This window comes from Acrocarpospora pleiomorpha, from assembly GCF_009687885.1.
Taxonomy (GTDB): Bacteria; Actinomycetota; Actinomycetes; order Streptosporangiales; family Streptosporangiaceae; genus Acrocarpospora; species Acrocarpospora pleiomorpha.
In genome coordinates this window covers 530,456-586,014 of sequence record NZ_BLAF01000004.1, presented here as the reverse complement: position 1 = coordinate 586,014, position 55,559 = coordinate 530,456, and the positions used below count along the sequence as shown (strand labels likewise).

The following is a 55,559-nucleotide window of genomic DNA, read 5'->3' as shown; positions in this document are numbered from 1 at the left end:
GTCGATCATGAGCGTGAAAGTGACCATCGAACCGGTACGACGGCCCGGGCTGCGGGCCGAGCAGGTGCGCGAGCTGGCGCGCGGCCACGCCCAGGTGCGGGGGCACCTGGAGCAGGTCGAAGAGCTGATCGCCGGCGACGCGGCGGCCCTCGGCCACGACCCGGGGCCAGGCGCGGCCTTCCGGGCGCACGTGTTCGACCCGGTCGGCAACCGCGCCGTGGAGCTGCGCGGCACCCTGGACCGGCTCGACGAGGTCGAGGTGCGGCCCAGCGCCGTCCGGCCCCGCCCGCAGCCCGGCGAGCTCGCGGCCGCGGCGGAGATCCTGCGCGGCGACCCGCGCTTCCCGTCCGGCGAGGACGTGGTCATCTACGAGCCGATGCCGCCGCTGGCGGATCTGGAGCGGCCCGACGGGAGCCTGGTGCGGCGGCCCACGCTGGGCGTCTACAACCCGGCGGGCGGGCCCCGCCACCAGATCGTCGCCGTCGACCTGGCCGCCCACGAGGTGGACTGGCATCCGGCCGACGTGGCCGCCCACACCGACGACGACTGCGAGAAGCACCTGCCCGAAGGGGTCGGTTCGCTCGTCGACCGGGGCGGCCCCGACCAGGTGCGGGTCCGCGTGGTCCGCGACGGCGTCGAGTTATGGAACCTGGTGGTGGTGCGCCCGCGCGCCTCCCAGCCCGCCCCCGACGGCGCCGGCGTCGAGCTGCTGAACGTCCGCTACCGGGGCAAGCTGGTCCTGCGGCAGGCGCACATGCCGGTCCTGAACGTCCTGTACGGCGACGGCGAGACCAACTTCCGCGACTGGGCCAACCAGGAGACGGTGTTCAAGGCCACCGGCGAGGACCCGGCCGGATGGGGCTGGCGGCTGTGCTCCGCGCCGCCGCAGACCATCCTGGAACGCCCCGAGGACGACCGCGGCGACTTCCAGGGCGTCGCGTTCCACCACGACGGCGAGGAGTTACGCATCGTCAGCGAGCTGCAGGCCGGCTGGTACCGGTACGTGTCGGACTGGCGGCTGGCCGACGACGGCACCATCCGCCCCCGGTTCGGTTTCGCCGGCACCAAGGACCCGATGACCTGCAACCGGCACCAGCACCACGCGTACTGGCGGCTCGACTTCGACCTGGACGGGGCCGCCAACGACACCGTCGAGCAGCTGCAGGACGGCGGCGGCATCGTCCTGGACAGCGTCCCCATCAAGCGGGAGACCTCGCGGCGGCGGCGCGGCACGATCAAGGCCTGGCAGGTGCTGGACAAGAAGACCCGCCGTGGCTACCAGATCTGGCCGGGCGAGCACGACTCCAGCTCCGACTCCTACGGCGTCGCCGACGCCTGGTTCCTGCGCCACCGCGCCACCGAACTGCACGACGGCGGCCACATGGGCCGCCCCTCCGACAGCAAAACCCATCTCAACCGATTCCTGGACGGGGAGGACATCGACGGCGCCAACCTGGTCGTCTGGTACGCCGGTCATTTCCTGCACGACCAGGCCGCGCCGGAACCCCATCAGGGACACATCGTGGGCCCCGACCTGATCCCGGTGCGGGAGGACTAGCCTGTCGCCCATGGTTCTCGAAAGCACGGGCCGCGCCCTGCTCCACCGGCTGGCCGCGGAACAGGCCGAGTGCCGGGTTCCCTCGCTGGTCGCCGCCCTGGTCCGGGGCGGCGAGACCGTGTGGTTCGGGGCGCGCGGCCGCGTCGCCGGCGCGCCCCCGACACCCGGGACGCGGTACCGGCTGGGGTCGATCACCAAGAGCATGGTGGCGGTGCTGGTGCTGCGGCTGCGCGACGAGGGCGAGCTGGACCTGCTCGACCCCCTGGACAAGCACGTTCCCGGCACGCCGGTCGGGGACCTCACGCTGGCGCAGCTGCTGTCCCACACCGGCGGGCTGACCGCCGAGCCGCCCGGCGAGTGGTGGGAGCGCACCCCGGGCGCGCCCGCCGCCGGTCTGCTCGGCGATCTCGGGCCCGAGATCGCCCGCCACCGTCCCGGGCGGCGCTTCCACTACTCCAATGTCGGGTACGGGCTGCTGGGCGAGCTGGTGGCCCGCAAACGCGGCATGGGGTGGGCGCGGGCCGTGCGCGAGGAGATCCTGGAGCCGCTCGGGATGGGGGCGGTGACCGAGCGCGCCGAGCCGCCGCACGCGCAGGGATTGGCCGTGCACCCGTGGGCGGACGTGCTGCTGCCGGAACCCGAGCACGACGCCGGCGGGATGGCCCCCGCCGGGCAGCTGTGGAGCGGGGCCGCCGACCTGGCCCGGTGGGCGGCCTTCCTGGCCGGAGACGGCGGCGGCGTGCTGCGGGCGAGCACCCTGGCGGAGATGCGCGAGCCGGCCGCCGTGGAGGACGGCCCCTCCTGGGAACGTGGGTACGGCCTGGGCCTGCAGCTGACTCGCCACGGCGGCCGGATGCTGGCCGGGCACACCGGGTCGATGCCCGGCTTCCTGGCCACGGTGTGGAGCGACCCGGCCGACGGGGTCGGCGTGCTGTTCCTGGCCAACACCACCTCGGGTGTGCGCGGGCGGCTGGTGTTCGACCTGCTGGACATCCTGGCCGAGCACGAGCCGCCGCTGCCCGCCGAATGGGAACCGGCCGCCGCCGATGAGGACCTGCTCGCTTTGACCGGGCCCTGGTACTGGGGGCCGACCGCGTACGCGCTGCGGCTGCTCCCCCGGCGCGGCCTGTCCCTGACGCCGCTCGGGGCGGTCGGGCGGGCGTCCCGGTTCGCCGCCCAGGCGGACGGGAGCTGGCTCGGGCTGGACGGGTATTACGCGGGTGAGACGCTGCGGGTAGAACGTCATCCCGGGGGTGTGCATATTTCCCTCAACACGTTCATCTTCAGCCGCGAACCCTACGATCCATCTGCCCCGATTCCTGGGGGTGTGGACCCAGAAGGATGGCGATGACCGTTTGTGTTTGGTCGCTCGCGGAGCGCAGCGGCCGATAGGTTTGGGGCGTCGGAAACCCCCCAAGCAGGAGGTCGAAGTGCCCACCCTCGAAGACCGTGTGACCGTTCTCGAAGAGGAGTTCCGCAAGATGCGCGAGAAGGAACCACAGGCGGAGGAGACTCACGCCGTCGCCGATCTCGCCAATCGGAGCTCGGCGGCGGCGCACGCCAGCCTGGACGAGGCAGCTAGGCGTCTGAAGATGATGCATCATGAGATGAACAAGCAGTTCACCAAGGCCGACAGCAGGATGGACACCCTCACCTGGCTGTTCGGTGATGCCGACAACAAGCTCAGCCAGCACAGCGACCGCCTGGGCGAGATTGAGGAGACGCAGCGGGACCACACTGCGCGCCTCGGACGACTCGAAACTGTCCAGGAAGAGCACGGCGAACGCCTCGGACGGGTTGAAGAGACGCAGAAGGACCACACTTCGCGCCTGGAGCGGGTCGAAGGTAACCAGATCGCGGCCAACAAGATGCTGCAGGAGATCCTCGACGAGATCCGGAACAAGTGACCGGAATTAGTCACCCAGAGTAGATCGACTGCCCGTCACCCGCCTGGCGGGCAGGCAACCAGAAGACGATCCTCGGCAAGATCAAGACGGGCGACCGCAGCCGGTCGCCCGCGGTAAAGCACCTGTCCCGTCACCCGCCTGGCGGGACAGCTTCGATCATGGGCGAGGGGCCCGCGCTGGTCCGGTACAACTGCTCCTTCGGGATCAATCCGGCCATCAGGCCACCTTGGAAGAGCACTGTCTGCGCTTTACCGGGCACGACGCTCAGGACGAGATCCGGATGGCAGGACTGGATGATCATCCGTTCCTCCCGCTCTCCCTGTTCTGGCCCGAATTGGCCGTGGAATTCCCGCATTCCGTCATCCGCGCCTTCGCCGCGGTGGCTGTCACCGGAGCCCGTACCGGGGGCGTTAACGGCCCTGAAATCCCATGACTCCCCACATGTACCCACTTGTCGGCATTTGACCCTTTTGGGTGATTCGTCTACCTTCGATGGAACCCGGGGCACCGGGACGTCAAACCAGGTCAAGGATGCCCCACAACACAATCGAACGGCCGTTCCGCTCCTGGGACGGCCCGACCGTCGAGTCCGCTCACGCGGAGCCGGGGAACCATCGAGGGCCGGGATCACTCTCCCGACACGAAAGCACCAAATCCCAGCCCTCTCGGGGTGAATCGGCCTGCACCCGCAGGCCGTAGGGCGACTTCCACGCCCGAATCCGTCAGCTAACCCGGTAGGCGGCATGGAAGCAAGGGAGCAAGACCCCACATGCGAGCCCCCAATTCTCACGTGCGCGTCACCCTGGCCACCACTCTCCTCGCCGGTGTGGTGCTGACCGGAACCACCGCGGCCATGGGCACCGCCCACGCCGACACCCACGCGGCGGACGCCGCGGACTTCCACCCGGACGCCAGCCCGCTGCTCAAGATCGCCCAGAAGCTGCCCAGAGTCAGCTCCGAGCAGGTGCTGCGCCTGGCGCAGAGCCAGGTCGGCGTCAGCGAGAACTACTACGGCGGTGGCACCAAGTTCCACCAGTGGTACATGAACTCCCCCCGTGCCCAGCAGACCGTCGCCCGCGACGGCGGCTCGGTGTACGCCTACCGCAACGCCGCCTGGTGCGACATGTTCGTCTCCTGGGTCGGCGACCAGCTCGGCATCCGCCCCACCATGGGCTGGGACGCCTACACCGTCTCCCACGCCGACTGGTTCAAGCAGAACAAGCGCTGGGGCACCACCCCGACCCCCGGCGCGGTCGTCTTCTTCGGCTGGGACGGCGGCAAGAACCTCCACAACATCGACCACGTCGGCTTCGTCATCAAGGACAACGGCGACGGCACCATCAAGACCGTCGAGGGCAACACCGGCAACGGCAAGGTGGAGATCCGCACCCGCCCCACCGCCGAGGTCGTCGGCTACGGCTACCCCGTCTACGCCGAGCAACTGCCCGCCTGACACCGATCAGAGCCGGCTGCCCGGCCACCGGGTAACGCTGCGCCCGCGGACACGCGCCATACCTGGCCCATCCCCTAGCGGTATGGCGGCCGTCCACCGGCCGGGCAGCTTCCCCCGGCCCCGCGCGGAAATCCTCCCGTCCGCGCGGGGCCGTGCCAATAAATGGATTCAGCGTAATTCGACCAGGCGGGCCAGCTCGTCCAGGGGGAGCTCGCTCAGCGCGGCCTCTCCGGCGGCGAGCACGGCGTCGGCCAGGGCGCGCTTGGTTCGCAGCAGGTCGGCGATGCGGTCCTCGACGGTGCCCTCGGCGATGAGCCGGTGCACCTGGACGGGGCGGGTCTGCCCGATCCGGTAGGCGCGGTCGGTGGCCTGCTCCTCCACGGCGGGGTTCCACCAGCGGTCGAAGTGCACGACATGGTCGGCCCGGGTGAGGTTCAGGCCGGTCCCGGCGGCTTTCAGCGACAGCAGGAAGACCGGGGCCTCGCCGTCCTGGAAACGGCGGACCATGTCCTCGCGGCGCGCGACGGGGGTGCCGCCGTGCAGCAGCTGGGTGGTTACGCCGCGGGCCGCCAGGTGGCGCTCGAGCAGGCGGGCCATCGCGACGTACTGGGTGAAGACCAGGGCGGCGCCGTCCTCGGCGAGGATGGTGTCCAGCAGTTCGTCCAGGAGCTGGAGTTTGCCGGAGCGGCCGGCCAGGCGGCCGTGCGGCTCCTTCAGGTAGTGGGCGGGGTGGTTGCAGATCTGCTTGAGCCCGGTCAGGAGTTTCACCACCAGGCCGCGCCTGGCCATGCCGTCGGCGTCGGCGATCCGCGCCATGCCCTCGCGGACGGCGGCGGCGTAGAGGGCGGCCTGCTCGCGGGTGAGCGGCACCGGCTGGTCGGTCTCGGTCTTGGGCGGCAGCTCGGGCACGATGCCGGGGTCGCTCTTGCGGCGGCGCAGCAGGAAGGGCCGCACCAGCGCGGCCAGCCGCGCCGCCGCTTCGGGGTCCTTCTCGGATTCGATGGGGCGGATCCAGCGGGCGCGGAAGTTTCCGAGGGCGCCGAGCAGGCCGGGGGTGGTCCAGTCGAGGATCGCCCACAGCTCGGTGAGGGAGTTCTCGACGGGAGTGCCGGTCAGCGCCACCCTGGCCCCGGCGGGGATCGCTCGCAGCGCGCGGGCCGCGCCGGAGCGGGGATTCTTGACGTGCTGGGCCTCGTCGGCGGCCACCAGATCCCAGGCGGTCGCGGCCAGCCGCTCCGCGTCCAGGCGCATCGTCGGGTACGTGGTGAGCACGAACCCGTCCACCACCCCATCCAAGGTACGGCCGGGCCCGTGGAAACGGCGCACGGCCGCGCCGGGGGCGAACCTGCGGATCTCGCGCTCCCAGTTGCCCAGCAGCGAGGCCGGGCAGACCACCAGGGCGGGACCGCCGCCCCGGTGCAGGTGCAGGGCGATCAGCGTGACGGTCTTGCCCAGGCCCATGTCGTCGGCCAGGCAGCCGCCGAGCCCGAGCGAGGTCATGGCGGCCAGCCAGCGCAGGCCGCGCAGCTGGTAGTCGCGCAGGGTCGCGGCCAGCCCGGGCGGCGGCCCGATCGGCGGTCCGTTCGACGCTGCGGCCCCCGGGTCGGCGATGCGCCGCCGCAGCGCCTCCAGCCACGGGGTGGCGGCGATCTCGACCCGCTCGCCGTCGAGGTCGGCCGAGCCGGTCAGGGCCAGCGCCAGCGCGGCGATCGGGGTGAGGGGTTTCATCGATCGGTTGCGGACCCGGCGGGTGGTGGCGGCGTCCAGGTGCACCCACTGGTCGCGCAGCCGTACCAGCGGGCGGGCGGATTCGGCCAGCAGGTCCATCTCGGCTTCGGTGAGCGGGTCGCCGCCCAGGGCCAGCTGCCAGTCGAAGCGCAGCAGGCCGCCGCCGGACAGCAGCGCGCGCAGATCGCCGGGAGCGGGCTCGCCGGCCCCGACGACGGCGCGCACGGTCAGCTTCCCCGTGCCGGGCCTGGGCTCGGATCCCCGCCCTCCTGATACCGGGGCGGGGGCGCGGGTGGCGTGCATGGCGGCCGCGGTGCGGGGCATGCCGTCGGCGACCGCGTCCAGGAACGCCCGGACCAGGCCTTCCGCGTCCGGGTCCGCGAGCGTGGCGACGAGTTCCTCGACGCGTTCGACGTCCAGGCCGGTCAGCGGCCCGGCCCGCCAGGAGCCGTCCCCGGCGGGCCGGATCCGGCCGCGGGCGACCAGCTGCAGCGCCACCACCACGGCCGCCCCCCAGAAGGCGGCCGACGGGTGCGCGCCGGTCTCGCGGCGGGCCAGGCTGAGCAGCGGCATCGCCTCGGCCACCGCCATCCGCACCACCGGTCCCGGCGCGCCGGGCGGCGGGTGGAAGGCGATCCGGCCCTCCCGGGGCGGCTCCGCGGGTTCGAAGACGGCCATGCCCCGGACCAGGGCGACCCGATCGGGGTCTCGTGCCACGCTTCGGGACTCCCCTCTCGCGCCGTGGTCCGACACGCTACCGGGGGGTCAGCCGCCCAGCCGCCGGAAAGCCCGGATCGAGAGCGGAAAGAACACCGCCGTGATCAGCAGCGGCCAGGCGACCGCCAGCGTGACCGCGTGCTGGGCCGCCCACGAGTCGCCGCCCCAGCCCGGATTGCCGAACAGCTCCCTGGCCGCGGCTGCGGTCGCCGACAGCGGATTCCACTCGGCGATCGCGCCCAGCCAGCCCGGCATGGTCGCGGGCGAGACCAGCGCGCTGGACAGGAATCCGACCGGCCACACCAGGATCTGCACCGCCACCAGCGCCTCCGGGTTGCCGACCACCAGGCCGAGCCAGATGCCCAGCCACAGCAGCGCGAACCGCAGCAGCAGCACCAGGCCGACCGCCAGCGCCGCCCGGCCGGGCCCGGCCTCGGCCCGCCAGCCGACCGCCAGGCCGCAGCCGACCAGCACGGCCAGCGTCAGGGCCGAGTTGAGCAGGTCGGCGGCGGCCCGGCCGGTCACCACCGCCGAGGAGGCCATCGGCAGCGACCGGAACCTGTCGGTCACCCCGCGGGCGGCGTCGGCGCTGACCGCGGCGAAGGTCGTCTCCAGGCCGAAGACCATGGTCAGCGCGAACATGCCCGGCATCAGGAACTCGCGGTAGTCGCCCCCGCCCGGGACGGTCATGCCGCCGCCGAACAGGTAGCCGAACATGAGCACGATCATGACCGGGAACAGCAGCCCGGCCAGGATCTGGCCGGGCTGGTTGGCCCAGTGCGCGAGGTCGCGGCGGGTGATCGTCCAGCCGTCGGCGACAGCCCATCTCATGTGATTCTCTCCGTCAGTCGCAGGAAGACCTCGTCCAGGGTGGGGCGGCGCACGCCGATGTCCTCGGCCGCGATGGCGGCCTCCTCCAGGCCGCGCACGGCCCGGGTCAGCGCCGCCACCCGGTCCGGCGCGGGCGCGCTCACCCGCCGCGCCTCCTCGTCGATGTGCGCGTACGGGCCGAGCAGCGCGGCCACCGCGGCCAGGTCGGCGGCCGAGGCGGCGACGACCTCGATCCGGTCGCCGCCGATGGTGGCCTTCAGCTCGGCCGGGGTTCCGGCCGCCGCCAGCCGCCCGCCGTCGATGATCGAGATCCGGTCGGCGAGCCGGTCGGCCTCCTCCAGGTACTGGGTGGTGAGCAGGATCGTGGCGCCGCGCCCGGCCAGGTCGCGGATGGCGGACCAGACCTGGTCGCGGCCGCGCGGGTCCAGGCCGGTGGTGGGCTCGTCCAGGAACAGCACCGGCGGGGCGAGGATCAGGCCCGCGGCCAGGTCCAGGCGGCGGCGCATGCCGCCGGAGTAGTCCTTGGCCGGTTTGCGGCCGGCGTCGGCCAGGCCGAACTGGTCCAGCAGCTGGTCGGCGCGGGCGGTGGCGGCGCGCGGGGGCAGGTGGGAGAGGCGGGCGAACATGGCCAGGTTCTGGCGGCCGGTGAGCAGCTCGTCGACGGCGGCGTGCTGGCCGACCAGGCCGATGTGGCGGCGCACGTCGGCGGCCTGCCGTACCACGTCGAAGCCGGCGACGCGGGCCTGGCCGGCGCCGGGGCGCAGCAGGGTGGTGAGGATGCGGACCAGGGTGGTCTTTCCGGCGCCGTTGGGGCCGAGCAGGCCGTGCACCTGGCCTTCGGGGACGTGCAGGTCGAGGGAGTCCAGGGCTGGGGTGGCGCCGAAGCGTTTGCCCAGACCGGTGACGCGTATCATGCCGTACAGCGTACCGTACGGCATACGGTTAAGCGTACGGGTAGGCTGGCCTGCACCATGACGACGGAATACAGCGGGCAGGGCGACCCCGCCCGCAGCCTGGCGCTGCTCTGGCGCACCCCCGGCAAGGGCAGGGCGTCCAGGAAGGGCAAACCCGAGCTGAGCGTGGACCTGATCGTGCGGGCCGCCATCGAGGTGGGCGACGCCGACGGGCTGGCCGCGCTGTCGATGCGCCGGGTGGCCGAACGCCTGGGTGTGGGCACGATGTCGCTGTACACGTACGTGCCGGGCAAGGCCGAACTGATCGACGTCATGCTGGACACCGTCTACGGCGACCTCTACCAGGCCGCGCCCACCGGCGGCTGGCGGGCGCGGCTGGAGTCGATCGCGCGCGAGCAGTGGGCGCTCTACCACCGCCACCCGTGGCTCCTGCAGGTCGCCACCGGCCGGCCGGCGCTCGGCCCGAACGCGATGGCCAAATACGAGTTCGAACTGTCCGCCGTCGAGGGCATCGGCCTGTCCGACGTGGAGATGGACTCGGTCGTCACGCTCGTCTACGGCTACGTCCTCGGCGCCGCGCGCGGCGCGGTGGAGGCCGCCCGGGCGCCCCAGGAGACCGGGATGACCGACGAGCAGTGGTGGCAGACCTACGCGCCGTTCCTGAACGCCCTGGTCGACCACACCCGCTTCCCGATCGCCTCCCGCGTCGGCACGGCGGCCGGCCAGGAACACGGCGCGGCCTACAACCCCGGCCACGCCTTCGAGTTCGGCCTGGCCCGCGTGCTGGACGGCATCCAGACGCTGGTCGTCAGCCTCCGCGAAGGCTGACGGCGGCGGCCTTCAGGCCTTGATGACGGGTGGGCGGGGGCTGGTGTCGACGGTGAGCTGGAAGATGTCGGGGCGGTGGTAGTGGCCCACCGGGTCGAAGTAGCGGCGGGCGGCGTGGACCGCGGCCAGGTCGATGTCGGCGTAGAGGATGGTCTCCTCGTGCCGGGCGGGTCCGGCGAGGATCTTGCCGGTGGGATCGATGATGATGCTGTTGCCGGGTTCGACCCATTCCTGCTCGGCGCGCCAGACCCGGTCGCGGTGGGGGAAGTCGGCGGGGATCTGGTCGATGTGGACACACGGGTTGACGCCGATCACGTAGCAGCGGCCCTCATGGGCTATGTGGCGCATGGCGGCGAGCCAGCCGTCGCCCTGGGCGAGGGTGGGGGCGGTCCAGATGTCCACGCCCTGGCTGTAGAGGTAGAAGCGGGCCAGGGGCATGTAGTTCTCCCAGCAGATCAGCCCGGAGAGCCGGCCGTACGGAGTGTCGATGACGGGCAGGGTGGAGCCGTCGCCCATGCCCCACACGGTGCGTTCCGAGCCGGTGGGCATCAGCTTGCGATGTTTGCCGAGCAGGGTGCCGTCGGGTCCGAAGTAGAGGGTGGTGTTGTAGATGGTGGTGCCGTGCGGTTCGCGTTCGTTCACCCCGATCACCAGGTAGGTGCCGGTTTCGCCGGCGGCGGCGGCCAGGGCGTCGGTGATCGGGCCGGGGACCGTGACGGCTTGCTCGACCAGCAGTGCGTACCAGTCGTCGTCACCGTCCCAGATCGGGCGGGAGTCGATCCAGATCGGGGTGCCGGGGATGAACGCCTCGGGGAACACCACGATCCCGGCTCCCGCCGCGGCCGCCTGGCGCAGCAGCTCGGCCGCCTTCTCCAGGCAGGCCTTCTGATCCATCAGGATGTACGCCGCCTGCACGGCGGCGATCTTCACGGTTGTCATTGCCGCCCGCCTGTCTCAAATATGCCGGTCATACCCCGGAACGCGCCAGAACGCGGCTGGCTCCCGCCAGAAACCGCCTAGCACTTTCGCCCGGCGCCAGCGGAGGATGCCAGACATGTTCACTTTCGTCGGCCGGATCGAGCCCCTGGCCCGGTTGACCGCCGTCTACCAGGCCCTCACCACCGCACCGCCCGGCGGCCGGGTGGGGCTGGCGCTGGTCACCGGTGAGGCCGGGATCGGCAAGACCGCCCTGCTGACCCGGTTCGCGGAGGAAGCCACGGCTGCGGGCGCCACGGTCGTGTGGGGCACCTGCTGGGACGCCGACCAGGCACCGGCGTGGTGGCCGTGGACGCAGGCGCTGCGGGCGCTGCTCGAGCAGCGCGCCGGGCTCGGCACCCCCTCCGCCGAACTGGTGGCGATCGTGCCGGAACTGGCCGCCGACTCGCCCGCGGCGGCGGATGCCGACACGACAGTGCGGGTACGCGTGTTCGAGGCGGCCGGCCGCCTGCTGGCCGACGCGGCCGCCGGCGCCCCGGTGGTGGTGATCCTGGACGACCTGCACTGGGCCGATCTGTCCACCGTGGACCTGCTGCGGTTCCTGGCCGGCCAGCACCATCCCGGCGCGCTGCTGCTGGTCGGCGCCTACCGGCCGCGGGAACCGGCGGCGGACGTCGCCGCCGCGCTGGCCGATCTGGCCACCACAGCCGAGCTCGTGCCGTTACACGGCATGTCCCCGGGCGAGGTCGCCGACCTGATCCAGGCCGTCGCCGGGGCGGCGGTGGCGGACCGGTGGGCCGAGCTGGTGAACCGCCGCGGCGGCGGGCACCCCTTCTGCACCCGGGAGCTGTGCCGCCTGCTCGCCGCCGGCGGCCCCGCCACCGAGATTCCGGCCGCGGTTCGGGACGTCATCGGACGCCGCCTGGCCCGCCTGACCGGCCAGTGCGCGCAGCTGCTGGAGGCGGCGGCCGTCGCCGGCAGCGTCGTCCTGCCCGACGTCCTCGCCGACGTCCTCGCCGACGTGGCCAGGACCGGCCCGACCCGGATCGCCGAGCTGGCCGCCGAGGCGAGCCGGGCGGGCATCCTCACCCCGGCCGACCAGGCCGGTCCCGGCCGGTTCACCCACGACCTTTACCGGGAGACCATCTACACCACCCTGCCGCCGGCGCGGCGGCTCGACCTGCACCAGCGGGTCGCCGCGGCGCTGCTGCGCCGCCACGAGCGGGGCGGCCCGGTGTTCGCCGCCGAGCTGGCCTTTCACTTCGCCGCCGCCGTCGAACTGACCGGCCCGGCGCCCGCGATGGCGTGGGCGCGGCTGGCCGCCGACGCCGACGGTAACCGGTTCGCCTTCACCGAGGCCGCCGGCCATCTCGCCCGGGTCCGGTCGGCGGTCAGCGACGCCGGGCAGCCGCTGGCCGAGCACGAGCAGGTCGACCTGCTCACCAAGGAGGCCGAGCTGCGGCTGCGCGCCGGCGACACCACCCGGGCCCGCGCGCTGCTGGGCGCCGCCTGGACCCGGGCCACCGCCACCGGCCGCGGCGACCTGCTCGGCGCGGCCGCGCTCGGCCTCGACCGGGTCGGCGCCCGCTTCGCCATGCCCCGCACCGACCTGATCGCCATCCTCGACACCGCCCGGCAGGCCCTCGCCGGCACGGGCACGCCGGTTGAGGCGCAGGTGACCGCGGCGCTGGCCCGCCAGTTGCAGCACTCCGTCCCCGCCGACCGTCCCCGGGCCCGGCCGCTGGCCGAAAACGCGGTCGCGATCGCCCGTACCCTGGACGATCCGGCCACGCTGGCCAGCTGCCTGCTCGCCCACCACGACACGCTGTGGACCCCGGGCACGGCCACCGACCGGGCCGCGATCTCGGCGGAGATCGCCGGCCTGGCCGGCCAGGCCGGCGACCAGGAACGGCATGCCCAGGCCCTGCTCCTGCTGGCCACCGCCCAGCTGGAGAGCGCCTCGGCGGCCTTCCGCGCCACCCTCGCCGAGTACCGGCACCACACTGGACGGCTGCGCCAGCCCCGCCACGACTACCTGCTGCGCACCCGGCAGGCCGCGCTCGCCCTTCTCGACGGCGACATCGACACCGGCGAGCGGCTGTCCATCGAGGCCGACGCCCTCGGCCGGGCCGTCGGCGACAGCGACACCGGCAACGTGCGCATGTCCCAGCGCCTCGAAATCGCCCGCGCCCGCGACGACCCGGCCGAACTGCGGGACATGGCCGCCGAGGCGGTCCGCTGGTGGATCGGCGCCCCCGCGCACGCCCACGCCGTCGCCGCCGGGTTCCATGCCCGCGCCGGCGACCTCGACACCGCCCGCCGCGAGCTCGACACCGTCCTCGCGCTGCCGGACTGGCGCACCGACCGCTCCTACCTGTGGTCCGTCTTCGTCGGCGAGCTGGCCGCCGCCGCGATCGCGCTTGACGACCGCCCGCTCTGCCGGCGGCTCCTCGACGATCTGCTCCCGGTCGCCGACAGCTGCGCGGTCAACGGCGCCCTCGTCTGCTTCATGGGCGCGCACGCCCACCGGGTCGGGCTCCTCTACGCCGCCCTCGGCCAGCCGGCACCGGCCCGGCAGTGGCTGGACCGGGCACTCGAGGCGCACCGCCGGCTCGGCGCCCACGCCTGGCAGGCCGAGACCCAGCGCGCTCTGGCGACCCTCGACGGCGCACCCCAGCACACCGCGCACGAAGACACCGCGCACGAAGACACCGGCGGTCCGCGGCTTCGCCGCGTCGGCGACATGTGGCAGGCGACCTACCGCGGGCAGAGTGCCTACCTCCGCGACCTCAAGGGGCTGCACGACCTGGCGGCGCTGCTGGCCCGGCCCGGGGAGGACCGGCCCGCGCTGGACCTGGCCGGCGGCGACCCGGTCCACGCCGGTGCGGATCGATTCGAGCCGATCCTCGACCGGACGGCCCTCGCCGCCTACCGGCGGCGGCTGGCCGAGCTCGACGACGAACTCGCCGCCGCACAGGAGAACACCGATCTGGGCCGCACGCGACGCGCCACCGACGAACGCGAGCAACTCCTCACCGAGCTGCGCCGGGCCACCCGCCCCGGCGGCGGCTCGCGCCCGCTCGCGGCCACGGCAGCGGAACGCGCCCGCAAGGCCGTCACCGCCCGGATCCGCGACGCCATCCGCCGCGTCGGCGAGGCCCTGCCCGAACTCGGCGAACACCTCGACCGCACCGTGCGGACGGGCACCACCTGCCGGTACGACCCGGGACCCGCACCGCGATAAGGATCAATGGGTGAGGCGGCCGGCGCGGGACTCGAGGTAGCGGCGTTCGGGGAGGCTCAGGGTGCGGCGGGCGGCGAGGCGGTAGCAGGTCCGGGCCTCGGGCAGGTCGCCGGCGAGTTCCAGGAGGTGGGCGCGGACGGCGGCCAGGCGGTGGTGGCCGGACAGGGCGGGGTCGGACTCGGCTTCGGTCAACCTGGCCAGGCCCTCGCGCGGGCCGTGGACCATGGCGGTGGCGACGATGCGGTTGAGGGTGACCATCGGGCCGGGGGCCAGGGCGTGCAGCAGGTCGTACAGGCCGAGGATCTGGCGCCAGTCGGTGTCCTGCGCTCGGGCCGCCTCGGCGTGGACGGCGGCGATCGCGGCCTGGAGCTGGTAGGGGCCGATGAGGGCCGCGGCGAGGGTCTGGGTGATCAGTTCGACGCCTTCGGCGATGGCTTCGGCGTTCCAGCGGGTGCGGTCCTGCTCGGCCAGGGGGATCAGGGCGCCGTCGGGGCGGGTTCTGGCCGGGCGGCGGGCGTCGGTGAGCAGCATGAGGGCGAGCAGTCCGGCGGCCTCGCCATGGCCGGGGAGGAGATCGCGCAGCTGGCGGGTGAGGCGGATGGCCTCGGCGGTGAGGTCGGCGCGGCTCAGGTCGGGGCCCGAGCTGGCGGTGTAGCCCTCGTTGAAGATCAGGTAGAGGACTTCCATGACCGCGTCGAGGCGGGCGGTTCGTTCGGCCTCGGGGGGCAGGCGGAATTCGGCGCCGCTGGTTTTGATGCGCTGCTTGGCGCGGCTGATGCGCTGGCCGACCGTGGCTTCCGGCACGAGCAGGGCGCGGGCGATCTCGCCGGTGGTCAGGCCGCCCACGGCGCGCAGGGTCAGGGCGACCTGGGAGGTCGGGGTGAGCGAGGGGTGGCAGCACAGCAGCAGGAGGGTGAGGGTGTCGTCGGCGGCGGGCGCGGGATCGGGATCCGGCGGGGTCAGCGCGGCGGCGCTCTCCTCGCGCCGGCGCCGGGCCGAGTCCTCCCGCCACAGCTCGATCCGGCGGCGGGAGGCGACCGTGATCAGCCAGCCTTTCGGATTGGCGGGGATTCCGTCGCGCGGCCACTGCACGGCCGCCGCCAGCAGGGCCTCCTGGACAGCGTCCTCGCAGGTGTCAAAGCCGCCGTACCGGCGGACCAGGGCGCCGAGCGCCTGCGGCGCGAGCGCGCGGAGCAGGCCCTCGACGCCGGTAGACCGGGAAGCACTCGAAAGGCTCGATGGGTTCGATGGGTTCATGGCGCGTGCAGGTCCAGGATTGGGCGGACTTCGACCAGGCCGAATTCCGCCTCCGGGACACGCGAGCCGTGCTCGATCGCCCGCTCCAGGCTTTCGCACTCGATCAGGTAGAAACCGGCCAGCAGCTCCTTCGCCTCCGCGAACGGACCGTCGGCGGTCCTCGTCCGGCCCCCGGTCGCGGTCACCCGCCGCGCGGTGGCCGGATCGGCCAGCGCCTCGGCCACGATCAGCTCGCCGGAGTCGGCCAGGCTCTCCCGGAAAGCCAGATGAGCCTGGTAGCCGGCCTCACGCTGGGCCTCGGGAAGAGCGTCCCAGACCTTGCGGGTGGCCGGGTTAGTGTAGATCAGGATCAGATATTTCATCGGTGTCTTCCTGGGTAGCGGCATTTCCACACCCACCATGTCGAAACCGGCTCGTTGGTTTCTACGTCTCCATCGAGAAGAGACCGAGAGCAGGAGGGAACATCATGTTCGAGAACACCAAGGCGTTCAGCGGGTTCTCCGTGGACGACATCGCCGAGGCCAGGAAGTTCTACGGCGAGACGCTCGGGCTCAACGTCAGCGAGCGCAACGGTCTGCTGTTCCTGCACCTGGCCGGGGACCGCGACACCCTCGTCTACCCGAAGGGCGACCAGCACACGCCCGCGACGTTCACCATCCTCAACTTCCCGGTCCCGGACATCGAAGCCGCGATGGCGGACCTGAGGGCGCGCGGCGTCACCTTCGAAACCTACGAAGGGGTCGACGAGGACGGCGTCTTCCGGCGGGGCGGCCCGCTCATCGCCTGGTTCAAGGACCCGGCCGGCAACATCCTGTCCGTACTGCAGGAGGACTAGGCGACCCGGGGCGGGCGCCCATCAGGGGCGCCCGCCACGGCTAGGCCGCGTCTGGCGGCGGCTAGGCCCTGTCTCGCGCCGGTGGGGGTGAAGTACACCGCGAGATAAGGGACAGACCATGACGTACTCCAACGAGACCCGCACGCCCGACGCCGCCCTGCGCGCCCTGGACCGGCTGGTCGGCACCTGGACGGTGAGCGGCGGCGCGACCGGCACGGTCACCTACCGGTGGCTGGAGGGCGGCTTCTTCCTCGCCCAGGACGTGCGCCTGTGGCAGTTCGGCGAGCCCGTCACCGGCCTGGAGATCATCGGCCGGGAGCGCCCGCTCGGCGCCGAGCCCGGCCGGGAGATCAGGTCCCGTTACTACGACAACCAGGGCAACACCTTCGACTACGTGTATGAACTCGACGGCGACACCCTGACGATCTGGGCCGGGGAACCGGGCTCACCGGCCTACTTCAAAGGCGAGTTCGACGGCGACACGATGGCGGGCGCCTGGGTCTACCCGGGCGGAGACGGCTGCGACTCCATCCTGACCCGCGTCTGAGAAGATTCTCCCCGGCCGGATGTATGGACGACGCGCTCAGCCCTGACCGTCCAGCAGGCCCGCGTCGTGCACCAGCAGCGTGATCTGCACCCGGTTGTTGAGTCCCAGCTTGGCCAGGACGCTCGCCACGTGCGCCTCCACCTGCGCCACGCTCAGGAACAGCAGCACTCCGATCTCCTCGTCGCCGCGTCCCCGGCCGACGGCCACCGCGACCGCGTGCTCCCGCGCGGTCAACGAGGCCAGCCCGGCCCGGGCCACCGCCCGCCGCCGATCACGATCGGAGTCGGAGACCCGCGCGACCAGCCGCCGGGTGACCGCCGGAGACAGCACCGGCTGCCCCCGCGCCACCCGGCGGACCGCGCTCACCACCTCCGCCGCCGGGGTGTCCTTACGCAGGAACCCGGCCGCCCCCGCCCGCAGCGCCCGCAACACCCGCTCATCGGCGTCGGCCGCGCTCAACACGATCACCTCCGGCGGATCCGGCCGCTCCCGCAACACCACGATCGCGGCCAGCCCGTCCCAGGCCGACATCCAGATGTCCATCAACACCACATCCGGATCATGGCGCTCCACCATCGGCACGAGCTGCGCCCCGTCGCCCGCCTCTCCCACCACCCGCAGATCCGCCGCGGCCCCCAGCACCAGCCGCAGCCCCGCCCGCGACCGCGGATCCTCATCCACGATCAGCACGCCCACCGGTCCGCTCATGCGGGCCACGGTAGCCACACCAGCACCCGTCAGCCACCTTGTCCTCACGAACCGGCTAACGCGGTCCATGGAGAACCTGGTGACCGCGGTGGCGGCTGATCGGGTGGGTCACACGCTTACTTCGCCGTGGGCGATGATGCGGGTGAGGACGGGGAGGGCGGCGGTCGCCGTACCGGCCTGGTGGGCGGCGAGGGCGAGGGTGTCGACGGCGGGCGGGCGGAGCCGGTTGGGGATGGCCAGGACCGTCATGCCGGCCGCGTGGGCGGCGCGGATGCCGGGGGTGGAATCCTCGACCGCCAGGCATTCGGCGGGGGGCAGGCCGAGGAGTTCGGCGGCCAGCAGGTAGGCGTCGGGTTCCGGTTTGGAGGCCGGCACGTCCTCGTCGGCGATGACGGCCGTGACGTGGCCGGTCAGGCCGAGGGCGGTGACGGCGGCGTGCACGTAGCGGTGCGGGGCCGCCGAGGCCACCGCCACCGGAACCCACAGGGCGGCGGCGGTGAGGAGCTGGTAGGCGCCCTCCAGTAAGGCGATCCTGCCCTCGTGCAGGGCGGCGAGGGCGGCCTCGGTGCATTCGGCGTGCACCTGGGCCGGGTCGGTGCCGCAGGCGCCGGCCAGGAAGGCGGCCCAGTCGCCGCTGCCGACCAGGTCGCCCAGGTCGCCGTCCCGGCCGCCGTTGCGGGCGTGGTAGTCGCGCCAGATCCGGTCCCAGACGTGGCCGCTGGCGACCAGGGTGTCGTCGAGGTCGAAGACGACGGCACGCACCGGGGTCACGCTCCGGCCGGGACGGCCGCGCGGTGGGCCATCAGCTGCTCGATCGAGATCAGCGCCAGGCCGTGCTCGTCGGCGAAGACCCGCAGTTGGGGCAGGCGGGCCAGGGTGCCGTCCGGGTTGAACACCTCGGTGAGCGCGGCCACGGGAGGCAGCCCGGCCAGCCGTACCAGCTCGATGCCGGCTTCGGTGTGGCCCTGGCGGGCGGCGAGGCCGCCCTCGTCGGCGCGCAGCGGGAAGACATGGCCGGGGCGCGTCAGCTGGCGCGGCCCGGTGGCCGGGTCGGCCAGCAGGCGCAGGGTGTTGGCGCGGCTGGCCGCCGAGATGCCGGTGGTGCCGTCGGCGGCGTCCACCGAGACGGTGAACGCGCCGACGCGGGGGTCCTCGTTGAGGGCGACCATGGGCGGCAGGTGCAGCCGGTCCAGGTCGGCCCCCTCCATGGCCGCGCACACCACGCCGCCGCTGTGCCGGATCAGGAACGCCATCAGCACCGGCGTCATCAGCGACCCGGCCGCGATCAGATCCCCCTCGTTCTCCCGGTCCTCGTCGTCGATGACCAGAACGGGACGCCCCGCGGCGATCTCTTCGATCGCGGCGGCCACGGTGTCGAGCATGAGAACCCCCGAAGCGTTAACGCACAGTAGTCATAGAACTACGCCATACGCCGCCCGCGCGGCGGGTCACGACACACCGGGAGAGATAACCCATGACCGCTGATTTCCCGGAGACTTACACCTTCCCCCAGAGCCTCCTGAGCCGGATCGACAGCTCCGGGGCAGGCGATATAGCTTGCCGGGTGTGATGGAACGGGACGTTCACCCTGGCCAGCCGAAGCAGCCTGCCCGACGAAGCGGCTGACATGGACGTGTTCCTGGAGCTGCTCGTACGGGAAGCCTCGGCCGTCGAGTTCGAAGGGCCGGTGCTGCGGGCGCGGGCCGAAGGGGCCGGGGCGGAGACGCTGGAGCGGCTGGAGCAGGACAAGGTCGCGGCGTTGCGGGTCCGGGGGATGCTGCGGCGGCGGGCCCGGCGGGAGGCGGAGCTGTCGGCGCTGTTCGACACGGCCGGGGACCTGGCGGGGCTGCGGGATCTGGACGCGGTGCTGGCGGCGATCGTGCGGCGGGCCCGGCAGCTGCTGGGCACCGACGTCGCGTACATGACGCTGAACGATCCCGAGCGGGGGGACACGTTCATGCGGGTGACCGACGGGTCCTCGGCCGCGCGGTTCCGCGGGCTGCGGCTGGCGATGGGGGCCGGGCTGGGCGGGCTGGTGGCGCAGTCGGGCATGCCGTACAACACGGCGGACTATTTCGCCGACGAGCGGTTCCGGCACACCGTCACCATCGACGACGCGGTGCACGAGGAGGGGCTAGTCGCCATTCTCGGGGTGCCGCTGCGGCTGGGGGCGCAGGTCATCGGGGTGCTGTTCGCGGCCAACCGGAGCGCGCGGCCGTTCGCGCCCGAGGAGGTGGCGCTGCTGTCCTCGCTGGCCGCGCACGCGGCGGTGGCGATCGACACGGCGCGGCTGCTGGAGGAGACGCGGGCCGCGCTGACCGAGCTGAGCGAGGCCAACACGCTCATCCGGGCGCACAGCGACGCGATCGAGCGGGCCGCGGCCGCGCACGACCGGATGACCGGCCTGGTGCTGCGCGGCGGCGGCGTGGAGGACGTGGCCGCGGTCGTCACCGAGGTGCTGGGCGGGCGGCTGACCGTGCTCGACGAGGAGGGGCGGCCGCTGGTGGGGGACGCGGCCGACCTGGACGCCGGCGTGTCGGAGGCGGCGCGCTCGTCCCGCGCGCTCGGCCGGACGGTCCGGCGCGGTGAGGTGTTCGTGGCCTCGGTCGACGTCGGCGCGGCCCCGCTGTGCACGCTGGTGCTGCGCACCGCGGCCCGGCCGACCGACGCCGACCAGCGCATCCTGGAACGGGCCGCGCAGGTCACCGCGCTGCTGCTGCTGTTCCGCCGCAGCGTCGCCGACGCCGAAGGCCGGGTGCGCGGCGAGCTGCTGGACGACCTCGTCTTCCGGCCGGAACTGGACGGGCTGCACGACCGGGCCCGCCGCCTCGGCGTGCACCTGGACGAACCGCACGTCCTGGTCGTCGCCCGCCACGACGGCCAGCGGGAACGCGCCGCGTTCTGGGCCTCGGCGCAGGCGGCGATCGCCCACGGGCTGGCCGCCGCGCGCGGGCACGAGGTCATCCTGCTGCTGCCGGGCGACAAACCCGGCGTCCTGGCGCGGCGCGCCGCCGCCGAGCTGACCGCCTCGCTCGGCCAGCCGGCCACCGCGGGAGCGGCGGCGGTGCTCGGCGGGCCCCTGTCGGAGGCGTACCAGGAAGCGCAGCGGTGCGCGGACGCGCTGCGGGCGCTGGGCCGGGGCGGGGACGGCGCCAGCGCGGCCGAACTGGGCTTCGTCGGCCTGCTCATCGGCGAGGGCCGCGACGTGCCCGCGTTCCTGGCCGGCACGATCGGCCCGGTAGTCGATTACGACGCCCGCCGCGGCACCCACCTGCGCGCGACCCTGGCCGCCTACTTCGGCTCCGGCGGCTCCCTGTCCCGTACGGCCGAGACGTTGCACATCCACGTCAACACCGTCACCCAGCGCCTGGACCGGATCGGCCAGCTGCTGGGCGCCGGCTGGCAGGAGCCGGAGCGCGCCCTGGAGATCCAGCTGGCGTTGCGCCTGCACCGCCTGCGGGATGGCCCCTGACTCCATGGCAGGTGCGTGAGGTATGTGCGGTATCGCCATAGTCGCGGCGGCGCTCCGCTGCGTACGGTGAGCCAACCCACGCGACAAAGGAGCCGGTGGCATGAAGAACGAGCGGATCGCCACGTCCCGCCTGACCCAGAACGTCCTGACCGTGCCCGGCGCGGAGGGTGAGGCCGTGCTGTTCGTGCACGGCAACGTGTCCTCGGGCGCTTTCTGGCGGGACGCGCTGCGCGCGCTGGCCGGCACGCACCGGCCGATGGCGGTGGACCTGCGTGGTTTCGGGGAGACCGATCCCGAGCCGGTCGACGCCACCCGGGGGCTGCGGGACTACTCCGACGACGTGCTGGCGCTGATCGACGCGCTGGCGCTGGAGCGGGTGCACCTGGTCGGCTGGAGCATGGGGGGCGGGGTCGTCCTGCAGGCGCTGCGGGATCGGCCGGGGGTGGTGGCGAGCGTGACGCTGGTCAATCCCGTCTCGCCGTACGGGTTCGGCGGCACCGAGGGAGCCGACGGCACGCTGACCCACGCCGACGGCACCGGGTCCGGCGCGGGCGGCGCCAACCCCGACTTCGTCAAGCTGCTGGCCGAGGGCGACCGGTCGGAGGAGTCCCCGCTGGCTCCCCGCAACGTCTTCCGCACCGCCTACGTCAAGCCGGGCGCGGTCATCGAGGACGAGGACTTCTACGTCGACTCGATGCTGACCACGCGGGTCGGCGAGGGCCACTACCCGGGCGACGCCGCCACCTCCGACGCGTGGCCCGGCCTGGCCCCCGGCACGCGCGGCGTCCTGAACTGCCTCGCGCCCACCCATTTCCGCCTGGATCTCACCGAGATCGACCCCAAGCCGCCCATCCTGTGGATCCGCGGCGCCGACGACGTGATCGTCTCCGACACCTCGCTGTTCGACCTGGCCCACCTGGGCGTGCTCGGCGTCATCCCCGGCTCCCCCGGCACGCCCGGCCAGCCGATGGTCACCCAGACCAGGGCCGCCCTCACCGCTTACGGCAACTACCGCGAGGTCGTCCTGGACGACTGCGGCCACAGCCCGCACCTGGAGAAGCCGGCCGAGTTCCTCGCCGCGCTCGGTGCCCACCTCACCTGAGCATGTCCAGGTAGTGCGGGTTGATCATGACGCCCAGGATGTTGCCGAACGGGTCGACGAACGACGCGGTCACGAGCCCCTGGTGCCGTTCGGCTCTGGGTTCGTGTTCCTTGGCGCCCATGGCCAGCAGCCGCTCGCAGGCGGCGTCCAGATTGTCCACGTGCCAGTAGGCGACCGCGCCGCCCGGGCCGCTGAGCTGGCCGTGCGGTGAGTAGCGGCGGTCGATGAGGCCCAGTTCCTGCTGGTGGTCGCCGATCCGGAACTCCACGTAGGCGGGCCGCCCGTCGGGGCCCGGCCGGGTGAAGCACGGCTCAAGGCCCAGCAGTTCGGTATACCAGTCGAGCGCCGCCGGCATGTCGTCGGTAAAGAAACTGATCGTGGCGAGCCCCCGCAGCATGTCCTGCTCCTCTCGGTGTCTGCCTGGCACGCTACGCTCCGTCACCGGCGGTCCGGTCTCCTGACACGCCATTTTGAGACAGGCCTTGACGGACATATGGACCTGTAAACAATAATTACCATCGGGAAAGTAGGAATTACTGGAAAGGTGATGCGGTGCGGTCGCTCATCCTGCTCGGACTGGTCGGCTTCGCCGCTCAACTCGTCGACGGCAGCCTAGGCATGGCCTACGGCGTGACCTCGACCACGCTCCTGCTCGCCGCGGGCACCGGCGCGGCGGCCACCTCGGCCACCGTGCACCTGGCCGAGATCGGCACCACGCTCGCCTCGGGCCTGTCGCACTGGCGGTTCGGCAACATCGACTGGAAGGTCGTCGCCAAGATCGGCGTCCCGGGTGCGCTCGGCGCCTTCGCCGGGGCCACCTTCCTGTCCAGCCTGTCCACCGAGTCCGCCGCCCCGATCATGTCGATCATCCTGCTGACCCTGGGGCTCTACGTCCTGATCCGCTTCACCGCGTACGGCCTGCCCCGCGGCAACCTGGGCAAGCCGCTGCGCAAACGGTTCCTGGCCCCGCTCGGCCTGGTGGCGGGTTTCGTGGACGCGACCGGTGGCGGTGGCTGGGGCCCGGTCGGCACGCCCGCCATCCTGGCCAGCGGCCGGATCCCGCCGCGCAAGGTGATCGGCTCCATCGACGCCAGCGAGTTCCTGGTCGCCATCGCGGCCAGCGCCGGCTTCCTGGTCGGGCTCGGCTCGGAGAACATCGACTTCGCCTGGGTGGGCGTGCTCCTGCTCGGCGGGGTGATCGCCGCGCCGATCGCGGCCTGGCTGGTCCGCCACATCCCGCCGCGCATCCTCGGCTCGGCGGTGGGCGGTGTCATCGTCCTGACCAACGTGCGTACGTTACTGCGGGGCGAATGGGTGGACGCGCCCGGCGGCGTCCAGACCGTGGTGTATGTCATCATCGCGGCGCTGTGGGTGGCGGCGGTCGCCTACTCGGCCCGCGAGTATCGCCGCGAGAAGGCCATCGAGGCGGCCGACGCCGAACTTCTGGGCTCTGCCCCGGAAGAGGAGACCGCTCGCGCCTAATCCGTGTAGTGCCATAGGTGAGGTGACAGCCGTACGATCACGGCGACGGTCGTCACGGTGAGCAGGCCGCCGGCGCAGATCGTCAGCTGGGGGCCGAACGCGGAGGCGGCGACGCCGTGCAGCAAGTGGGCGAGTTGCGGGCCGCCCAGGAGCACGACGGTGAGCGAGCCCTGGATCCGGCCGCGCAGGGCGTCGTCGGTGTGCGCCTGGGAGATGGCGTTGCGGAAGGTGCTGAGCAGGAAGTTCACCGCGCCGCCGAGCGTCAGCGCCGCGAGCGCCAGCCACAAGTGCGGGGCCAGGCCGAGGATCACGACGGTTCCGCCCCAGACGGCGGCGGCGGATGCCATCAAAGCGCCGTGACGGCGGGCACGCGTGAACGTTCCCGAGACGACGCAGGCGATGTTGTCCGGCGCGCCCGCGGCGTAGGCCAGCCCGACCAGCTCGTCGAGGACCTGCTCGGGGTCCGCCGTGCCGGTCAGCACGTGCCGCAGGGACTCGGTCGCGACGACGGTGGACAGCCCGTCTGAGCACAGCAGGTAGCGGTCGCCGGGTTCGGCCGTGTGCACGGACAGGTCGGGTTGCGGCCCGCCGGTGCCGGTGAGCGCGCGGACCAGCAGCGAACGCTGCGGATGCGAGGCGGCCTCCGCCGGGCTTTGGCGTGGGCTACTGCCGCGTTCAGGATCAGGCCGGGTCGTTCGTCGTGTCCGCCCGGTCGGGCAGGAAGATCTCCTCGATGGTCAGGTCGAAGACGTCGGCGATGGTGAACGCCAGGGGCAAGCTGGGGTCGTATCGCTCGGTCTCGATGGCGTTGATGGCCTGTCGGGAGACTTGGCACCGGTCGGCCAGGTCGGCCTGGCTCCACCGGCGGGCTGCTCGCAGTTCGCGTAGTCGGTTCTTCATCGGTGCAGGCGGGTGCGCAGATCGGCGATGGCAAGCCAGATTGCCACCCCGCCGAGGAGGATCAGCTGCGTGAGCTGATGGAGCTGGATGACGCCCGCGGCGTCGAGCACGGTGGCCACTTGCAGTCCCACGAGGACTGCCGCGAAGGCGATGGCCATGCTTTCCAGCTGGATCTTGCGCAGATACTCGTCCGCACGCCGGAACGCCCGCAGCAGGACCCAGGCCACGGCGAGCGTGAACACGGCGGTAGCCGCAATCCACCAGGCCTTCTGAGCGGCGCTCTGGTCGGGATCACTGCCTAGCGCCAGGGCCACAAGGCCCAGAGTGGCCACGGGTAGGCCGTCGATAAGGACAGCGCGGCGGGCCGCGCGCGTCACTTGGTCCTGCTGTTTCACCATGGCACCAAGGTAAAGCATCCCTTCCATAAAGTCAAGCTTCCTTGACTGTATGGAAGGTTGACCTTACATTTTTGCCATGTTGAACGCGAGACGACCCATGAGCCTGACCCGACGCTCGCTGCTCGGCGCTGCCGCGGCGTCGGCAATCGCCCCCATCGCGATGGCCACCGCCCAGCCTCGACGCGCCGCGGCTTCACCCGGTCCCGCAGCAGGAGCCCGCACGCCGGCTCCGGTGCGGCTCACGCTGCCTGCACCGAGCGGCCCCCACCCGATCGGCACGGTCTGGTTGCACCTGGTCGACCGGGCACGCATCGATCCATGGCAGCCTTCCCGCCCGGCCCGTGAACTCATGGTCCAGCTCTGGTACCCCGCGCGCGCCGCCCATGGCCACCCGTTCGCGCCGTGGATGTCACCCGCCGCCGTCCCCTTCTTCGAGCAGGCACAGGGCATCCCACCCGGCACGCTGCTCCTGCCGACCTCCCATGCCCGGGTGGCTGCACCGGTGGACCGCGGCCGGTGCGGGCGGCCTGTCGTCGTGTACTCGCCCGGCCTGCGCAGCGACCGCAGCCTTGGCACTCTTTTGGTCGAGGAGTTGGCCAGCCACGGCTACCTCGTCGTGGCCATCGACCACACCTACGACGCCGACCAGGTCGAGTTCCCCGGCGGGCGCGTGGAGAGCTTCGCCATCACCGGTGACGTCGACGACGCCCTCATCGGCAAGGCCCTGGCGGTGCGCACCGCGGACACCCGGTTCGTGCTGGATCAGCTCACGGCGCTCAACGCCGGACACAACGCGGACGTCGGGCGGCGACGCCTCCCACCCACCCTCACCGGCGCGTTCCACCTGCCCTGCACCGGCATGCTCGGCCACTCCCTCGGTGGCGCCACGGCCGCTGCCGCCATGCGCGCGGACCGGCGCCTGCAGGCCGGCGTCAACCTGGACGGCAGCCTCTTATCACCCGCCACCGCGGGCACCGACCGGCCCTTCCTTCTGTTCGGCAGCGACCCCGGTCCGGGTCCGGAAGATCCCAGCTGGGACCAGTTCTGGGCCAGCCAGCCCGGCTGGAAACGCGAACTGGCCCTCACGGGCTCCACCCACACCTCGTTCACCGATCTCGAAACGCTCCTGCCCCAGGCCGCGCCCAGCCTCGGGCTCACTCCCAGCCAAGTCACGCAAGCAATCGGCACCCTCGCCCCATACCGCGCCATCCACGCGCAACGCGACTACGTACGAGCGTTTTTCGACCTTCATCTACGCCACCACGACAACCACCTGCTCCAGCACCCCTCACCCCGCTACCCGCAGATCCGGTTCATCCGCTGAGGGATAGACCGTCTCCCCCCGGACGATCGCACTGTTAGGCGTGGTGGTCAGAACGGCCCCGGTATCCACGGCTTCTTGCGGGCGGCGAGATTTCGGCTCCCGGCGAGCTATCCCGGATCATGCGCGCCAGGGACGACCAGGCCGGTCTCGTACGCGGCGATGACCGCCTGGGTTCTGTCGCGTAGGCCGAGTTTGCCGAGGACACGGCTGACGTGGGTTTTTACGGTTTCCTCGGTGACGGTGAGGCGGGCGGCGATTTCCTGGTTGGAAAGGCCCTCCGCGACGAGGCGCAGGACCTGCGTTTCGCGGGGGGTGAGGGTGGACGGTTTCAGGGATTTCGGGGGTTTCGGGGTTAGGTGGGCGAATTCGGTGATGAGGCGGCGGGTGATGGTGGGGGCCAGGAGGGCTTGGCCGTCGGCGATGACGCGGACGGCGTCGAAGAGGTGTTCGGCGGTGACGTCCTTGAGCAGGAAGCCGCTGGCTCCGGCGCGGAGCGCGTCGTAGACGTACTCGTCGAGGTCGAAGGTGGTGAGGATGAGGACGCGCGGGCCGGTGAGCTGTCTGGTCGCCTCGATGCCGTTCATGCCGGGCATGCGGATGTCCATCAGCACGACGTCCGGCGCGGTTTCGTGGCAGACCCGGATGGCTTCGGCGCCGTCCCCGGCGGTGCCGACGACCTGGAAGTCCGGCTGGGAGTCCAGCAGCCCGGCGAACCCTGTCCTGACCACCTGGTGATCGTCGACGACCACGACCCTGATCACGCTCATCCGGCCGCCTCTCCGGGCAAGCTGGCCTCGACCAGGAAGCCGCCGCCGGCGGCATGGCCGGTGCGCAGGTCGCCACCGACGGCCGTGGCCCGTTCCCGCATCCCAGCCAGGCCATGACCGCCTTCGTGGCCGCCTTCTCGGCCGTGGCTGATGACCGCGGGGCCGGGGCCGTTGTCGCGGACGAACAGTCGCAGCGCGTCTCCGGCGTAGTGCAGCTCCACGTCGACGGCCGCGCCGGGCGCGTGCCGCCGCGCGTTGGTGAGAGCTTCCTGAATGATCCGGTACGCGGCGAGCTCGACGCCCGGATCGAGCGTGACCGGTGACCCGCGCAAGATGAGCCGGGTGCCCGTCCCGGACGCGTCCCTGGCCTCGTCCAGCAGGTCGTTGACCTCGTCCAGGCGCAACCCCGGCTGAGGCCGCAGTTCCGGACGGGGCCGCTCCCCCGCCGTCGTGTCCTCGCGCAGGACGCCGAGCAGCCGCCGCATCTCGGTCAGCGCCGCCCTGGCCGTGTCCCCGATCGCGGACAGCCGTTCGGCCCCGGCGGGCGGCATGCCGGGGGTGGTCAGCCGGGCGTTCTCCGCCTGCACGGCCACCATGGAGATATGGTGCGCGACCACGTCGTGCAGCTCGCGGGCGATGCGCGCGCGTTCACCGCGCGCGGTGTGCTCCAGCAGCGAATCGGCGATCACCCGCCGGGCCGCCGTGTTCGCGGCCGCGTCATCGTGGGCCCGCCGGGCGATCCCGGCCAGCGCCGCCGCCGGGGCCAGGCAGGCCAGCACCATCGTGATCGTCCGCGCCTCCACACCCGCCAGCGCCAGGATCGGGAAGGGCGCGGCCAGCGGCAACGCGGCCCAGGGCGACCCGGTGCGCCCGAGCCGGTAGCCGGCCACCAGCTGCGCGCCCATCCCCGCCACCGTCAAGGCCTGGAAACCCGTGACCGACAGGACCGCCGCCGCGGACACGACCAGGGCCGCCGCGAACGGCTGCGTCCACAGCAGCACCAGCGGCAGCGTGGTCGCCACGGCGAACAGCACGAACGCGAGGTCCGGACCCCGGGCATGCCCGACCGACTCGATCACCGCCAGCAGCACCAGAGGCGCCCCGACCATGACGATCCGCGGGTCGTAGGTTCGGTCCACCCCAGCATTGTCCCTGGTCCGGGAGCCGCCGGCATCCCCCGCGCGTGGGATAAGGCCAGGCGGGGAAGATGGCTCCGCCGCGTGACGACCGCCCCGTACGGCGTTGCCTAGTCTGCCTGGCATGGAAGCGAACATCGAGGTCAGCGGGCTGCGCAAGCGGTTCGGCCCGGTCCTGGCCCTGGACGGGATGACGTTCACCGTGACGCCGGGGCACGTCACCGGCTTCGTCGGGCCGAACGGCGCGGGGAAGTCCACCACGATGCGGGTGATCCTCGGTCTGGACGCGGCCGACGAGGGCCGCGCGCTGATCGGCGGGCAGCCGTATCGCACGCTGCGGAGACCGTTGAGCCAGGTCGGGACGCTGCTGGACGCCGGCGCGCTGCAGCCGAGCCGGACCGGGCGCAATCATCTGCTCTGGCTGGCCCACTCCCAGGGCCTGACCGCGGGCCGGGTCGACGCCGTGGTCGAGCTGGTCGGGCTGGGATCCGCGGCGCGGCGGAAGGCGGGCGGTTACTCGCTGGGCATGCGGCAGCGGCTCGGCGTGGCGGCCGCCCTGCTCGGCGACCCGCCGGTGCTCATGCTCGACGAGCCGTTCAACGGCCTCGATCCGGAGGGCATCGTGTGGATGCGCGGGTTCCTGCGGTCGCTGGCCGCCGAGGGCCGTGCCGTGCTGGTGTCCAGCCATCTGATGAGCGAGCTTCAGGACACGGCGGGGCATGTCGTGGTGGTCGGCCGGGGCCGGGTGGTCGCGGACGCGAGCGTGGCGGAGTTGATCGCGGCCGCGTCCGGCGACCGGGTGAGGTTACGGACCACGGCGCGGCCGGAGGCGATGACGGTGCTGGCGGACGCGGGGGCCACCGTCGCCGTCACCGATCGTGACACGCTCACCGTCGCCGGGCTGGCGGCCGAGCGTGTGGTGGCGCTGCTGACCGCGAGCGGGGTGCCGTTCTCGGAGGTGGCCGGGCATCGGGCCACCCTGGAGGAGGCGTATATGGAGCTCACCAGGGACGCGGTCGAGTTCCGCGCGGACGGTGCGCGATGACGGGCCTGCTGCGCGGGGAGTGGACCAAGTTCAGGACGGTGCGCGGCTGGGTGCTCGGGATGGCGCTGGCGGCGCTGATCATCGTGCTGCTCGGGGTGTTCACGGCGTCCGGCAGTCACAGCTCCTGCTCGGGTCCTGAGGGCGATGTCTGCCCGGCCCTGCCGGTCGGCCCGGAGGGGCTGGCGGTGAACGACCGGTTCTCCTTCGCGCACCAGCCGCTGGACGGCGACGGCAGCGTCACCGTCCGGGTGGCGTCGCTGACCGGGATCATCACCTATCCGCCACCCGATCACGACAAGATCGTGCCCGGCGTGGTGCCGTGGGCGAAGGCCGGAATCATGATCAAGGAAAGCGTCCGGCCGGGGTCCGCGTACGCGGCGATGATGCTCACCGGGGGTCATGGGGCGCGGATGCAGCACAACTACGAGCACGACGTGGCCGGTTCCCGGGAGGCGCGCTGGCTGCGGCTGACCCGCTCCGGCGACTCGATCACCGGCGCCGAGTCGGCCGACGGCACCCACTGGACCACGGTCAGCACGGTCCGCCTGGCCGGGTTGCCGAAGAACGCCCTGGTCGGGCTGTTCGTCGCCTCCCCGTGTGATCTGACCGTGACGCAAGGCGACCTCGGCGGAACCATCGGGAAGTGCCGGCTCACCCAGGCCACCGCCGTCTTCGACCACGTCAGCCTGGCCGGAAACCCGTGGACCTACGACGACCTCGGCGGCCAGGCCGGCGCGCCCGCGCTCTCCCAGGGCGCCTTCCGCGAGTCCGGCGGCACGTTCACCGTGTCCGGATCCGGCGATGTCGGGCCGTACGGGATCGAGGGCGGGCAGATCGTCGAGCGCACCCTTTCGGGGGCGTACACCGGGCTGATCGCGGTGATCGTGGTGGCGGTGATGTTCATCACGGCCGAGTACCGGCGCGGGCTGATCCGCACCACCCTGCTGGCCAGCCCGCGCCGGGGGCGCGTGCTCGTCGCCAAATCGCTGGTGATAGGCGTGGTCACGTTCGTCGTCGGCCTGATCGCCGCGGTCATCGCGGTTCCCCTCGGCAGCGGCATTCTCCGCGCGAACGGCAACCAGCTCCTGCCCGTGAGCACCTTCACCGAAGTGCGCGTCGTCGCCGGCACCGCCGCGCTGCTGGCCCTCGCCGCCGTGCTGGCGCTCGCCCTGGGCGCGTTGATCCGGCGCAGCGCCGTGGCCGTCATCACCGCCATCGCGGTGATCGTCGTCCCCCACGTCCTGACAACCTCCTCGGTCCTGCCGGAGGGGTTGTCGCAGTGGCTGCTGCGGGTGACCCCGGCCGCCGGGTTCGCGATCCAGCAGAGCATTCCCGAATATCCGCAGGTCGAAGGGCATTATGTGCCGCAGTTGGGCTACTATCCGCTGGCGCCTTGGGCGGGTTTCGCGGTGCTGTGTGCCTATGCCCTGCTGGCTCTCGGCCTGGCCGTCGTCATGCTGCGCCGGAGGGACGCGTGAAGCGCGAAATCCACGCCGAGTGGACGAAACTGCGCACGCTCGCGGGCACCGGTTGGGTGCTGCTGGCGATCCCGGTCCTGACCGTCGCCTTGGGCGCAGCGGCCGGTGCCACCACCACCTGCGCGTCGGCGCGCTGCAATCACGACGCCGTCAGGCTCGCTCTCACCGGCGTGCAGCTGAGCCAGGTGGTCGTCGCGATCCTCGCCGTGCTGGCGATCACCGGCGAGCACACCACCGGCCTGATCCGCACGACGTTCACGGCGATGCCCCGCCGGTCCACCGTCCTCGCCGCCAAGGCTGCCGTCCTCACCGGTCCGACCCTTGTCGCGGCCATCCTCGGCGTGCTCGGGTCGGTGCTGGCCGGACAGCTCATCCTGCCCGGCCAGGGCTTCACGCCCGCGCACGGCTACCCGCCGCTGTCCCTCACCGACGGCCTGGTCCTCCGTGCCGCGGCGGGCTCAGTCCTCTACCTCACCCTGATCGCCGTGCTCTGCCTCGGAGTCGCCGCGATCGTCCGTGACTCGGCGGCCGCCATGGGCGTCGTGCTCGCCCTGTTTTACCTCTTCCCGATCCTCATCCACCTGGTCTCCGACCCGGATTGGCAACGACTCCTCTTCCGGATCTCCCCAACCAACGCCGGACTGGCCATCCAAGCCAGCATGAACCTGGACCTCCTGCCGATCGGCCCATGGCCAGGACTCGGCGTCCTCGCCGCCTGGGCCGCGGCCGCCCTCCTGGCCGCAGGCCTCCTGGTACGCCTCCGCGACGTCTGACCAGATCCGAGCCAGCCGGGCATCGCGAGTCAGGTGCCCGCGGTCACCGCCTTGAGCCCTGCGAACGACTCTCCGATGAACTGAGACAAGTCCTTCTGCCCGGCCTGCTCGGTCCAACGCCGGAACGCGACCTTGAAGACGGCGATGCCCGCCTCCGCGGCAAGGCTCGCGGAGGCGTCGTCGACACCGCGCTGCCGCAACGCGTCGGCGAGCGCGGCCGACAGCGAGGCGAGTTTGATCAGCTCGCGTTCCTGCAGCTCGGCGTTGGCGGCGATAACGGCCTGGCGCCGACGGGCATGCTCCTGGCGTTCCTGCAGCACAGCCGCGGCAGCCCCGAGGGCCGCCGCCACGACTTCCATCGGGGTGGCGGGCTCGGGAGCACGGCCGACTGTGCCCACGAGAAGCTCCTGCAGCGCGCTCGAACCCGCGAACAGCACTTCGCGCTTGTCCGTGTAGTGCCGGAAGAACGTCCGCTCCGTCAGCCCCGCCCGTTCGGCGATCTCCGCCACCGAGGTCCGTTCGAAGCCGCGCTCGAGGTAGAGCTCCAGCGCCGCCCGTTCGAGCCGGCCGCGCGCGTCCGGCTCCCATCGACCCATGCCCGGAATCCTACCCGATGACAGTGACTGACATCAGCTGCTACGGTGTGATGACAGTGACTGACATCGTTCGGTCGCCCGGCGCGCACCCGCAGCGCGAGGACGATCGGCCCACACTGGAGGCTTACTCATGCGCGTTTTCGTCACCGGGGCATCCGGATGGATCGGCTCCGCACTCACACCCGAACTCATCGGCGCGGGTCACCAGGTCGTCGGGCTCGCCCGCTCGGACGCCTCGGCCGCCGCCCTCACCAAGGCCGGGGCTGAGGTGGTCCACGGCACGCTCGACGACCTCGACGTCCTGCGCGACGCGGCCGCCGCGTCGGACGGAGTCGTCCACCTCGCGTTCAAGCACGACATCGCCTTCAATGGGGGCTTCCAGAGCGCCACCGACGCGGACCGCCGCGCCGTCGAGACATTCGGGAACGCCCTCGCCGGTTCCGCCCGGCCGTTCGTGCTCGCCTCCGGGCTGCTCGGACTCACTCCGGGCCGTGTAGTCACCGAAGAGGACGGACGCACGTCCGAGGCTGGCGGCCCGCAGACCCGGCTGGGCACCGCACGCCTGGCCCTCGCCCTCGCCGACCGCGACATCCGCTCATCCGTCGTACGGCTCCCGCCGACCGTGCACGGCGAGGGCGACCCCGGGTTCATGGCGACTCTGGTCGGCATCGCCCGCGACAAGGGCGTCTCCGGCTATATCGGCGACGGCTCCCAACGCTGGCCGGCCGCCCACCGCATCGACGCCGCACACCTGTTCCGGCTCGCCCTGGAGAACGCGCCGGCCGGATCGGTCCTGCACGGGGCCGCCGACCAGGGCGTGCCGATCCGCTCGATCGCCGAGGCCATCGGCCGCCACCTCAACCTGCGGACCCGCTCCGTCTCCACCGACGACGCGGCCGAGCATTTCGCCTGGCTGGCGGGTCTCCTCGCCATCGACATCCCCGCCTCCAGCGAGCTGACCCGCGAACTGCTGGGGTGGCAACCGACCCAGCCGAGCCTGGTCGAGGACCTGGAGAAGGGCCACTACTTCCGTACCGACCGGCCCGCGCAGCTGTAGCCGCCCGGCAGGCGGACACGGCAATACCGTCGCGGTCGTACTCGGCGGGCTGGTGCTGCTCGCGGCGGTGGTGGTCAGCGGGCCGCCGCGACGATCTCGGCCGTCGGGTCCCGCGGTTCCGGGCCTACCCGCTCGAACAGCACCGCGATGAGCACGCCGCCGAGCACCATCAGCGCGGCCCCGACACGGAAGGCCATGGCGTAACCCGAGGTCACCGCCGCCTCGGGGGACACACCGTTATAGATCTCCGCCATGGCGTACCGGATGGTGAGCGGCACCAGGACGGCCAGGCCGAGCGCGCCGCCGACCTGCTGCATGGTGGTCTGCACGCCTGAGGCCAGGCTGGAGTCCTGGGTGGTGACGCCGTGCAGCGCGGCGTTGGTCGCGGCTGGCATGGTGGCCCCGGCGAACAATCCGAAGACGATCATTCCCGGCAGGATGCCGCCGAAGTAGGTGGAGTCGACACCGACCATGCTCGTCAGCAGGAGTCCCGCCCCGGCGCCGATGAATCCGGCCGCGGCCACCGTCCGCACCCCGAGGCTCGGCGCGAGAGCCGTACCCAGGCCGATCCCCGCGCCGATGGCGAAGCCGAGCGGCAGGTACGCCAGGCCGGTCTGCAGCGGGGAGTAGCCCAGGATGTGCTGCTCGAACAAGGTCAGCAGGAAGGTGTAGGAGATGAACGCGGCCATGAAGAACAGCGAGGTGACGTTGATGACCGACCGGGTGCGGTTGGCGAAGAACGACAGGGGAATGAGCGGGTTCTTCGCCCGGCGCTCGATGACGATCATCGCGACCAGCAGCCCGGCTCCGGCGAGGAGCGGGACCAGCACGGACGCCGATCCCCACGAGTGCTCGGCCGCCTGCAGCAGGCCGTAGACGATGGCCACGAGCCCGGCGGTCGAGGTGGCCGCGCCGGCGACGTCCAGCCGGTCGCCCTTCTCCCGTACCATCCGGCTCTCGGTGACCAGCCGGGGCACGATCAGGAGGACCGCCACCGCGATCGGCACGTTGATGAAGAAGATCCACCGCCAGGTGGTCAGATCGGTCAGGACGCCGGAGATGACATAGCCCAAGGTGCCGCCGAGCGCCACCAGGCCGCCCCAGATGCCCAGCGCCTTCGTGCGCTCCTTCGGGTCGGTGAAGAGCAACGCGATCAGGCCGAGCGACGCGGGGGCGGAGATCGCCTCGGCGGTCCCCTGCGCGAACCGGCCCACGATCATCATGCCCTGGGTGGCGGCGGCCCCGCACACGATCGAGGACACCGCGAAGATGACCACGCCGATCAGCAGGAGCCGCCGCCGCCCGAAGACGTCGGCCAGCCGCCCGCCGAGCAGCAGCAGCCCGCCCGCCGCCAGCACGTAGCCGTTGACCACCCAGGTCAGGCCGGAATCGGAGAAACCGAGGCCGTCCTGGATGAGCGGCAGCGCCACGTTCACGACGGTCATGTCCAGCAGGATCATGAACGCCAGCCCGGACAGCAGGGCGAGCACCCACCATCGCCGGGGATCGGCCGCGCCGGTGGTCATGCTCGTCCCCCGTCGCCGTACAGGCTGGACCCGGTCTCCAGCAGGGATTTCAGGTCGCTCAGCACTTCGGCCCAGCCGCCGCCCGCGTTCTCGACCTGCCCGGCGACCTGCGCCCCCGTCCGCGGCGCGCCGTGCACGTCGTGGGTGACGGTCAGCGAGCACACGCCGTTCTCGCCTTCCTCGATCTCGTACGTGAGCAGGGTGAAACCCTCGTCGTTCCAGGTCGGCCGCCAGGTCTGCACCAGCCGGTACGGCGGATCGACCTCGATGACCTCGCCCTCCACCAGGCACTCGGCTCCGGCGTGGGTCTGGAAGGCGCCGCCGGGGCGCAGGTCGTAGTCGGCTTCGGCGCGGTAGCCGTACCGGCGGGTCCACTCGGGGTCGACGATCGCGGTCCAGATCGCCCGCGGGGTGGCTTTGATATAGACGCGGTGCACCTGCACGGTCGTGCCGGTGTCGGGGGTGGTCATGGTCTGCTCCAGCTCGTTCTTCAGGTGGACGAGCGCCGACACCTGAGGTTCGGTGTACTTGTCGATCCAGCGGTCGTGGATGAGCCGGATGGGCACCACGTTCAGGAAGTGCAGCTTCTCCCGGCCGGATTTGCGGGTGGTGACGAGACCGGCCTCCTCGAGCAGGCGGAGGTGTTTCATCACGCCGAACCGCGTCATGTCCACCTCGGACTCCAGGTCGGACAGCGTGCGGCCGTCCCGCGCGAACAGCCGGTCGAGCAGCCATCTGCGGGTCGGGTCGGCCAGCGCCTTGAAGACGCGGTCGTCGTCGGTCACGGCCACGAAGATAGGTGACCAAAAGGTCACATGTCAACCGGATCGACCCGTCGGCGGGTCCACGGTTGGCTTGCGCCGGACGGTGCTCGCTACTACGGTCATGTCTATGACTACTCATGGGCATGACTAGCGCATGGCCTTGCGGCACGCGGTGCTCGCGGCACTGCTCGACGGGGAGTGCAGCGGCTACCAGCTGACCAAGATCTTCGATGTGGGGGTCTCCAACTTCTGGTATGCCGCTCCGCAGCAGCTCTACGCCGAGCTGGCCAAGCTGGAAGCCGACGGCCTGGTCGCGGGCCGGGAGGTGGCCCAGCAGGGCCGGCCCAACAAGCGGGTGTTCACGGTCACCGAGGCCGGCGTCGGCGAGCTGGCCGCCTTCGCCGCGGCGCCGCCGAAACCGCTGCTCATCCGCGACGACCTCGCCGTCAGAGTGCACGCCGTCGACCTGCTCGACCCCGGGCCCGTGATCGCCCAGCTCCACGAGCGGGCGGAGGAGGCCGCGGCCAAGCTCGCGCTGTTCGAGAAGATGCTCATCCGGTTGCGCGGCGACCTGGACGAGGAGTCGTTCCTGCGCGAAGGGGACCGCATCGGGCCGTACCTTTCCTGCCTGGGCGGATGCCGTCTGGAGCGGGAGATACGCGACTGGTGCCTGCACACCGCGCGCACGCTGAGCGAACGCGCCGCCCGTACCGGACGGGAATGACCCTGATCCGCGCTACTGATCGGCGAGTATCTTCATGATCGTCGACCAAGGGCGATCGCGGTCCTGCTGAGCTCCTGACGACGGATATTCGTTCGACAGCCGGGAGCCGCCGCTGGCACGATGAGCCCGATGTCCCGAGCGTAGTAACACATCGACCCCCCAGGGGATGGCCACCGACCATCACCCCTGTTCAGGCGTGTCCAATCGATGTGTTTACAAGGGACTCATTTCATGCAACTTCACGAATATGCGCGTTATGACGCTGTCGGCCTCCGCGACCTGATCAGAGCGGGTGAGGTCACCGCCGGTGAGGTCGAGGCCGTCGCGCGGGAAGCCATCGCGATCGCGAACGCCGAGCTGAACGGGCTGGCGTTGCCGCCGTTCAACCCTGCGCTCGACCACGCCGCCGACGGCCCGCTGGCCGGGGTGCCGTTCCTGATCAAGGATCACGGGCCGGTCGCGGAAGGTGTGCCGTTCTTCCTCGGCAGCCGGGCGCTGCCGGGCATCCTCGCCCAGCGCGACACGGATCTCATGGCCCGCTTCCGGGCCGCGGGCCTGGTCACGCTCGGCCTCACCACCGTGCCTGAGCTGGTGCTCAGCTTCGCCACCGAGTCGCTCCGGTACGGGCCGAGCCGCAACCCGTGGGATCGTGACCGCGGGGTGGGTGGGTCTAGCGGCGGCGCCGCCGCCATGATCGCCGCCGGGGCCGTCCCGCTCGCCCACGCCAGCGACGGTGCCGGCTCCATCCGGGTGCCCGCCTCCTGCTGCGGTCTGGTCGGGCTGAAACCCAGCCGCGGACGCGTGCCGTGCGGGCCTGACCTGGGCGAACCGATGCTGGGCATGGCGTACGAATTCGCGCTGACGCGCACTGTCCGGGATGCCGCCCACCTGCTGGACGCGGTCCAAGGGCCCGGCATCGGAGACAAGTACACCGCTCCTCCCCCACGCGGCCCGTACGCCGACGAACGCGAGCCCGGCCCGCTGCGGGTCGCGGTGACCACCGAACCGTGGTCCGGCACGAGCGTCGACGGCGAGGTGGCCCAGGCGGCGATCCAGACCGGTCACATGATGGAACGGCTCGGCCATTCCGTCCTGGCGGACCGGCCGGAACTCAGCTGGGACGACGTCCTGGCGAGCTGCGTGGCCGAAGGGGTCGCGATCGCCTCGACGCTGCTCCGGGCGCCCAGGCAACCCGACCCGGCCCAGCTCGAAGCGGTCTCCCGGCAACTGCTCAGCCTGGCGCGCGAGTACACGGCGCTGGACATGATGAACGCCTTCGACGCCCAGAACCGGGTGACCAGATCGGTGGCCGCGTTCTTCACCCGATACGACCTGCTCATCACCCCGACCCTGGGACGGCTCCCCGCCCCCCACGGCACCCTGCGCTACAACGACCCCAGCCACACCTTCACCACATGGCTGGACTCGATGTTCGACTACAGCCCGTTCACGATGGTCTTCAACACCTCCGGCCACCCGGCGATCAGCCTGCCCCTGGGCCACAGCGCCACCGGCCTGCCGATCGGCGTCCAGCTCATCGCCCCGTACGGCCGCGAGGACCTCCTCTTCCAAGCCGCCACCCAACTGGAACACGCCATGCCCTGGGACCATCGCGTTCCCGGCTTCTTCGTCGGGAACCAGTAGCCCGAGGCCTGATCCGGGGCGGATCGGCCCCGGATCAGGCCGTTTCGGCGCTGAGGGTTTGTGCCACGGGCCGGCGGGCCGCCAAGCGTGCGGGCAGGGCGGTGAGTGCCACTGTCGCCAGGAGGGTCGCGAGCACGGCGGCGAGTACCCAGGAGAAGGGGAGCGTATTTATCTTCCCGTTCAACGAGTACAAGACGATGCCCACGGGAATGCCGGCGATGGCGCCCGGCAGGGCGGGCAAGAGCTGGGCAGTGGACAGCCCTGCGGAGATCTGTCCGGGGGTGGCGCCGAGCGTGCGCGCCATGGCCATGCTCGCCCGGGCTTCCATCGCCGTGGTCCAGGTGAGCGTGATGGTGTTCACGGTGGCGAGCGCGATCACCAGGATGGCGACCACCAGCAGCAACCGGCGGTCCTGACCGACCTGCAGGCTGGGCAGGGTGGAGGAACCGAGGCCGTAGCCCTTGCGGGGCTGGGCGTCGTAGGTCGGCAGGGCGGTGACCGCGATCAGTGTGGCGGCGGTGGAGCAGCCCTGCAGCACGGCGCGGCCCGGCCGGCGGGCGGTCAGCCGCAGCCCGAGCAGAAGCGGGGTGGGCAGCAGCGCGGACAGCACCGCCACCGCCACGGCGAGCGCGGTCGTCGCGGCGATGGTGGCGCCTGACGGTCCGACGACACTGCCGATCCGGCTGGCGGTGGGGCTGACGAGGGCGGGCTCGGCCAGGCGGGCGACCGTCAGCCCCAGCGCGTCGGCCAGCAGCGCCAGAACCAGGTACTCGGTGAGCAGGACGGCGGCGATCAGGCCGGGGGTGGCGCCGACGGCCTTGAGCAGTCCCGCCCGGCGCGTCTGCTCGGCGGCGCGTCCCGCGGCCAGCGCGGCCACTCCGGTGATGGCCAGGAAGCTGAGCAGCCAGCCACCGATGACCAGGATCGGCTGGGTGGTCCTGAGCATGACGGCGTCCTGCTGGGCCATGAATTGCCAGGCGTGGAAATTCACCCTGATGACGGAGACGTCGTGCGTGTCGATGAAGGCCTGAGTGGCGGCGGGGTCGCGCAGCTTGAGGTCCAGGGCCAGCGTCACCGGAAGCTCTTGGGATGCCAGTGCCCGGGCATCTGATCGGGTCAGCCAGGCCAGACCGCTCGGGTCACTCGGGCCGCCGCCCGGGCCGATCTGCTGCGCCCACGGGTAGATGGAGGTGGCCGCGGTCACGGCGATCCCGACGACGGGGAAGGTCCGGCCGGAGATGGTGACGTGGCCGCCGACGCGGACGCCCAGCGCGGTGGCGAAGCCCCGTTCGAGAACCGCGCCTCCGGAGCGTACCCAGTGGCCCGAGGTCACCAGCGGGCGGTTGACCGCGCCGGGTGTCTCGGCGGCGCCGTGCACCACCACGCGCGAGGTGGAACCGCGCGCGGTGAGGGTGGCGTAGACGAGGCGGTAGGGACCGTTGTGGGCGATGACCTCGGGGTCTTGCGCCAACGAGGCCAGGGCCGAGGTCACCGCGGGGCCGGTGCTTGGGGTGAGGACTACCACGTCCGGTCCGGCGGTGGCCGCCCGGGTCTGCTGGTACAGCGCCTCGGTCGCCCCGCCCAGGGACAGGCCCAGGGACAGGGTGGCGGTGGCCACGGTCACCGCGAGCAGGAGCATCACGGCCTGGGCCCGGTGCCGTCGGACGTCGGCGATGGCGAGGCGGAAGACGAGCATGGTGCGGCCCATGCCGGTCAGCCCTTCAGCCCGATCAGCCCGCCGAGCCACCCGGTGGTGCTGCCGGCCAGCCGGATGTCGTCGACGAACATCCCGTCGCGCATCGAGACCAGCCGGTCCGCGGTGGCCGCAACCCGCTCGTCGTGCGTGACGATGACGAGGGTCTGCCCCGCGGCACGCAGGTCCTCGAAGATCCTCAGCACGTCCAGTGTCGCCGCGGTGTCGAGGTTGCCGGTCGGCTCGTCGGCCAGGACGAGCAGCGGCTCGTTGGCCAGCGCGCGGGCGATGGCGACCCGCTGGCGTTGCCCGCCCGACAGCTCCGAAGGCAGATGCCGGGTACGGCCGGCGAGCCCGACCCGGTCCAGCAGGAGGCACGCGCGCCGCCTGGCAGCACGCCGCGAGCGCCCGGCCAGCAGCGCGGGCAGCTCCACGTTCTCCGCCGCCGACAGCTCCTCCATCAGATGGAATGCCTGGAAGACGAATCCCACCGACCGGCGCCGCAGCCGCGCCAGCGCCCGCTCGTTCAGGGTGTCGATGCGTTGACCGGCCAGCCAGACCTCGCCACCGGTGGGCCGCTCCAGGCCACCCAGCAGATGCAACAGGGTCGACTTCCCGCAGCCGCTGGGCCCCATCACCGCCAGCATCTGCCCTGCGGCCACGTCCAGGTCGACCGCGTCCACCGCGCGGACCCGGCTATGCCCCTGACCATGCTCCTTCACCAGGCCGCGCGCGGCACTTAACACGTTCATGCATCCCCTAACGGTTAGCCAATAGGTAGCGGTTAGCCATAAGAGGTGTCAAACGGCCAATTTTTGCGACGGTCACGTCCCACGCGCTGAACGTCCAGACCGGCCAGGCGCGCAAGCTCCCCGCCACCTACCGCGTTCAGGAGCTGTTCGGCCTGGCGCCGCCCGGTGCGCCAGGAGCGCTGTGACCGTCGGTGAGCTGCTCGGGGACCGGGGCGCCGAGGAACTCCAGCAGGGCGGCGACCTTGTGGTCCAGTTCGATCCCGACGGCGGTGATCGCGGGGTCGCCGAACCCGCCGAACTGGGCGCTCGGCCGGTCGATGGCGAAGCGTGTCACGCCCTCCGCGTCCTGGTAGATCTCCGTCCGTAGCGGGGCGTACAGCATGACGGCGGGGTCGTGGTGGAACATCCGCTGGGCGATGGTGTGGTTGCCCATGAGGTACTGCACGCTGCGCCACCGATCACCGGCCAGGCGCAGGAGCGCGGTGTTGTCGAAACTCCAGTAGATGATGAAGCCGTGCGGCGCGTTCTGGTCGGTGGCGCGCTGCACGGTGGACCAGTCCGCGTCTTCTTCCATGAACTGTTCGAACAGCGGCGTGTCCAGGGTGGGGACCGCGCGCTCGTATCGCTCCCGGAACTCCTCGAACGGCGCGCCGGTGTCGACGATCAGCCGGTGGGCCTCGTATGCCACGTCGGCGACGGGGCTTGCCATCGGATCTCCCCCTTCGGTTGGCACGGCGGGGGATCTGGCTTTCACAATGAAAGCTATTCTTCGAGCGTACCCCTGGGCGAGCGGATCAGCAGGGTTGCCACCACCTCGTCGGGACCGACCGTGCAGTATACGTGCGGCACATCCGCCCGCCAGGAGATGTGCTCGCCCGGCGCGGCCAGCAGCGGCGCGTCGGCCGGCCCGGCGCGCAGCACGCCCTCATAGACCGTCACATGCTCGGTGACGCCGGGAGCGTGCGGCGGCGACTGCTGGACGACGCCGGGCCGTACCCGCACGCGCAGCAACTCGAACGTCACGCCCTGCTCCTCGAAGACCTCCAGCAGGGTGGCCGTCACGGCGGCGCCGCGCACATCGACCGCGTCCCCGGGCGGCGCGCCGGGCTCCAGGACAAGCGCCGTCAGCGGTACGCCCAGCGCCCCCGCCACCGCGTAGAGCGTCTCCAACGTGGGATTGCGGGAGCCGAGCTCCAGGCCGGACAGCGTGGCCTTGCCGATCCCGGCACTGCGGGCCAGCGCCGACAGCGAGATCCCGCGCGCCTCCCGCAACCGCCGCAGCCGGCTCCCGACACCCGCCTCACGCTCGTCCACCGGGCCATCGTGACATGACGGGCTTGTCCGGCACCTCCGCGTACCCTATCGTTCCGTAAACGGAACGCCCGGTGGAGGGAGCGCACGTGCGGATGCAAGCCATTGTGGCTGGGCTGGTCAGCGCGGTCGTCGGGTACGCCAGCTCGTTCACCGTCGTGCTCGCCGGCCTGCGCGCCGTCGGAGCCACGCCCGGCCAGGCCGCGTCCGGGCTGCTCGCCCTCTGCGCCGGCATCGCCGCGGTGGCGATCTTCCTCGGGCTGCGCTACCGCATGCCGATCAGCATCGCCTGGTCCACCCCGGGCGCCGCGCTGCTCGCCGCGACCGGCCCCGTCCCCGGCGGCTTCCCGGCCGCGGTCGGCGCGTTCCTCGTGTGCGCCGCCCTCATCGTGCTCGCCGGCCTGTCCCCCTGGCTGGCCCGCGCGATCGCCGCCATCCCGCGCCCGATCGCCGGGGCCATGCTGGCGGGCGTCATCCTGAGCCTCTGCACCGCACCGGTCCGCGCCGTCGTCGACATCCCCCTCCTGGCGGTCCCGGTCGTCCTCACCTGGGCGATCCTGCAGCGCTACCGACGGCAGTGGGCCGTCCCGGGCGCGCTCGTCGCCGCGGTGATCGGGATCATGGCGCACGGCCCCGGTCTCTCCGGCGCGGCCCTGCGCCCCTCGATCGAGCTGACCGCCCCCGCGCTCAACCTCTCGGTGGTGGTGAGCATCGCCATTCCGCTGTTCCTGGTCACCATGGCCGCGCAGAACGTTCCCGGCATGGCGGTCATGGCGACATACGGGTACGCCCCTCCCCTGCTCCCGGTCCTCGTCACGACCGGCCTGGCCAGCGCGGCGGCGGCCCCGTTCGGCGGGCACGCCCTCAACCTGGCGGCGATCACCGCCGCGCTCACGGCGGGCCCGGACACCCACCCGGACCCGGGCCGCCGCTGGATCGCGACGGTCGCCCTGGGCGCCGGCCAGCTGACCCTCGGCCTCGGCGCGGGCCTGGCCATGGCCCTGGTCCTGCTGTCCCCGCCGGTCCTGGTCATCGCCGTCGCCGGCCTGGCGCTGCTCCCGGCTCTCGGCTCGTCCCTTGCCAGCGCGGTGACCGAGCCGGAGGGCCGCGAGGCCGCGGTGGTGACGTTTGTCGTGACCGCGTCCGGCATGACGATCCTGAGCATCGGCGCGGCGTTCTGGGGCCTGGTCGCGGGCGGCCTGACCGCGCTACTCCTGCACCGCCGCACACCACCGGCTCTGGACGCCAACCGCTCACGACCGGTTGGTGTCACCCGGTAGCTACAGGCCGCCGGAGTCCGTCCATGACGACGGTGATGAAAACGTCGGTGAGCTGCGGGTTCTCGGGTTGCGCGCGAGCGATCGCGAAGGCCAGGTGGCTGATCAGGGCGGTGGTGGTCGCGAGGTCGAGGTCGGTGCGGATCGCGCCGGCCTGCCGGGCTCCGGTGAGCATCTCCGCCACGACCTGGACGAGCTCGGCACGCAGCGCGGCCGTGGCGGGTGTGGTCAGGTCGCGCAGCTGGTCGCTGATGGGGTGGTGGGCGGCCTGGAAGGCGATCAGTTCGGTGAGAAAGGCGCGCAACGCCTGCTCGGGGCCGCTCTGCCGGAGCAGATCGCGGCCCCGCCGTACCACCGGTTCGAGCAGGTGCGCGACGGCGGTGTCCAGCAGCGCGTCCTTGCCGCCGAAGGCGCGCACGACGGTTCCCACTCCCAGGCCGGCCTTCCTGGCGATGGCCTCGACGGTGAGCGCGGCGTCGGGTTCGGCCAGCAACGCGGTGGCCGCCTCCAGGGCGAGCTGTCGGTTGCGTACGGCATCGGCCCGGCGGCCCGGCATTGACATCTGGAATGTACCTTCCATATAAGTGGAGCGGGCATTCTATTTAATCGCATGGGAGACACCCGATGAACGAGCGGATCCTGATCTCGGGCGCGAGCATCGCAGGGCTGACCCTGGCGCACTGGCTGGCCAGGCACGGCTTCCAGCCCACCGTGGTCGAACGCGAGCGCGGGCCGCGCACGGGCGGCAACGGCGTCGATGTACGAGGCCAGGCCATCGGCGTCGTCGAGCGCATGGGGATCCTGCCGGAGATCCGTGCCGCCGCCACCGACGTGCGGGGCATGAAGTTCGTCGACGCCCGCGACCGGCCGGTCGCCCGGATCGGCATCCAGGACCCCGGCGGCGTCGAGCTCATGCGTGGCGACCTGGTGGCGCTCCTGCACCGGCGGACCGGCGTCGAATACCTCTTCGGCGACTCCATCCGGGCACTGGCGCAGGACGGCGACGGCGTGACCGTCACCTTCGACCACGCCGGCACCCGCCGCTTCGACCTGGTCGTCGGCGCCGACGGCATGCACTCCAACGTCCGGCGGCTGGCCTTCGGCCCCGAGGAGCGGTTCGTCCGGTTCAAGGACCACTACTTCGCCTTCGCCGACGCCGACGCCTCGCTGGGCGAGGACCGGTGGGTGACGATGTACAACACGCCGGGGAGGATGGCCGGGATCTACCGCTCCGGCAATCACGCCCAGGCCAAGGCGTACTTCATCTTCCGCTCCGCGCCCCTGAGCTACGACTTCCGCGACGTCGGCCGGCACAAGCGCCTGGTGGGCCAGGCGTTCGCGAGCGACACCTCCTGGCACGTCCAGGAACTGCTCGGCGCCGGGCTGGCCGACCCGGAGTTCTACTTCGACGCGCTCAGCCAGGTACGGATGGACTCCTGGTCCACCGGCCGGGTCGCGCTGGTGGGCGACGCCGCCTGGTGCGCCTCCCCGGCCTCGGGTGCGGGCGCCGAGTTGGCTCTGGTCGGCGCCTACCGGCTCGCCGGAGAGCTCGCGGCGGCCGGGGGCGATCACCGGATCGCCTTCCCCGCCTACCATGCCGGCCACCGTGCCCTGGTCGGCAAGAGGCAGCGGATCGGTACGAACGTCCGCCTCATGGTGCCCAAGACGTCGGGCGGCAGGTGGCTGCGTGACACCGTCGCCCGGCTGCCGCTGACGCGGGTGATGAGCGCGGTGGAACGGCTGGCGCGGGCCAAGCCCCCGGCCCTGCCCGAGTACGCCCCGGTTCAGGTACGCTGGACGCAGTAGCCAAATTTGGCTAGTTGGAGGATGAATGGCTCACGAGAAGACCGTGCCGCTGCTGCCCTGCCGGTCCGTCGACGAGATCGTGGAGTTCTACGGCGCGCTGGGCTTCGTCCGGACCTACTACCAGGTCCGCCCCAATCCGTACGTGTCGTTGAAGCGCGAGGATCTCCAGCTGGGCTTCTTCGGCATGGCGGACTTCAAGCCCGAGGATTCGTACGGATCGTGCCTGGTGCTGGTGCCCGACACCGGCGCGCTGTACGCGGCGTTCGCCGAGGGCATGCGCGCGGCCTACGGCAAGCTCCTGGTGTCCGGGATTCCCCGGATGACCCGGCCGCGCAAGCGGAAGAACTCCGGCGACACGGCCGGATTCACGATCGTTGACCCGGGCGGCAACTGGATCAGGATCTTCGCCGCCTCGGCCGGACCGTCCGAGCCGGAACCGGCCGCAGGCAAGCTCGCGACCACGTTGCAGAACGCCGTGGTGTTAGGCGACTCCAAAGGCGACCACCTCCAGGCGGCCAGGATTCTGGACACCGCGCTCCGCCGCGAGCAGGACACCGCGTCACCGGCCGACCTGCTGGAAGCCCTGGCCTACCGCGCCGAACTCGCGCTGCGGGCCGAAGACCCGGCACGCGCCCGCGACCTCCTCGCCCAAGCCCGCGAGGTCCCCCTGTCCGACGCCAACCCGGAAACGCTCGCCAGCCTCGACGACCTGGCGGCCGCGCTGCCTCCCGTCGATCCGGCCTGAAGGGAACAAGCGCATGTCCGTGGTCCGGCTGCTGGTGCTCGGCGCGATCCGGCGGCGCGGCCGTTCCCACGGCTATCTGGTACGCGCCGACCTGGAATCCTGGGGCGCGCACGAATGGTCCACCGCCACCTCCGGCTCGATCTACCACGCCCTGAAATCCATGACCGGCCAAGGCCTGCTCCTCGCCCACGAGACCAAACCCAGCGAGGCGGGCGGGCCCCCGCGCCTGGAATACGAGCTGACCGGGGACGGCGAGCAGGCCTACTTCACCCTGCTCCGCGAGGCGCTCTCCAGCCGCGACCCCCGGCTGGACCTGCTCGCCGCGGCCGTCGGCCTCATCGACGACCTCCCCCGCGCCGAGGCGATCGACCTGCTCCGGCGGCGCGCCCTCGTGATGGACCAGTGGCGCGCCAGCATCACCAGCGAGCTCCCGCCCGACACCGACCTGGAGACCTGGGGGCCGGTCGGCGCCGTCATCGAACTCTGGCTGCACACCGCCGACAGCCGTACCGCCTGGACGCACCGGCTCATCACGCGCCTCGAAGAGGGCGCTTACCACATGGCCGATGACGGGTCAGACCCTGGTCTCTTCCACGGCCCTGACCGGTGAAGCCACCTTCGGTGCCCGGCGTCCGGGCATCCACCAGTTGGCCTTGCCGCACAGTTCCATCACTGCGGGGACCAGGAGCATCCGGATGATGGTGGCGTCGACGAGCACGGCGACGGCCATGCCCAGACCGATCTGCTTGACCGAGACGTCGGGGCCGAGCAGGGCGGTCGTGAAGATGGCGATCATGATGGCGGCGGCGGCCGTGATGACCTTGGCGGTCCGCGCCAGCCCGAGAGCGACGGCCCTGCGGGTGTCGCCGGTGCGCTCGTACTCCTCACGGATCCGCGAGATCAGGAAGACCTCGTAGTCCATCGACAGGCCGAACAGGAGCGGGAACATCATCATCGGCACCCAGGTCGTGATCGGCATGTCGGTGGGGAAACCGAGGGCCGAGCCGAACCATCCCCACTGCACGACCGCGACCAGCACGCCGTAGGCGGCGCCGATCGACAGCAGGTTCATCACGGCGGCCTGCAGCGCGATCGTGACCGACCGGACCAGCGCGATCAGCAGCACCAGGGACAGCACGATGACGACCGCGATCATCAGGGGCAGGCGCGAGCCGGTGTCCTCGGCGAAGTCGATCGCGCCGGCGTTCGGGCCGCCGACGTAGACCGCTTCGCCGCCGGGCGCCTTGGGCAGCACGTCGTCGCGGAGCTCGTGCACCAGGTCCGCGGTCGCCTCCTCCTGGTATCCGGTCGTGGGGAAGGCCATGAAGGTGGCGGCCTGCCCGTCCTGGCTGACCCGGGGCGGCGTGACGTAGGCGATGCCCTCGGTCTTCCCGACCGCTTCGACGACGGGACGCAGATCGGCGACCTCGGCGGCGAAGATCAGGGGTGCGCCGAAGCCGGGACCGAAACCGTCGGAGAGGATCTGGTACGAGGTGTAGCTGCTCCTGTCGTGGGGCTGGACGCTGGCGTCGGGCAGGCTCAGCCGCATCGACAGCGCGGGGGTGGCCAGTACCAGCAGGCCCGCGCCGGCCAGTATCGCGGCGACCAGCGGCCTGCGCTGCACCACGCCGGCCCACCGCTCGGCGGGGGTACGGCGCTCGGCCCCACGTTGGCGGGACGTGCGACGGGGCAGGCGCAGTGAGTTGATCTTGTGGCCGGCGAAGCCCAGGAACGCCGGCACCAAGGTCACCGCGGCGATCATCGTCACCAGCACGGCCACCGACGCGCCGATGGCCACGCCGGTCATCATCTTCTGACCCATGGCGATCAGGCCCAGCAGCGCGATCACGACGGTCGTGCCGGCGAAAAGCACCGCGTGACCCGCGGTCGTGATGGCCTTGACCGTGGCGCGCTCGGGCTCGTCACCATCCTGCAGGCTGTCCTTGTAGCGGGTCAGGATGAACAGCGCGTAGTCGATGCCGACGCCGAGCCCGATCAGCGCGGCGACGAGCACGGTGAAGTCCGGCGAGGGGACCACGTGCCCCACGAGCTTCATCAGGGCGATGCCGCCGAGGACCGCCATCAGCCCGGTCACGATCGGCAGGCCCATGGCCACCAGCGACCCGAACGCGATGAACAGGATCACCGCTGCCGCCAGGACGCCCACGCTCTCGGTCGAACCCTGCGGGGGCGTCTCGGCCTTCTCCGCCTTGTCCCCGCCCAGCCCCAGCGTCACGCCGTCACCTGAGGCGTCCTTGACCGTGTCCACCAGGCGCTTGACCTCGGTTTTCGCCACATCCTTGTCGGTCAGCGGGATGGTCGTACGGGCGATGCGACGATCCTCCGTCACCAGATCCGCGTCCTGATACGGCGAGGTCACCGGTCCGGTAATGGGTGAAGCGTCCAGATCGGCGATGACCTTCTCGATCTTCTGCCGGGCGGCGGGGTCGTCGATCCCCTTCGCTGCCTTGATCGCGAGAGTCAGCGTGTCCCCTTGTTGTTCGGGAAAGTGCTTCTTGATCAGCACCTGCGCCTTGGCGGAATCGGAGTCTCCACCGGAGTAATCGTTGTCGGAGGCGGCGCCGTAGCCGAAGCCGACGAACGCCACGGCGATGACGCCGACGATCCAGGTCAGCAGGACCAGGCGACGGCGCCGGTAACAGAACCGGGCTAATCCCGCCAGAGCTCCATCAGTACGGGAATTCTCAATTGTCATTAATTACTCCTCAGGTCGCAGCGGGGCGAGAATCGCCGATTCGGCGAGTGAGTGGCGCGGGCTGGATCAGTGGCCATGGCCTGGGCTTTCGCCGTGCGAGCCGCCGAATGGCGTCGTGACGCCGTCGTAGCGGAGTCGGAGCATCATGCCCTGATGCGCGTGGGGCAGGTTGTGGCAATGGTTCATCCAGATTCCGGGATTCGTCGCGCGGAATGCGACCTCCCAGGTCTCGCCTGGCCGGACGTCGAATGTGTCCACCCACAGCGGGCTGCCCGTCGACGGTGTCCCGTCCCTGGACAGGATCAGCACGGGATGGCCGTGCAGGTGCCAGGGGTGCGTTTCCAGGCTTCGGTTGACGACGGTGAACCGGACGGTGTCGCCGTCGGCGACGAGCTGGTCGGGGATTCCAGGGTGGCCTTGGCCGTTGACGGTGTGCGCGTATGCCGGTTGGCCGTTGACCAGGGCCACGCCTCGGTCGAGGACCATGGTGAAGTGCCGGTCGGCATGGCGGGCGTCGAAGGGTACGGCGGCTGGGGTTCCGTACCGCAGGAGGTCGAGCTCCGGCAAGTCGGAGGTGTCCCGTGCTTCCCCGAGGGAATCGCCGTGCAGGCGCAGTCCGCCGTCACGGTCGTCGTCGATGACGAGTGCCACGGACGTGTCCGGCATGAGGAACACCAGGTCGTATCGCCCGCCCGCGGGCAGGCGCAGTGCGACGTCGCTGACCTCGCCGGGCTGGTTGAGGTCTCGGCCGTCGACGGCCGTCACCCGGAACGGGGTTCCGGCAAGGACGATCCGGTGTGGATCCGAGTCGGTGTTGATCAATCGCAGCCGCACCGGTGCGCCTGGTGGTGCCTGGTGTTCGGTTCGGCCGTCTCTGCCTGCGATCACGACGGTGCCGTCGAAGGTGTGCACGGGCAGGGTCAGGTCCACCTGGTCGTCGGCGTCGCGCGGTTTTACGACGAGGGTTCCGTACAGGCCTTTACGTACGCCGACGTGGGACGCGTGATGGGTGTGATACCAGTAGGTGCCCACTTGGTCGGCGCGGAACCGGTAGACGAAGTCCTCTCCGGGTCCCACGGCCGGCTGGGTCACACCCGGCGCGCCGTCCTCGCCGCACGGCACGTCGTAGCCGTGCCAGTGCAGGGTCACGCCGTCCTCGATGTCGGCGTTGCGCAGCCGCACTTCGATCAGGTCACCCTGGATCGCGGTGATCGCCGGACCCGGGATCTCGCCGTTGTAGGTCCACGCGTCGATCTCTCGTCCGGACGGGAGCCGTACGGTGGCCTTCTTCGCGGTGAGCACGGGCCCCCGCACCGTGCCACCCCGTGCCGGCGAACCGGAGCCCCGAAGATCGGCCACTGACACGGCCGCTCGGGACGAGCGCCCGGATCCGATGGTCACCGATTCGGCGGGAAGGAACGACAGCCCGGTGCCGGCACCGGCCGCGCCCACCACGACCGCGCCGCCGGTCCAGCCGATGAACCGGCGGCGCGAGATCGCGCGCCGATCCTCCGGCGCCTGCGTGACGCCCGCATCGGCGGGAGTCGCGACCACTCGCGCGGTCAGCAACGCACTGGCACACACGAGCGAGATCGTGATCAAGGCCGTGCTCAAGGTGAGCGGGTACCCGACCAGGAAGGTCACCATAAGACCGGCCAGCGCCGCGTAAGCCGTAGTGAACACCGAGACCACGCCGCCCGCCGACCGCCCCCGCCGCGCCGCGAGCAGCACGGCGACAGCCCCGGCGACCCCCAGCATCGGCAGCCCCAGCAGCACCTTCTCCTGGACGAACCACCAGCCCCGGCCGGCCAGTATCGCCACGGTGACCACCCGGACAAGCGTCACGAGCACCGCGGCGGCCAGGGCGGCGAACGCCAGCCGGGTACGCCGGAGCGCCAGGGTGATCCCTGCCGCGAACCACGTGGCGACGCTCAGCAGCGCGACGACGTGATCCAGGATGATCCACAGCCCAGTGGTCATGGCGCCTGGCGCGTTAGTGTGGCCGACCTGGACAGCTGCCCGGCCTGGCGGGCGATCATCCCGGCCACCGCCAGGATGGCGAGACCGTTGACCGCGTGCAGACCGAAGACGAGCTCGCCGGCGGCGCCGTCGAACGCCTTGGCGATCGCCCTGATCACGAACTGGACAACCGCGAGCCCGGCGACCAGGCCGCTCAACCCGATGAGCCGCCCGGGCATCCGGGCTATCGCGGCGGCGACGGTCACCAGGACCGCGAGCAGGAGGATTCCGGAGCCCAGCACGCGGTGCGGCTGGAAGGACTCCTCGTTGGGTGCCGTGTCGAACGCACCGCTGGCAGCCAGGAAGAACTGTGCCGCGACCGCCAGTACCTGCAGGGTCGCCAGGGCGGCGAAGAATCTACGCATGGCGCGCTCCTTGAGGATCGTTCATGGCGGCGATCGTCGCGCCGGTGAGGCCGCTGTGGCATCTGACGGCGGACGGCGGCGTCTACGCATTTGGGCGTAGCCGACTCGTGCCTCGCTACGCCTGTCGGCGTAGCAGGTCGCGCGTCTGGGCGGAGCGTCGTCCGTACGCCGGAACAGTAGGATCACGGCATGAAACACCACGCCGTGCCGTTCCGCCTGCGGGTGGGGACGCAAGACGTGGTGATCGCGCTCTTCGTCACCGTGATGCAGGTGCAGGGCACGCTCGCCCGCGTTGCCGCCGAGGGGGCGCCGCGTCCGCTCACCGACTTCGGAAACCTCGGCTTCGCGCTGCTGGTGGTGAGCGGCCTGGTCGTGGCCGTCCGCCGCCGGTGGCCGGTTCCGGTGTTCGTCACCGCCGCACTGGCCAGCTTGGTGTACTACGGTCTCGACTTCCCGGACGGGCCGGGCTGGCTCGGGCTCTTCGTCGCCCTGTACACCCTCGCCGCCTACGGTGACGGGCGCCGGTCATTGGTGATCGCCGGTGTGAGTACCGCGGTGCTTGCCATCTGGTGGCTGTTCGCAGCGGCTGACATCGAGCCGCGCGCCGCCATCGGCTGGGTGTTCTTCCGTATCGGCGCGTCGGTCATGAGCGTGGCCCTCGGCGAGTCCGTCCGGTCCCGGCGGGTCATCGCGGCCGACGCCCAGCAGCGTGCGGAACTGGCTGAACGGACCCGCGAGGAAGAAGCGCGTGCGCGGGTCGACGCCGAACGGCTCCGGATCGCGCGCGAAGTCCACGACACCGTCGCGCACGCCATCGCGATCATCAACGTGCAGTCCGGGGTCACCGCGCACGTGCTCGACAAGAGACCGGACCGGGCCCGCGAAGCGTTGCAGGCCATCGAGCAGACCAGTTCCCGGGCGCTGCGGGAGATGCGGACCATCCTCGGCGTGCTCCGTGACGACAACGACGGCCGCGTGCCGTACCCCGGCCTGGAACAGATCGACGAACTCACCGCCAAGGCACGCGACGCCGGACTGGACGTCACGCTCGAGGCGACCGCGCCCGCGACACCGTTGCCGAGCGCGGTGGGCAGCGCCGCCTACCGGATTCTGCAGGAGTCGATCACCAATGTGATCTCTCATGTCGGCCCGACCCGGGTGACGGTCGCGCTGAACCCGGGGGTCGACGTCCTGGAGATCCGCGTGACCGACGAGGGCCGCCGCACCGGATCCGGTGCCGATCGACCGTCCGGCAATGGCACGGACCCGTCGGCCAGGGCCGGGCGCGGGATCCTGGGCATGCGCGAGCGCTGCCAGCTGCTCGGCGGCGAGCTCGACGCCAAGCCGACTCCGGGCGGAGGTTTCGAGGTCACGGCCCGGCTGCCTCTCGCGCCGACCGGGTCGCGCCTGTGAACACGGCATCCGGGTCGCCGATCAAGGTGCTGCTCGCCGACGACGAGAAGCTCGTGCGGTCCGGGTTCAAACTGCTGCTCGACGTCGAAGACGACATCACCGTGGTCGGAGAGGCGACCAACGGTGCCGAAGCCGTCGAGGGTGCCCGCGCCACCCGCCCCGACGTCGTCCTCATGGACATCCGCATGCCGAAGGTGGACGGAATCCAGGCCACGGCCCAGATCACCGGGATGCGCGGGCTGGAGCGCGTCCGGATTCTCATCCTCACCACGTACGACACCGACGCGTACGTTTTCGAAGCGCTGCAAGCCGGTGCCAGCGGCTTTCTGCTCAAGGACGCCGGACCGCCCGAGCTCCTGCACGCCATCCGGGTGGTCGCCGCCGGCGAAGCCCTGCTCGCGCCGCGGATCACCAGACGTCTCATCAGCCAGTTCACCGCGCGGCGAACGGCGGCCAGTGCCGCGGAGGACCGGCTCGCGGTGCTCACCGGGCGCGAGCGAGAAGTGCTGGCGCTGGTGGGCCGGGGCCTGAGCAACGACGAGATCGGCGCCGAACTGGTCCTCAGTCCGGCCACCGCGCGCACTCATGTCAGCCACGCGATGGCGAAGCTGGGTGCGCGTGACCGCGCGCAACTGGTTGTCATCGCGTACCAGACAGGACTGGTCAGCCCCGACGCGTGACCTCACAGCCGCACGCTTCCGGGGAACGCAAGTGGTCGGTCACGCGTTGGTCGCCGTGACGGTGCCGGTGGTGCCGTCGATGGTGATGAGGGTGTCGTCGTGGAGCCTGATCGTCGCGTTCGGGATGCCGAGGACGGCGGGGATGGCGTGCTCGCGGGCGACGATCGCGGCGTGGGACAGCACGCCTCCGGTTTCGGTGACGACGCCGGCGGCGATGCGCGGCAGCGGTGTCCAAGCGGGGTCGGTGAAGGGGCAGACGAGGATGTCGCCCGGGTGCACGCGCGCGAAGTCGCCTGGGCCGCGGACGATCCTCGCGGTGCCGGTCACTCTCCCGTGGCTGCCCGGTGTCCCGGTGAGTGTGGCGGCCGGGATATCCGAGGCGTCGGAAGGCGAAGGCCGCGGTGGCGGTGCGGCGGTGATCGGCCGTGCTTGCAGAATCCAGGTGCGGCCGTCGACGATCGCCCACTCGATGTCCTGCGGTCCACCGAGTACGGCAGCGATCTCCCTGCCCAGCTCGGCGAGCCGCGTGGCGGTCGCGTCGTCGATCGCCGGTCGGTCCCGGGTACGGGTGGGCACGTCGCTCATGACGAGCCGCGTGCCACGCCGGTCGAGGCGGGTCCGTTTGTCGGCGATAGTGCGGGTGACTGTCCCGTCCTGGGCGACGCGGTAGGCGTCAGGGGTGACCGTACCTCCGACGATGCTGGGGCCCAGGCCCCAGGACGCCTCGATCTCGGTCGCGTTGTTCGGGCCCGCAGGGGTGAACATGACCCCAGACACCTCGGCGTCCAGATGGCGCTGGACGATGACGGCCATCGCAAGATCGTTATATGCGTGGCCGGAGGCAGCCCGGTAGGCGATGGCCCGTGGAGAAGACAACGAGGCCCAGCAGGCGCGTACGGCATCGGCGACCTCGCTGACTCCGTGCACAGCGAGAAAGCTCTCGTGCTGACCGGCCGCCGATGCCTGACCGGTATCCTCATCCGCCGCCGATGATCTCACCGCCACGGGCGGATCGCCGAGATCGTCAAGCGCGCGTCCCAGCGCGTCGACCACGGTGGCGTGGAGTGGGCGGGCGCGGTAAGCGGCGAACGGGACGACGAAGCCATCAGGAACCGGCAGACCCGCGCGGAGCAACACGCCAAGTGTGCCGGCCTTGCCCCCGCAGGTATCGGCGACAGCCTCCATGAGAGGTACGATCATCCACCTAGCCTTTCAACAGACTGTTGACAACATTTTGTTGAGTTTGCATTATGAGTCCCATGCCACGCAAGCAGGACAACGCGCCCGCCGACCACGCCCAGGCCCAGCGTGAGCGGGACGCGGGTGAGCATCTTCTGGACCTGGGCGCGGACGCGCTCGACGCCCGTCCGTGGCGGCCCTCGCCCGTCCCGCCGTCGGCGGTCGACCTTGTGCAGTTCGCCGTCTGGCGCAACGCCGACCTGGACCCGGAGGGCATCCTGAGCGCGCTCACCCTCCTGCCCGCCGCACGCGCCGAGGTCGAAGGACTCGAATCCGCCCTGCTGCTCATGGCCCGGAGCGCGGGACTGACCTGGGCACAGATGGCGCACGCGATGGGATTCAACTCCCCCCAGGCGTGCCAGCAGCACTTCACCCGCCTGACCGCACGACAGGACGCCGACTCGTGACGCCAGACTCGCCGCCCGCCCTCCTGGTCCTGCACTCCGTGCGCATCACCGGGTTCGCGGACACCCCGGTGATCGCCCAGCGGTACGGCCTGGATGCGGCCGAGACGAAAGAGATGCTGCTCGACGCCGAGGCTCGTGGCTGGGTCGAGCACGCCGCCTTCGCCGGCACCGGAGGCTGGTCGTTGACCGAACCGGGCCGAGCCGAGAACGAGCGCCGGCTCGCGGACGAACTCACCAGCGTGGGCGGCGCCGACAAGGTCCGCGACGTCTACCGCGAGTTCCTCCCGCTGAACGCCCTCCTGCTACGAGCCTGCACCGACTGGCAACTCCGGCCCACCGCCGGCGATCGGCTCGCCGTCAACGACCACTCCGATCACGCCTGGGACGCCCGAGTCCTCAACGAGCTCGCCGCCATCGACCGCGCGCTCACGCCACTCGCCGACCGGCTCGGGAGCGTCCTCACCCGGTTCCGCGGCTACGACACACGATTCACCACAGCCCTGGCGCGCGCCCGAGCCGGGGAGGGCATCTGGGTCGACCGCACCGACGTCGACTCCTGCCATCGTGTCTGGTTCGAACTCCACGAAGACCTCATCGCCACACTCGGCCTCGACCGGCACACGGAACCCTGACCCCACGCACCGCCACCCCCGCATCCACGATCGTGGGGCCGGACCACGCGTAGAAGCCGAGCCCCGAGGCGGGAACCAGGACCTGCTTGGCCACGTGCTCAACCACGTCCAGGGATCACACGGGAACCGGCGGTGCTGCGTGTAGAAGGGGGTTGAGACTGGTAAAGATCGATGATCGTGTGATCTGTATTCCTCACCCTGTCTCGGTTCGTTGTCGCAGACAGTGAATGGCGGCATCGCCCGGCTCCGCCTGCCGCTGGGCAGCCCGGATTCTGGAGCCGTGTCAGGCATCTGACCGCCGACTAGACTCTCGGTGTGTTCGATTCGCCTGACCTCGATACATCGTCTTATGCCGATTTCGACACACCGGCGTATGTGCGGCACACGTACAACAGCTGGGACAACGCCGGTTGGCGGTCGCTGCTGGTACAGAGTTTTGACCACGCGTCCGAAGCCGAGCATCTTCCGCTGCCCGCGGTGTCTGACCTGCATATCGTGCTGTGCCTAGCGGGGAACGCGGACGTTCGGCTGTACGCCGGCGGCAGGCCCGTTGAGCGGCGGTGGGTGCCGGGCCACCTAGAGCTCATGGTTCCCGGGCGCGCCACCTCCTTCACTTATCGGGCGACGTCTAGGTTGCGGACCGTCCAGGTGCACATTCCCTCAGCGGCCGTCCGGGAGGCTGCGCAGGCGCTGGGCGGTCGTGAGCCTGACTTCGAGGGGCTGTCCGCCGCCCTTCGGGCGGGAGATCCAGTCGTCGAACAGCTTCTTCGTGCGCTGCCGGGCACCGGCGGCGCTGGCGACCTGTACGCGGAGTCCGCTGCGGCGTTTCTCTCGACGCACGTGCTGACTCTCG

At 71.5% G+C, this 55,559-nt stretch carries 54 protein-coding genes, 1 pseudogene and 1 riboswitch (1 of these 56 cut by a window edge); of the genes and pseudogenes, 27 read left to right on the top strand and 28 right to left on the bottom strand.

Annotated elements, in window-relative coordinates:
* The first annotated feature begins 7 nt into the window (after positions 1-7).
* The 3 genes from Aple_RS02790 to Aple_RS02780 all read left to right on the top strand — a co-directional run bounded on the left by Aple_RS02790 (position 8) and on the right by Aple_RS02780 (position 3,465).
* The gene (locus tag Aple_RS02790; RefSeq protein ID WP_155342804.1) at positions 8-1,558 is read left to right on the top strand and encodes a hypothetical protein; all 1,551 of its coding nucleotides are present in this window, start codon (positions 8-10) and stop codon (positions 1,556-1,558) included.
* A gap of 10 nt (positions 1,559-1,568) precedes the next feature.
* The gene (locus Aple_RS02785; RefSeq protein ID WP_155342803.1) at positions 1,569-2,909 is read left to right on the top strand and encodes a serine hydrolase domain-containing protein; all 1,341 of its coding nucleotides are present in this window, start codon (positions 1,569-1,571) and stop codon (positions 2,907-2,909) included.
* Between the two features lie 79 nt (positions 2,910-2,988).
* On the top strand, positions 2,989-3,465 hold the full coding sequence (locus tag Aple_RS02780; protein ID WP_155342802.1) for a hypothetical protein: 477 nt from the start codon (positions 2,989-2,991) through the stop codon (positions 3,463-3,465).
* Between the two features lie 130 nt (positions 3,466-3,595).
* Here the strand turns inward: Aple_RS02780 and Aple_RS02775 are convergent, their stop codons facing one another.
* Positions 3,596-3,766 carry a hypothetical protein gene (locus Aple_RS02775; RefSeq protein ID WP_155342801.1) on the bottom strand — a complete coding sequence of 57 codons (171 nt, stop codon included), beginning with the start codon at positions 3,764-3,766 and terminating at the stop codon, positions 3,596-3,598.
* Positions 3,767-4,036: 270 nt separating this feature from the next.
* A riboswitch (cyclic di-AMP (ydaO/yuaA leader) is annotated at positions 4,037-4,220 on the top strand.
* Positions 4,221-4,255: 35 nt separating this feature from the next.
* Between Aple_RS02775 and Aple_RS02770 the strand changes: the two genes are divergently transcribed.
* Positions 4,256-4,918: a CHAP domain-containing protein gene (locus tag Aple_RS02770; RefSeq protein ID WP_246264055.1), complete on the top strand. Its 663-nt coding sequence runs from the start codon at positions 4,256-4,258 to the stop codon at positions 4,916-4,918.
* 168 nt (positions 4,919-5,086) lie between these two features.
* On the opposite strand, the gene Aple_RS02765 is transcribed toward Aple_RS02770, so the two are convergent.
* Genes Aple_RS02765 through Aple_RS02755 form a run of 3 tightly spaced genes read right to left on the bottom strand, consistent with a single transcriptional unit; the run spans position 5,087 to position 9,132 of the window.
* Positions 5,087-7,363, bottom strand: a complete 2,277-nt coding sequence (locus Aple_RS02765) for a DEAD/DEAH box helicase (protein ID WP_246264053.1) — start codon at positions 7,361-7,363, stop codon at positions 5,087-5,089.
* Between the two features lie 48 nt (positions 7,364-7,411).
* Positions 7,412-8,194, bottom strand: coding sequence for an ABC transporter permease (locus tag Aple_RS02760; RefSeq protein ID WP_155342799.1), 783 nt, complete (start codon positions 8,192-8,194; stop codon positions 7,412-7,414).
* Positions 8,191-9,132, bottom strand: a complete 942-nt coding sequence (locus tag Aple_RS02755) for an ATP-binding cassette domain-containing protein (RefSeq protein WP_170321253.1) — start codon at positions 9,130-9,132, stop codon at positions 8,191-8,193. Before Aple_RS02755 ends, Aple_RS02760 begins: the two co-directional genes overlap by 4 nt.
* Positions 9,133-9,165: 33 nt before the next feature.
* Here Aple_RS02755 and Aple_RS02750 point away from each other — a divergent pair, with 33 nt between their 5' ends.
* A complete protein-coding gene (locus Aple_RS02750; RefSeq protein ID WP_155342798.1) occupies positions 9,166-9,936 on the top strand; it encodes a TetR/AcrR family transcriptional regulator in 771 nt (256 codons plus the stop codon).
* Positions 9,937-9,948: 12 nt separating this feature from the next.
* Here Aple_RS02750 and Aple_RS02745 read toward each other — a convergent pair whose 3' ends face one another.
* Positions 9,949-10,875, bottom strand: a complete 927-nt coding sequence (locus Aple_RS02745) for a carbon-nitrogen hydrolase family protein (protein WP_155342797.1) — start codon at positions 10,873-10,875, stop codon at positions 9,949-9,951.
* Between the two features lie 115 nt (positions 10,876-10,990).
* On the opposite strand from Aple_RS02745, the gene Aple_RS02740 reads away from it, so the two are divergent.
* Positions 10,991-14,116, top strand: a complete 3,126-nt coding sequence (locus Aple_RS02740) for an ATP-binding protein (RefSeq protein ID WP_170321252.1) — start codon at positions 10,991-10,993, stop codon at positions 14,114-14,116.
* Between the two features lie 3 nt (positions 14,117-14,119).
* Here Aple_RS02740 and Aple_RS02735 read toward each other — a convergent pair whose 3' ends face one another.
* Complete coding sequence (locus tag Aple_RS02735) at positions 14,120-15,373, bottom strand: RNA polymerase sigma factor (protein WP_155342795.1); 1,254 nt, start codon at positions 15,371-15,373, stop codon at positions 14,120-14,122.
* Positions 15,370-15,735 carry a YciI family protein gene (locus Aple_RS02730; RefSeq protein ID WP_155342794.1) on the bottom strand — a complete coding sequence of 122 codons (366 nt, stop codon included), beginning with the start codon at positions 15,733-15,735 and terminating at the stop codon, positions 15,370-15,372. The genes Aple_RS02735 and Aple_RS02730 overlap by 4 nt, the downstream gene beginning before the upstream one ends.
* Before the next feature lie 104 nt (positions 15,736-15,839).
* On the opposite strand from Aple_RS02730, the gene Aple_RS02725 reads away from it, so the two are divergent.
* Both Aple_RS02725 and Aple_RS02720 read left to right on the top strand, forming a co-directional pair.
* Complete coding sequence (locus tag Aple_RS02725; protein WP_155342793.1) at positions 15,840-16,208, top strand: VOC family protein; 369 nt, start codon at positions 15,840-15,842, stop codon at positions 16,206-16,208.
* A gap of 118 nt (positions 16,209-16,326) precedes the next feature.
* Positions 16,327-16,755, top strand: a complete 429-nt coding sequence (locus Aple_RS02720; protein ID WP_155342792.1) for a hypothetical protein — start codon at positions 16,327-16,329, stop codon at positions 16,753-16,755.
* A 36-nt stretch (positions 16,756-16,791) separates the two neighbouring features.
* On the opposite strand, the gene Aple_RS02715 is transcribed toward Aple_RS02720, so the two are convergent.
* The 3 genes and pseudogenes from Aple_RS02715 to ribB all read right to left on the bottom strand — a co-directional run.
* Complete coding sequence (locus Aple_RS02715; RefSeq protein WP_155342791.1) at positions 16,792-17,463, bottom strand: response regulator; 672 nt, start codon at positions 17,461-17,463, stop codon at positions 16,792-16,794.
* 108 nt (positions 17,464-17,571) lie between these two features.
* Positions 17,572-18,234: an HAD family hydrolase gene (locus tag Aple_RS02710; protein WP_155342790.1), complete on the bottom strand. Its 663-nt coding sequence runs from the start codon at positions 18,232-18,234 to the stop codon at positions 17,572-17,574.
* An 11-nt stretch (positions 18,235-18,245) separates the two neighbouring features.
* Positions 18,246-18,845: pseudogene (ribB, locus tag Aple_RS02705) on the bottom strand (3,4-dihydroxy-2-butanone-4-phosphate synthase); the annotation flags it as partial.
* Positions 18,846-19,090: 245 nt separating this feature from the next.
* Between ribB and Aple_RS02700 the strand changes: the two are divergent.
* The gene (locus Aple_RS02700; RefSeq protein WP_155342788.1) at positions 19,091-20,935 is read left to right on the top strand and encodes a helix-turn-helix domain-containing protein; all 1,845 of its coding nucleotides are present in this window, start codon (positions 19,091-19,093) and stop codon (positions 20,933-20,935) included.
* Between the two features lie 100 nt (positions 20,936-21,035).
* Positions 21,036-22,037: an alpha/beta fold hydrolase gene (locus Aple_RS02695; protein WP_155342787.1), complete on the top strand. Its 1,002-nt coding sequence runs from the start codon at positions 21,036-21,038 to the stop codon at positions 22,035-22,037.
* On the opposite strand, the gene Aple_RS02690 is transcribed toward Aple_RS02695, so the two are convergent.
* A complete protein-coding gene (locus Aple_RS02690) occupies positions 22,030-22,464 on the bottom strand; it encodes a VOC family protein (protein ID WP_308805492.1) in 435 nt (144 codons plus the stop codon). The genes Aple_RS02695 and Aple_RS02690 overlap by 8 nt on opposite strands.
* A 125-nt stretch (positions 22,465-22,589) precedes the next feature.
* Between Aple_RS02690 and Aple_RS02685 the strand changes: the two genes are divergently transcribed.
* Complete coding sequence (locus Aple_RS02685) at positions 22,590-23,519, top strand: sulfite exporter TauE/SafE family protein (RefSeq protein ID WP_155342786.1); 930 nt, start codon at positions 22,590-22,592, stop codon at positions 23,517-23,519.
* On the opposite strand, the gene Aple_RS02680 is transcribed toward Aple_RS02685, so the two are convergent.
* The 3 genes from Aple_RS02680 to Aple_RS02670 all read right to left on the bottom strand — a co-directional run bounded on the left by Aple_RS02680 (position 23,516) and on the right by Aple_RS02670 (position 24,817).
* Positions 23,516-24,085, bottom strand: coding sequence for a hypothetical protein (locus Aple_RS02680; protein WP_155342785.1), 570 nt, complete (start codon positions 24,083-24,085; stop codon positions 23,516-23,518). The two genes, Aple_RS02685 and Aple_RS02680, sit on opposite strands and share 4 nt — an antisense overlap.
* Positions 24,086-24,200: 115 nt before the next feature.
* Entirely contained in the window at positions 24,201-24,419 is a 219-nt protein-coding gene (locus Aple_RS02675; RefSeq protein ID WP_155342784.1) for a helix-turn-helix transcriptional regulator, read from the bottom strand.
* Positions 24,416-24,817, bottom strand: a complete 402-nt coding sequence (locus Aple_RS02670) for a hypothetical protein (RefSeq protein WP_155342783.1) — start codon at positions 24,815-24,817, stop codon at positions 24,416-24,418. The genes Aple_RS02675 and Aple_RS02670 overlap by 4 nt, the downstream gene beginning before the upstream one ends.
* A 97-nt stretch (positions 24,818-24,914) precedes the next feature.
* Here Aple_RS02670 and Aple_RS02665 point away from each other — a divergent pair, with 97 nt between their 5' ends.
* On the top strand, positions 24,915-26,141 hold the full coding sequence (locus Aple_RS02665) for an alpha/beta hydrolase family protein (protein WP_155342782.1): 1,227 nt from the start codon (positions 24,915-24,917) through the stop codon (positions 26,139-26,141).
* A gap of 107 nt (positions 26,142-26,248) precedes the next feature.
* Here Aple_RS02665 and Aple_RS02660 read toward each other — a convergent pair whose 3' ends face one another.
* Positions 26,249-26,908 carry a response regulator gene (locus Aple_RS02660; RefSeq protein ID WP_155342781.1) on the bottom strand — a complete coding sequence of 220 codons (660 nt, stop codon included), beginning with the start codon at positions 26,906-26,908 and terminating at the stop codon, positions 26,249-26,251.
* The gene (locus Aple_RS02655) at positions 26,905-28,047 is read right to left on the bottom strand and encodes a sensor histidine kinase (RefSeq protein ID WP_218038079.1); all 1,143 of its coding nucleotides are present in this window, start codon (positions 28,045-28,047) and stop codon (positions 26,905-26,907) included. Before Aple_RS02655 ends, Aple_RS02660 begins: the two co-directional genes overlap by 4 nt.
* A gap of 121 nt (positions 28,048-28,168) precedes the next feature.
* Between Aple_RS02655 and Aple_RS02650 the strand changes: the two genes are divergently transcribed.
* From Aple_RS02650 to Aple_RS02640, 3 genes are read left to right on the top strand one after another with little or no spacing between them, the layout of a single operon-like run.
* Positions 28,169-29,089: an ATP-binding cassette domain-containing protein gene (locus Aple_RS02650; RefSeq protein WP_155342780.1), complete on the top strand. Its 921-nt coding sequence runs from the start codon at positions 28,169-28,171 to the stop codon at positions 29,087-29,089.
* Positions 29,086-30,567 carry an ABC transporter permease subunit gene (locus tag Aple_RS02645; protein ID WP_155342779.1) on the top strand — a complete coding sequence of 494 codons (1,482 nt, stop codon included), beginning with the start codon at positions 29,086-29,088 and terminating at the stop codon, positions 30,565-30,567. The genes Aple_RS02650 and Aple_RS02645 overlap by 4 nt, the downstream gene beginning before the upstream one ends.
* A complete protein-coding gene (locus Aple_RS02640; protein WP_155342778.1) occupies positions 30,564-31,340 on the top strand; it encodes an ABC-2 transporter permease in 777 nt (258 codons plus the stop codon). The genes Aple_RS02645 and Aple_RS02640 overlap by 4 nt, the downstream gene beginning before the upstream one ends.
* A 29-nt stretch (positions 31,341-31,369) precedes the next feature.
* Here Aple_RS02640 and Aple_RS02635 read toward each other — a convergent pair whose 3' ends face one another.
* On the bottom strand, positions 31,370-31,936 hold the full coding sequence (locus tag Aple_RS02635) for a TetR/AcrR family transcriptional regulator (protein ID WP_155342777.1): 567 nt from the start codon (positions 31,934-31,936) through the stop codon (positions 31,370-31,372).
* Positions 31,937-32,066: 130 nt separating this feature from the next.
* On the opposite strand from Aple_RS02635, the gene Aple_RS02630 reads away from it, so the two are divergent.
* A complete protein-coding gene (locus Aple_RS02630) occupies positions 32,067-32,993 on the top strand; it encodes an SDR family oxidoreductase (protein WP_155342776.1) in 927 nt (308 codons plus the stop codon).
* 74 nt (positions 32,994-33,067) lie between these two features.
* On the opposite strand, the gene Aple_RS02625 is transcribed toward Aple_RS02630, so the two are convergent.
* Positions 33,068-34,519, bottom strand: a complete 1,452-nt coding sequence (locus Aple_RS02625; protein ID WP_246264051.1) for an MFS transporter — start codon at positions 34,517-34,519, stop codon at positions 33,068-33,070.
* The gene (locus Aple_RS02620; RefSeq protein WP_155342775.1) at positions 34,516-35,304 is read right to left on the bottom strand and encodes an ArsR/SmtB family transcription factor; all 789 of its coding nucleotides are present in this window, start codon (positions 35,302-35,304) and stop codon (positions 34,516-34,518) included. Before Aple_RS02620 ends, Aple_RS02625 begins: the two co-directional genes overlap by 4 nt.
* Positions 35,305-35,437: 133 nt before the next feature.
* Between Aple_RS02620 and Aple_RS02615 the strand changes: the two genes are divergently transcribed.
* Together Aple_RS02615 and Aple_RS02610 are read left to right on the top strand one after the other, a co-directional pair.
* Positions 35,438-36,007 (top strand): PadR family transcriptional regulator, encoded by a 570-nt coding sequence (locus Aple_RS02615; RefSeq protein ID WP_155342774.1) that lies wholly within the window; start codon positions 35,438-35,440, stop codon positions 36,005-36,007.
* Between the two features lie 231 nt (positions 36,008-36,238).
* Positions 36,239-37,651: an amidase gene (locus tag Aple_RS02610; RefSeq protein ID WP_155342773.1), complete on the top strand. Its 1,413-nt coding sequence runs from the start codon at positions 36,239-36,241 to the stop codon at positions 37,649-37,651.
* A 34-nt stretch (positions 37,652-37,685) separates the two neighbouring features.
* Here Aple_RS02610 and Aple_RS02605 read toward each other — a convergent pair whose 3' ends face one another.
* The 4 genes from Aple_RS02605 to Aple_RS02590 form a co-directional block, all read right to left on the bottom strand.
* Positions 37,686-39,398 carry an ABC transporter permease gene (locus Aple_RS02605; RefSeq protein ID WP_246264049.1) on the bottom strand — a complete coding sequence of 571 codons (1,713 nt, stop codon included), beginning with the start codon at positions 39,396-39,398 and terminating at the stop codon, positions 37,686-37,688.
* A complete protein-coding gene (locus Aple_RS02600) occupies positions 39,365-40,096 on the bottom strand; it encodes an ABC transporter ATP-binding protein (RefSeq protein ID WP_155342772.1) in 732 nt (243 codons plus the stop codon). Before Aple_RS02600 ends, Aple_RS02605 begins: the two co-directional genes overlap by 34 nt.
* A 136-nt stretch (positions 40,097-40,232) precedes the next feature.
* A complete protein-coding gene (locus Aple_RS02595; RefSeq protein WP_155342771.1) occupies positions 40,233-40,805 on the bottom strand; it encodes a DUF302 domain-containing protein in 573 nt (190 codons plus the stop codon).
* 53 nt (positions 40,806-40,858) lie between these two features.
* A complete protein-coding gene (locus tag Aple_RS02590) occupies positions 40,859-41,410 on the bottom strand; it encodes an XRE family transcriptional regulator (RefSeq protein WP_174889775.1) in 552 nt (183 codons plus the stop codon).
* Between the two features lie 92 nt (positions 41,411-41,502).
* On the opposite strand from Aple_RS02590, the gene Aple_RS02585 reads away from it, so the two are divergent.
* Positions 41,503-42,687: a benzoate/H(+) symporter BenE family transporter gene (locus tag Aple_RS02585; RefSeq protein ID WP_155342770.1), complete on the top strand. Its 1,185-nt coding sequence runs from the start codon at positions 41,503-41,505 to the stop codon at positions 42,685-42,687.
* Here Aple_RS02585 and Aple_RS02580 read toward each other — a convergent pair.
* On the bottom strand, positions 42,677-43,246 hold the full coding sequence (locus Aple_RS02580; protein WP_170321248.1) for a TetR/AcrR family transcriptional regulator: 570 nt from the start codon (positions 43,244-43,246) through the stop codon (positions 42,677-42,679). The genes Aple_RS02585 and Aple_RS02580 overlap by 11 nt on opposite strands.
* A gap of 62 nt (positions 43,247-43,308) precedes the next feature.
* Here Aple_RS02580 and Aple_RS02575 point away from each other — a divergent pair, with 62 nt between their 5' ends.
* The 3 genes from Aple_RS02575 to Aple_RS02565 are packed head-to-tail and all read left to right on the top strand — an operon-like array spanning position 43,309 to position 45,845.
* On the top strand, positions 43,309-44,490 hold the full coding sequence (locus tag Aple_RS02575) for an FAD-dependent monooxygenase (RefSeq protein ID WP_155342768.1): 1,182 nt from the start codon (positions 43,309-43,311) through the stop codon (positions 44,488-44,490).
* Between the two features lie 25 nt (positions 44,491-44,515).
* Positions 44,516-45,235 carry a DUF8817 family protein gene (locus Aple_RS02570; protein WP_155342767.1) on the top strand — a complete coding sequence of 240 codons (720 nt, stop codon included), beginning with the start codon at positions 44,516-44,518 and terminating at the stop codon, positions 45,233-45,235.
* A gap of 13 nt (positions 45,236-45,248) precedes the next feature.
* Positions 45,249-45,845, top strand: a complete 597-nt coding sequence (locus Aple_RS02565) for a PadR family transcriptional regulator (RefSeq protein WP_155342766.1) — start codon at positions 45,249-45,251, stop codon at positions 45,843-45,845.
* Here Aple_RS02565 and Aple_RS02560 read toward each other — a convergent pair.
* The 3 genes from Aple_RS02560 to Aple_RS02550 all read right to left on the bottom strand — a co-directional run bounded on the left by Aple_RS02560 (position 45,810) and on the right by Aple_RS02550 (position 50,335).
* On the bottom strand, positions 45,810-47,951 hold the full coding sequence (locus tag Aple_RS02560) for an MMPL family transporter (RefSeq protein ID WP_155342765.1): 2,142 nt from the start codon (positions 47,949-47,951) through the stop codon (positions 45,810-45,812). The two genes, Aple_RS02565 and Aple_RS02560, sit on opposite strands and share 36 nt — an antisense overlap.
* Before the next feature lie 66 nt (positions 47,952-48,017).
* Positions 48,018-49,931, bottom strand: a complete 1,914-nt coding sequence (locus tag Aple_RS02555; RefSeq protein ID WP_155342764.1) for a multicopper oxidase family protein — start codon at positions 49,929-49,931, stop codon at positions 48,018-48,020.
* On the bottom strand, positions 49,928-50,335 hold the full coding sequence (locus Aple_RS02550) for a DUF6220 domain-containing protein (RefSeq protein ID WP_155342763.1): 408 nt from the start codon (positions 50,333-50,335) through the stop codon (positions 49,928-49,930). Before Aple_RS02550 ends, Aple_RS02555 begins: the two co-directional genes overlap by 4 nt.
* 189 nt (positions 50,336-50,524) lie before the next feature.
* On the opposite strand from Aple_RS02550, the gene Aple_RS02545 reads away from it, so the two are divergent.
* Positions 50,525-51,748 (top strand): sensor histidine kinase, encoded by a 1,224-nt coding sequence (locus Aple_RS02545; protein ID WP_155342762.1) that lies wholly within the window; start codon positions 50,525-50,527, stop codon positions 51,746-51,748.
* Entirely contained in the window at positions 51,745-52,428 is a 684-nt protein-coding gene (locus tag Aple_RS02540; protein WP_155342761.1) for a response regulator transcription factor, read from the top strand. Before Aple_RS02545 ends, Aple_RS02540 begins: the two co-directional genes overlap by 4 nt.
* A 39-nt stretch (positions 52,429-52,467) precedes the next feature.
* Here Aple_RS02540 and Aple_RS02535 read toward each other — a convergent pair whose 3' ends face one another.
* Positions 52,468-53,628: a PEP/pyruvate-binding domain-containing protein gene (locus Aple_RS02535; RefSeq protein ID WP_155342760.1), complete on the bottom strand. Its 1,161-nt coding sequence runs from the start codon at positions 53,626-53,628 to the stop codon at positions 52,468-52,470.
* Positions 53,629-53,687: 59 nt separating this feature from the next.
* Between Aple_RS02535 and Aple_RS02530 the strand changes: the two genes are divergently transcribed.
* From Aple_RS02530 to Aple_RS02520, 3 genes are all read left to right on the top strand, one after another.
* Positions 53,688-54,074, top strand: a complete 387-nt coding sequence (locus Aple_RS02530; RefSeq protein ID WP_155342759.1) for a DNA-binding protein — start codon at positions 53,688-53,690, stop codon at positions 54,072-54,074.
* The gene (locus Aple_RS02525; RefSeq protein ID WP_155342758.1) at positions 54,071-54,706 is read left to right on the top strand and encodes a transcriptional regulator; all 636 of its coding nucleotides are present in this window, start codon (positions 54,071-54,073) and stop codon (positions 54,704-54,706) included. The genes Aple_RS02530 and Aple_RS02525 overlap by 4 nt, the downstream gene beginning before the upstream one ends.
* 315 nt (positions 54,707-55,021) lie before the next feature.
* Positions 55,022-55,559 carry the 5' portion of an AraC family transcriptional regulator gene (locus Aple_RS02520; RefSeq protein ID WP_155342757.1) on the top strand. It continues 341 nt past the right edge of the window, so only the first 538 of its 879 coding nucleotides appear in the window; its start codon is at positions 55,022-55,024; its stop codon lies beyond the right edge, outside the window.

Bases quoted from the DNA above. Each gene is read 5' to 3' on its own strand.
- Aple_RS02755 (WP_170321253.1), bottom strand. From the start codon at position 9,132: ATGCCGTACGGTACGCTGTACGGCATGATACGCGTCACCGGTCTGGGC.
- Aple_RS02785 (WP_155342803.1), top strand. From the start codon at position 1,569: ATGGTTCTCGAAAGCACGGGCCGCGCCCTGCTCCACCGGCTGGCCGCG.
- Aple_RS02775 (WP_155342801.1), bottom strand. From the start codon at position 3,766: ATGATCATCCAGTCCTGCCATCCGGATCTCGTCCTGAGCGTCGTGCCC.
- Aple_RS02645 (WP_155342779.1), top strand. From the start codon at position 29,086: ATGACGGGCCTGCTGCGCGGGGAGTGGACCAAGTTCAGGACGGTGCGC.
- Aple_RS02740 (WP_170321252.1), top strand. From the start codon at position 10,991: ATGTTCACTTTCGTCGGCCGGATCGAGCCCCTGGCCCGGTTGACCGCC.
- Aple_RS02535 (WP_155342760.1), bottom strand. From the start codon at position 53,628: ATGATCGTACCTCTCATGGAGGCTGTCGCCGATACCTGCGGGGGCAAG.
- Aple_RS02630 (WP_155342776.1), top strand. From the start codon at position 32,067: ATGCGCGTTTTCGTCACCGGGGCATCCGGATGGATCGGCTCCGCACTC.
- Aple_RS02660 (WP_155342781.1), bottom strand. From the start codon at position 26,908: ATGAGCGTGATCAGGGTCGTGGTCGTCGACGATCACCAGGTGGTCAGG.
- Aple_RS02670 (WP_155342783.1), bottom strand. From the start codon at position 24,817: ATGGTGAAACAGCAGGACCAAGTGACGCGCGCGGCCCGCCGCGCTGTC.
- Aple_RS02760 (WP_155342799.1), bottom strand. From the start codon at position 8,194: ATGAGATGGGCTGTCGCCGACGGCTGGACGATCACCCGCCGCGACCTC.
- Aple_RS02545 (WP_155342762.1), top strand. From the start codon at position 50,525: ATGAAACACCACGCCGTGCCGTTCCGCCTGCGGGTGGGGACGCAAGAC.
- Aple_RS02575 (WP_155342768.1), top strand. From the start codon at position 43,309: ATGAACGAGCGGATCCTGATCTCGGGCGCGAGCATCGCAGGGCTGACC.
- Aple_RS02635 (WP_155342777.1), bottom strand. From the start codon at position 31,936: ATGGGTCGATGGGAGCCGGACGCGCGCGGCCGGCTCGAACGGGCGGCG.
- Aple_RS02610 (WP_155342773.1), top strand. From the start codon at position 36,239: ATGCAACTTCACGAATATGCGCGTTATGACGCTGTCGGCCTCCGCGAC.
- Aple_RS02560 (WP_155342765.1), bottom strand. From the start codon at position 47,951: ATGACAATTGAGAATTCCCGTACTGATGGAGCTCTGGCGGGATTAGCC.
- Aple_RS02615 (WP_155342774.1), top strand. From the start codon at position 35,438: ATGGCCTTGCGGCACGCGGTGCTCGCGGCACTGCTCGACGGGGAGTGC.
- Aple_RS02790 (WP_155342804.1), top strand. From the start codon at position 8: ATGAGCGTGAAAGTGACCATCGAACCGGTACGACGGCCCGGGCTGCGG.
- Aple_RS02650 (WP_155342780.1), top strand. From the start codon at position 28,169: ATGGAAGCGAACATCGAGGTCAGCGGGCTGCGCAAGCGGTTCGGCCCG.
- Aple_RS02750 (WP_155342798.1), top strand. From the start codon at position 9,166: ATGACGACGGAATACAGCGGGCAGGGCGACCCCGCCCGCAGCCTGGCG.
- Aple_RS02725 (WP_155342793.1), top strand. From the start codon at position 15,840: ATGTTCGAGAACACCAAGGCGTTCAGCGGGTTCTCCGTGGACGACATC.
- Aple_RS02720 (WP_155342792.1), top strand. From the start codon at position 16,327: ATGACGTACTCCAACGAGACCCGCACGCCCGACGCCGCCCTGCGCGCC.
- Aple_RS02530 (WP_155342759.1), top strand. From the start codon at position 53,688: ATGCCACGCAAGCAGGACAACGCGCCCGCCGACCACGCCCAGGCCCAG.
- Aple_RS02570 (WP_155342767.1), top strand. From the start codon at position 44,516: ATGGCTCACGAGAAGACCGTGCCGCTGCTGCCCTGCCGGTCCGTCGAC.
- Aple_RS02730 (WP_155342794.1), bottom strand. From the start codon at position 15,735: ATGAAATATCTGATCCTGATCTACACTAACCCGGCCACCCGCAAGGTC.
- Aple_RS02625 (WP_246264051.1), bottom strand. From the start codon at position 34,519: ATGACCACCGGCGCGGCCGATCCCCGGCGATGGTGGGTGCTCGCCCTG.
- Aple_RS02695 (WP_155342787.1), top strand. From the start codon at position 21,036: ATGAAGAACGAGCGGATCGCCACGTCCCGCCTGACCCAGAACGTCCTG.
- Aple_RS02565 (WP_155342766.1), top strand. From the start codon at position 45,249: ATGTCCGTGGTCCGGCTGCTGGTGCTCGGCGCGATCCGGCGGCGCGGC.
- Aple_RS02665 (WP_155342782.1), top strand. From the start codon at position 24,915: ATGAGCCTGACCCGACGCTCGCTGCTCGGCGCTGCCGCGGCGTCGGCA.
- Aple_RS02550 (WP_155342763.1), bottom strand. From the start codon at position 50,335: ATGCGTAGATTCTTCGCCGCCCTGGCGACCCTGCAGGTACTGGCGGTC.
- Aple_RS02600 (WP_155342772.1), bottom strand. From the start codon at position 40,096: ATGAACGTGTTAAGTGCCGCGCGCGGCCTGGTGAAGGAGCATGGTCAG.
- Aple_RS02675 (WP_155342784.1), bottom strand. From the start codon at position 24,419: ATGAAGAACCGACTACGCGAACTGCGAGCAGCCCGCCGGTGGAGCCAG.
- Aple_RS02595 (WP_155342771.1), bottom strand. From the start codon at position 40,805: ATGGCAAGCCCCGTCGCCGACGTGGCATACGAGGCCCACCGGCTGATC.
- Aple_RS02580 (WP_170321248.1), bottom strand. From the start codon at position 43,246: ATGTCAATGCCGGGCCGCCGGGCCGATGCCGTACGCAACCGACAGCTC.
- Aple_RS02735 (WP_155342795.1), bottom strand. From the start codon at position 15,373: ATGAACCCATCGAACCCATCGAGCCTTTCGAGTGCTTCCCGGTCTACC.
- Aple_RS02555 (WP_155342764.1), bottom strand. From the start codon at position 49,931: ATGACCACTGGGCTGTGGATCATCCTGGATCACGTCGTCGCGCTGCTG.
- Aple_RS02585 (WP_155342770.1), top strand. From the start codon at position 41,503: ATGCAAGCCATTGTGGCTGGGCTGGTCAGCGCGGTCGTCGGGTACGCC.
- Aple_RS02700 (WP_155342788.1), top strand. From the start codon at position 19,091: ATGGACGTGTTCCTGGAGCTGCTCGTACGGGAAGCCTCGGCCGTCGAG.
- Aple_RS02715 (WP_155342791.1), bottom strand. From the start codon at position 17,463: ATGAGCGGACCGGTGGGCGTGCTGATCGTGGATGAGGATCCGCGGTCG.
- Aple_RS02745 (WP_155342797.1), bottom strand. From the start codon at position 10,875: ATGACAACCGTGAAGATCGCCGCCGTGCAGGCGGCGTACATCCTGATG.